Annotated in this window: 37 protein-coding genes and 4 pseudogenes; 21 read left to right on the top strand and 20 right to left on the bottom strand. The window is 42.0% G+C overall.

All coding sequences use genetic code 11. The annotated features are described in order from the left end of the window. Window positions 1-13: 13 nt before the first annotated feature. From V7K27_RS26545 to V7K27_RS26505, 9 genes are all read right to left on the bottom strand, one after another. Entirely contained in the window at window positions 14-3,718 is a 3,705-nt protein-coding gene (locus V7K27_RS26545) for a helicase-related protein (RefSeq protein WP_334951273.1), read from the bottom strand. Then, window positions 3,708-6,830 carry a hypothetical protein gene (locus tag V7K27_RS26540; protein WP_334951271.1) on the bottom strand — a complete coding sequence of 1,041 codons (3,123 nt, stop codon included), beginning with the start codon at window positions 6,828-6,830 and terminating at the stop codon, window positions 3,708-3,710. The genes V7K27_RS26545 and V7K27_RS26540 overlap by 11 nt, the downstream gene beginning before the upstream one ends. Before the next feature lie 238 nt (window positions 6,831-7,068). Beyond that, a complete protein-coding gene (locus tag V7K27_RS26535; protein ID WP_334951269.1) occupies window positions 7,069-7,344 on the bottom strand; it encodes a hypothetical protein in 276 nt (91 codons plus the stop codon). 97 nt (window positions 7,345-7,441) lie between these two features. Further along, entirely contained in the window at window positions 7,442-8,407 is a 966-nt protein-coding gene (locus V7K27_RS26530) for a chlorophyll a/b binding light-harvesting protein (protein WP_334951267.1), read from the bottom strand. A gap of 298 nt (window positions 8,408-8,705) precedes the next feature. Next, window positions 8,706-9,740 carry a chlorophyll a/b binding light-harvesting protein gene (locus tag V7K27_RS26525; RefSeq protein ID WP_334951266.1) on the bottom strand — a complete coding sequence of 345 codons (1,035 nt, stop codon included), beginning with the start codon at window positions 9,738-9,740 and terminating at the stop codon, window positions 8,706-8,708. Between the two features lie 719 nt (window positions 9,741-10,459). Then, window positions 10,460-11,215 carry an alpha/beta fold hydrolase gene (locus tag V7K27_RS26520; protein WP_334951265.1) on the bottom strand — a complete coding sequence of 252 codons (756 nt, stop codon included), beginning with the start codon at window positions 11,213-11,215 and terminating at the stop codon, window positions 10,460-10,462. A gap of 67 nt (window positions 11,216-11,282) precedes the next feature. Next, complete coding sequence (fldA, locus tag V7K27_RS26515; RefSeq protein WP_334951585.1) at window positions 11,283-11,795, bottom strand: flavodoxin FldA; 513 nt, start codon at window positions 11,793-11,795, stop codon at window positions 11,283-11,285. Between the two features lie 210 nt (window positions 11,796-12,005). Next, window positions 12,006-13,439, bottom strand: a complete 1,434-nt coding sequence (locus V7K27_RS26510) for a chlorophyll a/b binding light-harvesting protein (RefSeq protein WP_334951264.1) — start codon at window positions 13,437-13,439, stop codon at window positions 12,006-12,008. A 3-nt stretch (window positions 13,440-13,442) separates the two neighbouring features. Next, window positions 13,443-14,474 carry a chlorophyll a/b binding light-harvesting protein gene (locus V7K27_RS26505; protein WP_334951263.1) on the bottom strand — a complete coding sequence of 344 codons (1,032 nt, stop codon included), beginning with the start codon at window positions 14,472-14,474 and terminating at the stop codon, window positions 13,443-13,445. A 204-nt stretch (window positions 14,475-14,678) separates the two neighbouring features. Between V7K27_RS26505 and V7K27_RS26500 the strand changes: the two genes are divergently transcribed. Both V7K27_RS26500 and V7K27_RS26495 read left to right on the top strand, forming a co-directional pair. Then, window positions 14,679-14,933, top strand: a complete 255-nt coding sequence (locus tag V7K27_RS26500) for a type II toxin-antitoxin system Phd/YefM family antitoxin (protein ID WP_109007431.1) — start codon at window positions 14,679-14,681, stop codon at window positions 14,931-14,933. Beyond that, window positions 14,926-15,186 carry a Txe/YoeB family addiction module toxin gene (locus tag V7K27_RS26495; RefSeq protein ID WP_334951261.1) on the top strand — a complete coding sequence of 87 codons (261 nt, stop codon included), beginning with the start codon at window positions 14,926-14,928 and terminating at the stop codon, window positions 15,184-15,186. Before V7K27_RS26500 ends, V7K27_RS26495 begins: the two co-directional genes overlap by 8 nt. Window positions 15,187-15,239: 53 nt before the next feature. Here the strand turns inward: V7K27_RS26495 and V7K27_RS26490 are convergent, their stop codons facing one another. From V7K27_RS26490 to V7K27_RS26480, 3 genes are all read right to left on the bottom strand, one after another. Then, window positions 15,240-17,768 carry a mannose-1-phosphate guanyltransferase gene (locus tag V7K27_RS26490; protein ID WP_334951259.1) on the bottom strand — a complete coding sequence of 843 codons (2,529 nt, stop codon included), beginning with the start codon at window positions 17,766-17,768 and terminating at the stop codon, window positions 15,240-15,242. Window positions 17,769-18,032: 264 nt separating this feature from the next. Then, window positions 18,033-19,715, bottom strand: coding sequence for a glycosyltransferase family 39 protein (locus V7K27_RS26485; protein ID WP_334951584.1), 1,683 nt, complete (start codon window positions 19,713-19,715; stop codon window positions 18,033-18,035). 483 nt (window positions 19,716-20,198) lie between these two features. Continuing rightward, entirely contained in the window at window positions 20,199-21,437 is a 1,239-nt protein-coding gene (locus V7K27_RS26480; RefSeq protein ID WP_334951258.1) for a glycosyltransferase, read from the bottom strand. 601 nt (window positions 21,438-22,038) lie between these two features. Here V7K27_RS26480 and V7K27_RS26475 point away from each other — a divergent pair. Then, window positions 22,039-22,515, top strand: coding sequence for a hypothetical protein (locus V7K27_RS26475; protein ID WP_334951257.1), 477 nt, complete (start codon window positions 22,039-22,041; stop codon window positions 22,513-22,515). A 636-nt stretch (window positions 22,516-23,151) separates the two neighbouring features. Next, window positions 23,152-23,811, top strand: coding sequence for a DUF1361 domain-containing protein (locus V7K27_RS26470; RefSeq protein WP_334951256.1), 660 nt, complete (start codon window positions 23,152-23,154; stop codon window positions 23,809-23,811). Window positions 23,812-24,171: 360 nt separating this feature from the next. Here the strand turns inward: V7K27_RS26470 and V7K27_RS26465 are convergent. The 3 genes and pseudogenes from V7K27_RS26465 to V7K27_RS26455 all read right to left on the bottom strand — a co-directional run. Then, window positions 24,172-25,035 (bottom strand): annotated as a pseudogene (locus tag V7K27_RS26465) (sensor histidine kinase); the annotation flags it as partial. A gap of 507 nt (window positions 25,036-25,542) precedes the next feature. Next, window positions 25,543-26,607: pseudogene (locus tag V7K27_RS26460) on the bottom strand (PAS domain-containing sensor histidine kinase); the annotation flags it as partial. A 134-nt stretch (window positions 26,608-26,741) separates the two neighbouring features. Continuing rightward, the gene (locus V7K27_RS26455; RefSeq protein ID WP_334951255.1) at window positions 26,742-29,087 is read right to left on the bottom strand and encodes a putative PEP-binding protein; all 2,346 of its coding nucleotides are present in this window, start codon (window positions 29,085-29,087) and stop codon (window positions 26,742-26,744) included. A gap of 434 nt (window positions 29,088-29,521) precedes the next feature. Here V7K27_RS26455 and V7K27_RS26450 point away from each other — a divergent pair, with 434 nt between their 5' ends. Further along, complete coding sequence (locus tag V7K27_RS26450; RefSeq protein ID WP_334951253.1) at window positions 29,522-29,980, top strand: MgtC/SapB family protein; 459 nt, start codon at window positions 29,522-29,524, stop codon at window positions 29,978-29,980. Between the two features lie 8 nt (window positions 29,981-29,988). On the opposite strand, the gene recF is transcribed toward V7K27_RS26450, so the two are convergent. Then, window positions 29,989-31,110, bottom strand: coding sequence for a DNA replication/repair protein RecF (gene recF / locus V7K27_RS26445; protein ID WP_334951252.1), 1,122 nt, complete (start codon window positions 31,108-31,110; stop codon window positions 29,989-29,991). Between the two features lie 321 nt (window positions 31,111-31,431). Between recF and V7K27_RS26440 the strand changes: the two genes are divergently transcribed. After that, complete coding sequence (locus tag V7K27_RS26440; protein ID WP_334951251.1) at window positions 31,432-31,779, top strand: hypothetical protein; 348 nt, start codon at window positions 31,432-31,434, stop codon at window positions 31,777-31,779. 110 nt (window positions 31,780-31,889) lie between these two features. Here the strand turns inward: V7K27_RS26440 and V7K27_RS26435 are convergent, their stop codons facing one another. Then, the gene (locus tag V7K27_RS26435; protein ID WP_334951583.1) at window positions 31,890-34,748 is read right to left on the bottom strand and encodes a cation-translocating P-type ATPase; all 2,859 of its coding nucleotides are present in this window, start codon (window positions 34,746-34,748) and stop codon (window positions 31,890-31,892) included. A gap of 516 nt (window positions 34,749-35,264) precedes the next feature. Here V7K27_RS26435 and V7K27_RS26430 point away from each other — a divergent pair. Beyond that, window positions 35,265-36,944 (top strand): transglutaminase family protein, encoded by a 1,680-nt coding sequence (locus V7K27_RS26430; protein ID WP_334951250.1) that lies wholly within the window; start codon window positions 35,265-35,267, stop codon window positions 36,942-36,944. 2 nt (window positions 36,945-36,946) lie between these two features. On the opposite strand, the gene V7K27_RS26425 is transcribed toward V7K27_RS26430, so the two are convergent. After that, the gene (locus V7K27_RS26425) at window positions 36,947-37,123 is read right to left on the bottom strand and encodes a hypothetical protein (protein WP_334951249.1); all 177 of its coding nucleotides are present in this window, start codon (window positions 37,121-37,123) and stop codon (window positions 36,947-36,949) included. 293 nt (window positions 37,124-37,416) lie between these two features. On the opposite strand from V7K27_RS26425, the gene V7K27_RS26420 reads away from it, so the two are divergent. Continuing rightward, a complete protein-coding gene (locus tag V7K27_RS26420) occupies window positions 37,417-37,656 on the top strand; it encodes a hypothetical protein (RefSeq protein WP_334951582.1) in 240 nt (79 codons plus the stop codon). A gap of 8 nt (window positions 37,657-37,664) precedes the next feature. Here V7K27_RS26420 and V7K27_RS26415 read toward each other — a convergent pair whose 3' ends face one another. Continuing rightward, window positions 37,665-37,892: a hypothetical protein gene (locus tag V7K27_RS26415; RefSeq protein WP_334951248.1), complete on the bottom strand. Its 228-nt coding sequence runs from the start codon at window positions 37,890-37,892 to the stop codon at window positions 37,665-37,667. Here V7K27_RS26415 and V7K27_RS26410 point away from each other — a divergent pair. Together V7K27_RS26410 and V7K27_RS26405 are read left to right on the top strand one after the other, a co-directional pair. Continuing rightward, window positions 37,891-38,094, top strand: a complete 204-nt coding sequence (locus tag V7K27_RS26410; RefSeq protein ID WP_334951246.1) for a hypothetical protein — start codon at window positions 37,891-37,893, stop codon at window positions 38,092-38,094. The two genes, V7K27_RS26415 and V7K27_RS26410, sit on opposite strands and share 2 nt — an antisense overlap. Then, window positions 38,048-38,545, top strand: a pseudogene (locus V7K27_RS26405) (type II toxin-antitoxin system PemK/MazF family toxin). Before V7K27_RS26410 ends, V7K27_RS26405 begins: the two are co-directional and overlap by 47 nt. A gap of 316 nt (window positions 38,546-38,861) precedes the next feature. Here V7K27_RS26405 and V7K27_RS26400 read toward each other — a convergent pair. Continuing rightward, on the bottom strand, window positions 38,862-39,491 hold the full coding sequence (locus tag V7K27_RS26400) for a DUF4126 domain-containing protein (RefSeq protein ID WP_334951245.1): 630 nt from the start codon (window positions 39,489-39,491) through the stop codon (window positions 38,862-38,864). Between the two features lie 412 nt (window positions 39,492-39,903). Between V7K27_RS26400 and metH the strand changes: the two genes are divergently transcribed. The 11 genes and pseudogenes from metH to V7K27_RS26345 all read left to right on the top strand — a co-directional run. Then, on the top strand, window positions 39,904-43,437 hold the full coding sequence (metH, locus tag V7K27_RS26395; RefSeq protein ID WP_334951244.1) for a methionine synthase: 3,534 nt from the start codon (window positions 39,904-39,906) through the stop codon (window positions 43,435-43,437). Window positions 43,438-43,646: 209 nt separating this feature from the next. Then, window positions 43,647-44,015 carry an endonuclease domain-containing protein gene (locus tag V7K27_RS26390; protein ID WP_334951242.1) on the top strand — a complete coding sequence of 123 codons (369 nt, stop codon included), beginning with the start codon at window positions 43,647-43,649 and terminating at the stop codon, window positions 44,013-44,015. A 591-nt stretch (window positions 44,016-44,606) separates the two neighbouring features. After that, complete coding sequence (hpsA, locus tag V7K27_RS26385; RefSeq protein ID WP_334951240.1) at window positions 44,607-49,634, top strand: hormogonium polysaccharide biosynthesis protein HpsA; 5,028 nt, start codon at window positions 44,607-44,609, stop codon at window positions 49,632-49,634. 202 nt (window positions 49,635-49,836) lie between these two features. After that, window positions 49,837-50,520: a hormogonium polysaccharide secretion pseudopilin HpsB gene (gene hpsB, locus V7K27_RS26380; protein WP_334951238.1), complete on the top strand. Its 684-nt coding sequence runs from the start codon at window positions 49,837-49,839 to the stop codon at window positions 50,518-50,520. Window positions 50,521-50,597: 77 nt separating this feature from the next. Next, the gene (gene hpsC / locus V7K27_RS26375) at window positions 50,598-51,626 is read left to right on the top strand and encodes a hormogonium polysaccharide secretion pseudopilin HpsC (RefSeq protein ID WP_334951236.1); all 1,029 of its coding nucleotides are present in this window, start codon (window positions 50,598-50,600) and stop codon (window positions 51,624-51,626) included. Window positions 51,627-51,664: 38 nt separating this feature from the next. Then, window positions 51,665-52,411 (top strand): type II secretion system protein, encoded by a 747-nt coding sequence (locus tag V7K27_RS26370; RefSeq protein ID WP_334951235.1) that lies wholly within the window; start codon window positions 51,665-51,667, stop codon window positions 52,409-52,411. Between the two features lie 145 nt (window positions 52,412-52,556). Beyond that, a complete protein-coding gene (gene hpsE, locus V7K27_RS26365) occupies window positions 52,557-53,684 on the top strand; it encodes a hormogonium polysaccharide biosynthesis glycosyltransferase HpsE (protein WP_334951234.1) in 1,128 nt (375 codons plus the stop codon). A gap of 26 nt (window positions 53,685-53,710) precedes the next feature. Further along, window positions 53,711-54,697, top strand: coding sequence for a hormogonium polysaccharide biosynthesis glycosyltransferase HpsE (gene hpsE, locus V7K27_RS26360; RefSeq protein WP_334951233.1), 987 nt, complete (start codon window positions 53,711-53,713; stop codon window positions 54,695-54,697). 357 nt (window positions 54,698-55,054) lie between these two features. Then, window positions 55,055-56,074, top strand: coding sequence for a glycosyltransferase (locus V7K27_RS26355; RefSeq protein ID WP_334951232.1), 1,020 nt, complete (start codon window positions 55,055-55,057; stop codon window positions 56,072-56,074). A gap of 142 nt (window positions 56,075-56,216) precedes the next feature. Next, entirely contained in the window at window positions 56,217-56,780 is a 564-nt protein-coding gene (locus V7K27_RS26350) for a GspH/FimT family pseudopilin (protein ID WP_334951231.1), read from the top strand. 156 nt (window positions 56,781-56,936) lie between these two features. Next, window positions 56,937-57,578, top strand: a pseudogene (locus V7K27_RS26345) (TIGR04282 family arsenosugar biosynthesis glycosyltransferase); the annotation flags it as partial. Window positions 57,579-57,671 lie beyond the last annotated feature (93 nt).

The following is a 57,671-nucleotide window of genomic DNA, read 5'->3' as shown; positions in this document are numbered from 1 at the left end:
AGTTAATTTAAAATCAATCTTCTTGGGAAAGAATTAAATTGAGAATATTCATTTCTTTAGACTGGAATATTTGGTTTTCATTAAATAGGCTTTTCCCTAGTTTATCCATTGCACCACTATTAAAGACTACGTAAGGAATATTTTGATAATTAGAGTCAATCGGTAAAATATTATATGCTAAAGCGAGTGTAGAAACGTACCGAGCTAAAATATCCCGGAAAGACAGATTAGAAACTTTCCTCTCATTTTCAAAATAGTCTTGAAAAGCCTGGAAAGATAAGAATGTCTGTATAGGCAAAGCATAATAACGTTCTGATGAAAGTGAAGTTTGACTTAATTTTTGCGAACGTTCTAACTCACTAAAAAGTGTTTTTGCCAAGTCTATCAAGGAATAAGCAGCACTTGTAATTTGTTTTGGGTATCTTCCTGATATCACCAAAAGCTTAAGTTTTTTTATAAAATCTTCATTCTGCCCTTGGTCAAGAATTTTTTCTAAGTCAATATAATTAGTTTCTTTTACTAGTTTATCTGACAAAGGTACAATCAGTAAACTACCTCTTACGTAAGTCTTTTCAATCGGTGGAAGACTTAGCAAGTTATCGAGGCTAGTCTCAATTTGTGAAAAACTTTTAAAGGCTATTGAAAAATAGGATACTTCTTCATTTTCAGGTAAAGATTTCTTGTTAGAAAAAGGGCTAATTTCAGTTTTATGCACAGAAAGCAATTTATACAAAGTCTGTTCTATGCTTTCCAATACCTTGTCTTCAGGGTGCTTTTTAAATTCCTTACGAATTTCCCTTAATAAATTAGACAATGAACCAATAAATGTTTCCCCTGCTTGACTAATTGCCTTACCCCCGATAGGAATAATCACGTATTGCTTTCTACCTATTTTTCCTGAACCCATAATCCGGGTCATAATAGAGGCTTTAAGAATAATAAGAATATTTAACATATTCAAGCAAGCCTCTTGTAATGAAAGATTTGCAAGTTGCTCCGATTCATCAGCATTTAAACGCTTTCCATCTTCATCAACCTGCTTGGGGTAATACACCGCTTTATCAGATAAGTAAAAAGTCAAATTTTTCTCACCTTTATCTAGTTCACCTCCTCTTCCTCGGTAAATTACTTGTATGATTTCCATCAAGTTTTGCTCAATCTGAAACCCAGGAATCTGTACAAGAATATATTTGGTTTGAGGGAAAGATAAACCACGAGATGCTGAAGCAGTCATAAAAACTACTTTTACTTTATTTCGGTATTTCTGAATCTCAGCTTCTTCTTTATCTGACAAGCTAGCGTGTATTTCCAAATATTCTTCATGAAGCTTAAATTTAGGGTATTCTCTAGAAATTTGAGTAATTAAATACTTAAGGCTATCTTTATTTTGAATATAAACTATAATTTGTCCATCATTTAGTTTTAGTAGCCTCAAAATATCCTCTTTGATTTTTTCAGCGACTTTAGCATCCAAAATTAAACTTTCATTTGTAACATCTTCTGAGCTTACTGACTGTATAAATATATGATAATTAAAGTTAAGTTTGGCAGCAGGATAGGAGTTTGCATTAATTAAAGTTGCAGGCTTACGTAGAAAGTCAAATTCTTCGATAAACAAACATTGTCCTGGTGAGTCTGAAACTTGCCGAACAAAGATTTTATCTCCCTGAACTTGATTGTTAGCAAGATGACTCTTAACTATATCTTGTATTGTCAGTGATGCATCGGCGGTAATTACCTTAACATTAAAGCCATATTCAGGATTTAATAAATCATATTCTTCGATAAACTCGATAATGCCATGTAGAAAAGCTACTCCTTCTTGTGAACCTGTAATTTCGTCAATCATAATGAAAATATTTTTCATTCGACTGGCGATTTCTTTCATCTTCTTTGGGATAATTCCAGGAGGCTTACTTGAGGAATTATAAGCACTGCTAAATATTCTTCCAAAATGCTTTAAAGTATTACCATAGCGAGTTTCTTTGAGTGATTGAATTGACGCTGTAGCAATGATATTATTAGGTAAATTAGGATTAATGATGCAGGTGTGAATTGCTTCGCATAAACTTGCTAAAACTCCTACCTGATTGCGGTTCTCTACTTGTATTAAGTTATCTGCATATCTAACCAATTGACTTGGAAGGTCAAGCAGTTTTTCCTTTAAGGTGCTAGCATCAAGAAATTTAACTTGCCCTATTAGACGTTCTCCATTAAGTTGGTTGCTATAATATTCAACTGCATAGCCACTATTTGCATAATCTAAGATTCTTTTGTTTGTATTAATACAAATTAAATTATCTCCAACCAATTTTAATAATGGTTTATCTTCAAACTTATCGATAATATCTCGGTTCACCTGAATACGTGGACTGATATATATCAAAAGCGAACCTTCATCTGATTGGTGAATAATTTTATTTGCGACTGCGGTAGTTTTGCCAACGCCAGGATTTCCCGTTAAAAACAGGAATGGTATTCTAGAATCTGCAAGCGCTCGATGTATCAACTCTGCATGAGCATCTCTGAATTCTGTTGCTGTCAGATGTAGCGATCGCTTCACAGATTCAGGTACAATATCAGCTGTATTAAAGAAGTCTTTACCTGCCTCAAATACCTCAGTATTTTGGATATAGTTTATTGTATCTTTTTTCGTTTCAACTATATTGTTGACAAACCTTTTGCCATCCTGAAAGTTTCTAGCAGCATTACTTTTAATAACTTGAAGTAATGTGTTGCGGCTCTCATCAATATCTTTAGAACTCTTATATTTATAAATTTCATAACAATTTTTTAATATTTTCAGACTATTTTGAGCATCGTCTTTTTCTTTAGTCAAGGCAATGCCGTTAATCATTCTGTCACTATACCCAAAGCAATTAAACTTAACTGCGTCAGTTGCTAATATTTTACCTGATGACAGCAGAAATTTATAAAAGCTCCAAGCATAACTACAGGCTTGAATAACCTTAACGGCTTCCTTATCTTTAGTCTTGAAAGCACAGAAGTAGTGAGTCAATTCTTTAGAATAAATCTCGTTAAGCTTGTTATCTTTATCGCTACTATTACCAGTATCGATACCAAGTCCACAAAAACTAGACTTGGAACGCACATAATTTAACTCAGTATTTAATGATTCTAATAAACTTTGAATGTTATTTAAGTCAGTGACAGAATGAATAGCTGAAGTTGTAAAGGTAGACAAGTCTATAACTAAGATTCGATACTTACCCAAATACCGAGTCAATAAGAGAGTATCAGCTTTCAAAAATTCGCCAGTATCTTTATAGCGAATGATATCTACATTTTCAAATCCCTGGCTTTCCAAAACTTCTTTATAGGAATCTATCTCATCTTTATCTAAAATCCCAAAAGCGTTGTCGTTATAGAAATCACATTGAAAATAGAGAATTTCTATTTTGCTTTTCGTGCGCCAGTCAGTAGCTTCGATATACTCTCGAATAAAGCTGTATCCAGAAGTCCAGCCTTTTTGGATAAATAACTTTACCCAATCTCCGATAATCTCTTGATGAGACTTATCTATGAACTTCTTAGCTATAGCTTGTTGTATTTTATGCAGATATAACTTACTTAAAGCTTGGAGATAAACATCGCCATAGGAGTGTTGAATATTGGAGTGCTGAAAGTAAGTTAAAATTCCAATATTAAAACTTATCTCAAATACCCGACCTAAGTTGATGCCTAAATCATTTGTCATAAAGCGCACTCCTGATTTCGGTCAAAAAGGCTAAGTTATTAAACTTAACATTTTTAGCTGAGTAACTATAAGTAGATATCTTACCGATACCTTCATCACCAATTAGCTTACTGTAAGGGTTAAGCTTAAGTGCAATATTTCTAACTACTTCATATCGGGAGAAGTGGAACAAAGTAATATATTGTAAAATTGTCTGTTGTAAAGGTGAATTTTTATCTAATAAACCTGCCATAATATCTCTTGTATCGGCAACATCATAAATATTTAATAAGGTGCTGTAACAAACTACGCTGTTAAATACTGTGCGTTTTTCATCTACAGTCCGCCCTGTAAACAGGTTAAGAAATACTCTAGTTTGTTGGCTTTTATCTAAGGATAACTTCTCCAATTCTTCAATATCAGGAATATAAAAAGAATCAGCTTTATCTTCAATCAAGTTGATGGCAGGGTAAGTATCCATAAAGACTGGATACAGCTTAATATCGGGTCTCCCTTCTTTGAGATACTCAACTACCTTCTGAGACATGAAAAATAATGAATCGGGGTCTGATTCTAATTTAGTTATACCCAAACTTCTATTATAGGGAGCTTTTGCTATATATAGAAAATGTCTATAACCTTGTTGGTAAAGTTTACTAATTTCATCTCTAACAACCTCTGACTCTGTAGATATTTTAGAATGAGGTTGATTGTCTGCAAATGTTTTGATAGGTTCAACTTTTACTGCTGTGTCAGATACCTTATTAATGACAATAATTTCACCATATATATTGGAAATTCTGACAGGTTTATCTTTTTCATCCCAAACTGCATCACTCAACCAGCTAGAAACAACTATAATTGCGAGTTTATCTTCAAGTTTAGGCTGATAAACGCCTTTAAATTCAAATGTTTTGGGAATCAAAGCGTACATTGAGGACAATGCATTTTGCACTCTAAAATCAAAGTATTTATCTATTGTTTTAATATTCAGCCCTTGAGTATCAGCCAAGCAATCGCGGCGAAGAATATGTGCTAATGCTTTCGATAAAGAATTGAGAAACACTTCATCTTCTGCTACTTTCTGAATATCTTGGAGATGAAATCGAAAAATTGGGATAAATAGTTTTTCTTTTTTCTGAGTATCTAGGCTAACTTGCTCTCGACAAACACTGATGCATAAGTAACTTAGTAAAGTGAATACCTGTCGATATAAACTTGCTTCTGGCGATTGGGAATTTTTAAATATTTGTTCTCTTAATTCCTTGGATTTGTAATAAATAACTATAATGTTTTGACTTGCAAAGTATTTATCATATATCGGGTGAGAGATAGGTTTGCCATCTTTCTCTCCGATTGGAGAAAATATTACTGGCAATGTTTTAATCTCTGCAATATCGTATTTCATTGAGAAATCTTGCTTGTCACCATCTGTAAAGTAGCGAACATCATCAAAGGTAAAAGTGACAGCTAGTGATGTAAGAGATTGTTCATTCACAGTAGGCGCTACAACCTCCACATAAGCCAGGGCTTCTTTAGCTTTTTCTTTAGCTTGTGATTGGTTTTCTTGATTTAAATCGAGTTTGAAAAAATTACGAGTTTTGATAATTTTTGAGCTTGTCTTATTGAGAATTTCCTTGTTAACAGATAGCTGCACTATCTTAGAAAAAGATGGCAATATTTCTTTTTTACTAAGAAAAGTTTGCAGCAAGTTTCTTAAAGCTGCTAACTTCCGTCTAACTTGCCAACTATCCTGAGTTAATATAAGGCTTCTAATTTTGATTAATAAATTTCTGACCTCATCATTAGAAGTCTCGCCCACTTTTAATTTATTTAAAACATCAGCCTCAAATTTAGGAATAGGATTATAATCTTTATCAGATGTCTTACCATCTTCATCGATAGCAAAAATTAAATAATATAGACAAGCAATTCTCAAAACTTCCTGTTTGAAGTTCTTGGCTTTTGCTGGATCTTTCAGTTGGTCGATATGACGCTGACTGTTAGGATCAAGTTCGCTCATAAAGTAATCCAATACGGAGTTTTCTTCATAAGAATTTACAGAACCATTCAGTTTCAGCCTCAAACCTAAGTTGAATTCTTTGATACCTCTATCTTTATCTACGCTTTCTCCTATTACTCCTTCATACTCAGGAATGATAGGTAACATATCAAAGGCATTTGCTTGAGAAAAATCTGTCCTGAGATTAAGCGGCTTATCCAGTAAATAACTTACTTCATAATGCGAATCTTCTAAATTTACATCATTAATATAATCTGATAGTAATCTCAGCCGATTAATTAATGTTTCTAAGCACTCAAAACCCTCTGCATTAGAATAACGTATATTAGTTTTTGCACATTCTCTTCTCAAATAATCTAGATAATCTATTTTGATGTCTCGTAAGAGTCTCGGTAGAGATTCAGTATCTACTATTTTTCTAAATTCAGTGAGTTCAGAATTTTTTTGACCTGATGTGTTATTTAAAATTTCTATCAGTTCTTGCCAATCATGCGAATCCGGATCAGCTATATTATCTATATAACTTTTAAGACTATCAACTAACTGACTATTAAACTTATTTATGCCTTCAAATTTTACATTCAAGTGATGAGCTTTTATTATTGACTCTCCTCCTTTGCGTCTCTCTTCAGCCAACCTGTTCTCAATAATTAAGCGCTGAGATGTAAAAGTATAAGTTTTGTTAAAAGGATATTTAAATGGTAAACCAGCTTGATTGCTATTAAAATTAGACAGTTGTGTGCAAAGATTCTCTAAGGAAGATTTAGTTTTGTTTTCTCCACAAGCAGTATCAAGTTGTTTTTGCAATTCATCTCTGATTGTTTTGATTTTAGAATAAAACTCTGTTTCCGAAATAAAATTTACGGTTGCGGCTTGAATGCCTACATTTTGAATTAAGGGACTTTGTGGGTGTAGTTCTCGATTTGTGGCAATTTCATAGGCGATATCATAAGCAGATATCCTGAGTTTCTTCCTATCTGGAGAAAATTGAAAAATTTTCTTTTTTTTAATCAACTCTAAAATTCTGTCTAGTAATGGACTGTAATCTAATGGGGCTAATGGATTTGAGCTTTCCTCAATAGAATGTCTTGATGTCATACGTGCAACCACTGTTCAAGTTAAATATTTCAATTTTGTGAATATAGCAGTCAGCAAGCTTTTGGGAAGAGTTTAGCTTATCTGGTGAATTATATAGTATCAATGTACCAAAGTTAGAATTAGAGAAAAAATGTTGAGATTATTAATTTTTAGTAATAAAAGTTTATTAACCAAAGTTACTGACATCAAACTAGGAATGAGCGATCGCACTCCAATACACCCAAATTTTTACAAGTGCGATCGCATATTTTTAACAAAGCTTTCGCCTACCTTTCTCGCAAGCATTACAAGAAGAAGTTTTCGGCTCAAAATCAATACAGGCGATCGCATCCTCAGAACAAGCTTTTTTTGGGTGTACAGTACATTTGAGGCGGTAGTCGTTGGTGAAATATTCGCAACCAGAACAGGGAATTTCATGCAGCGTTTTTAAATGAATTATCCCTTTTTTCAAGGTTAACCAGGCACTACCAATAAATAGAATCATTATTGTCCAAGTGCAAAAGGCGCACAAAATCATGGTTAACATTAGTTGTCCTCATAAAAATTCTAAAAAAATGCCCGCAGTCCACTGCTGTTAACCGCAGGCATAGGACTTTATTTAGCTAGCGTTGAGCGAAACTTAATTAACTATTAACTTGACGCGATCGCCAAGAGTGCCAAACATAACCTAAGAAGGCTACGACACCAAGGAAGAACTGAATATCTGCCAATCCTAGACGTTCTGAACCGTAAAATTCTCTCGGAAAAACTGTCGTGTTATAGCCCACGAACGCGGCAGAAATCCAAGCCATTAAAGCTAAACCCAGTAAGCTATAAGAAAGAATTTCTTCACCATTTTCAATTGGCAAAATTCGTCTTACCCAGGTAAAAGGTTGTACAAGAATATGCCACGCGCCACCAGCAATTAAGATGAAGCCAATCCAAATGTGACCACCAATGACATCTTCTAAGTTGTCAACACTTGCCATTCCTAAAGGAGTCCAGCTACCATCTTTCAGACCAACTAAGTAGCCAAAAATTGTTCCTGGGTTTAAATTGGGATTGCTAATCAGGCGGACATTTCCCAAGTTAGTGTCATAAATTCCCCCAAAAATCGTTGCCTTTAGCACGAACAAAAAGGCTCCCAAACCCAGAATAATCAGGTGATGACCTAAAATTAAACCCAATTGCTTCGGGTCATTCCATTCATAGTGAAATCTCGCCACCTGTCCACCGACATTATATAAAATTGCCGGAGCGCGAAAAACATGGAAAAGTCCACCTGCACCCAACACAGCAGATGCAATTAAATGCAAAATGCCAATTACAAAATAGGGATAGGTATCGACTACTTCACCTCCAGCACCTACACCCCAGCCCAAAGTTGCTAAGTGGGGTAACAAAGTCAATCCCTGTTCATACATTGGTACGCTAGGAACAAAGCGTGTAACTTCAGATATTGTGATTGCTCCTACCCAAAACATAATTAAGCCTGCATGAGCAATGTGAGCGCCTAATAATTGACCAGATAAATCAATTAAACGGGCATTACCCACTAACCACGATAAATCTGTGTCTGCTGCTAAGGTTCTATCAGTTGTAATTGTCATAGTTAAATACCTTTAAGGGTGGGGAGTGGGGAGTAGGGAGTGGGGAGTGGGAGAGGAATTTCTAACTCTTAAGGGATTTCCAAGAAATAAATTATCCACGAACCACTCCAGACACAGAGAAGCCAGTGCGTTGGGCGGGTTCCCCGACTTGAAGCAACTGGCGCGACACAGAGAGAGGGGAAATACAGAGGGTTTTTGCGTCAGTTTTGGAATGTTTTTTATTTGGAAGTCCCTTAACTCTTAACTCCTGTACAGACGCGATTAATCGCGTCTCTCCTAACTCCTAACTCAGCATTTGTTACGATTCGCTACCAATCGTATTTAATGCTTTTTCAATTTGCCTAAAGTCAACGCCAATTGCTCGCAGGGCGTGCCACAGATGACCTTGCAAAAAGAAGAAGGCTAAGAAGAAATGGGCATTTGCTAACCATGCTCTGGAAGTGTAAGCACCGTTCGCTAACTTAATGCTGTCGGCAAAATAAGGGCTAACTCCGAGTTTTACTTCCAAGGTAGAGCCATAAAATTCCACGGGATAAGCTAATGTATTCACCGCACAAAAGTAAGCTGCAACAAATCCCGCTAAGGCTATACCACCCAAAGAGTAGGAAAGGATGGCTTCACCGGAGAAGATTAAAAGCTTTTTCGCCCAAGGTAAAGGCTCTATGAGGATATGCCAAATACCGCCGCCAATTAGTAACAAACCTACATAGATATGACCGCCGACTAAATCTTCTAAGTTGTTAACTGTGGCAAAGTGGGTTTGATAGCCATAAATGACCAAGGGGTTGAGGGTGGGGTCGGTGACAACTCGAACATCGTGAATTGTTGAGTCGTACAGTCCTCCCCAAAACATCGCTTTTCCTACCAGGAGTAAAGCACCTAATCCTAAGAAAATCAGGTGATGTCCTAAGATAAACCCAAGTTTTTTCGGGTCGTCCCATGTAAAGTGAAATTTCCGAGCGCGACCAGTGGCGTCTTTTAAGTTTTTTGGAGCCTTGAAGGTGTGGAAAAGTGCGCCTGCACCAAGCACAGCAGAAGAAATTAAGTGTAAAGCGCCGATAACGAAATAAGGGTAAGTATCGACTACCTGACCACCTGCGCCTACACCAAAACCCAAGGTGGCTAAGTGGGGAAGCAAAATCAACCCCTGTTCGCCCATAGGTATTTCGGGATTGAAGCGAGAGATTTCAAACCATGTAAACGCCCCAGCCCAGAGCGTCGTCAGTGCTGCTTGTGCCACATGAGCGCCGATAAATAAGCCAGAAAGATTGGCGAAGCGGGCGTTACCATTCCACCAATCAAATTTGAGGTTGGGATTGCCGTATGTCTGCATTGTTAAGCTGATAAGTAATTGTTGCCAGTAATACTCAATTAATTAGTTCTTATTTCAGCAGTTAAATGTCGCTTGAGTACAACAAATCAGCTACCAGATGTGTAGATGCGAAGCTTTTACCTGAAGGAAGGAGGGCTTGTTCCAATTCACCGTAGGCGTTACCGATTGTTGTCAGATAAGCTAATTTACTTTTAATTTGCATAACCAGGGCGGGCAAGACTTCGGCGTGAGCGCTCAGTCGAACGCTGCCCACCCCACAAGAGTTTTACTTTCAGGTAATATGCAAGTTAAATGTCCAAGAGATGATCACTTGTTGGCACATACTCTACTTGTTGAAGCTAATTATTAATTATTGAGATTACAAATTTAGTCTATTGAAAATAATTCTTATTTAGCTTATCTCTTTACAAAATGTAATCATCAAAACTGGAGGAAAAATAGGCAACGCAAGCGGAGCGATAATAGTAACTATCACCGCTCGAACTATGCAAACAAATATTAGCTTTTAAGTGTGAGTTTTTCTGCCTTTATCAAAAAGATGGGTCTAAAACCCCCTCATAAAGGACGGCTTTAAGTTTTGTGGCAATGAGTCTTTATCCCCGTTACAAAACTGTACCCAACTCTTAGAGACGCTGCGCGAACGACAAAGCTCAGGGCATCGCTTCCGACTTCCGACCCTTCGGCGTAGCTCAGGGCAACGCTTCCGACTTCCGACTTCTTTATGAATATGTAGAAGTGCTTAGGGATAGTGCAGATGTTTCCAGTAGATGCGGATGGTGGTGTTGCCAAAAACTCAAAATCTGTTCGCCAACCTGTTGAGGATAGAAGTAGTGAAAAAAATGATATCCTTGTGGACATTCCCAGAGTTTATCTTCTGGCTTTAACCAATTTAACCAGTCATGCAATGCAGGTGGATTGACTACCGGATCACTCTTGCTACCACATACCATCATTGGCATAGAAACTCCACCCTTGGGTAAATAAACCAACTTAAATAAAGAGTGTGATGATGGAGATTGTTCTAAATCTTTATCTAAGGCAGCTACTAACTTCTTAGTGGTATGAGGTGGTTGATTTCCAAAAAGACTACGAACGCTGTTTGCTAAAACTAGCTCACGGCTGATGCTAAAAAGTTGTCGCTGAAAGTAATAGTGAGCGTGCCAAGTGTTGGCGGGTTGAGATGCTACAGCCAGCAGAGTGAGCGATCGCACTTTTTGAGGAAATCGACGGGCATAGCTTAAGGCGATCGCACCACCCATCCCATGACCTGCTAGATGCACGGGGCGATCGCGCCATTCTAAAAAATCACATAGCAACTCCACAGCTTGCTCTATGGAACTGCCTTCATCTTTAGTTTGCTGATATTCCCACTGGGCGACGCTTATATACCCAGATAAATAATCAAGTAATGGTTTATCAAAACGCTGCAAAACAGGACTGGCACTTAACCACAAAACATCAAATGAATCAGACATAAATACCTATAACTTCTAAATTATCAATTTCAGTAAGGGCGCACAGCTAGCTGTGCGCCCCAAATCTCTACAAACCAAATTCTGTCTTCAACTGAGCAACCCAAGTTTTAATTCGCTCGTCTGTTAACTCAGATTGACTACCTTCATCAAGTGCCAATCCGACAAATTTGCCATTTCTCAAAGCTCTAGAGTTCTCAAAGTCATACCCTTCAGTTGGCCAGTAGCCAACAGTTTTACCACCTCGCTGAGAAATTTTTTCTTCGATAATTCCAATTGCATCCTGGAAATTATCGGCATAGCCATATTGGTCTCCATCACCAAAATAGGCAACCAGCTTACCCTTAAAATCTATTTCATCTAGATCGGGGAAAAAGCTTTGCCAATCGCTCTGAAGTTGACCAATATCCCAAGTGGGAGAGCCAATAATCAGCAATTCATACTCATCGAAAGTGGTAGTATCCGCCTCGTAAATGGGATGTAATGTTACAACATCACCACCAAACTCATCCCGAATTTTTTCAGCATCAGATTCAGTGTTGCCAGTTTGAGTACCGTAAAACAAACCAATTTTTTTCGACATATTGTCACCTGATAAATAAATAGTTGTGCGATCGCCAAGATACCTATTTGCCTTGTATGTAATACCAATTTGAAAAATGATTGCGACACAATAGATCGCCAAAAAGCTTATTTACTAACTTTTTCACAATCCAAAATTGTTCGACTGAACGAAGTCGAAGTCTAAAATCTAAAATCCAAAATGGTATAAACCTCACCAAGTTGATGCAACTTAGAAAAACAAACTGCTATTGGTTAACAGCAAGAAGGCAAACAAAGCTCCTCCGCAGCTACCCACTGTCCAGCCAGCATTAAACTCGCTCCAAGACTTAGCCGTTTTCATGTTTTCTGGTAGCTCTCCTTGAGCAGGTTTGCGTTTTTCAAACGACACACTACCATACAACCACAAACAAATAGATAAAATCAATACCAGTCCGATTGTGGCAAGTAGCCCTGCTTGATTCGCCAACTCCGTATCCCGCAGCGGCCCTAACTTGACAAATGGCCCAATCAAGAAATAGCCATGCGCCATGCCAATTTCCAGCCCCCGTGAAAAAGGAGATAAACCTTGACGGTAAATAGGAAGATTCGCCAAAAACTTCAGGCTGATATCCGAAGAATTTACTGGGGTGTCAAAATTCCCGATTTCAGGACTCCCCGCAGGATTGATAACTCCCTGTTGAAAATCAAGTCCAGCCGCGATCGCACGAACTCTCAAGGCGTGCCAGATATGACCAGCTAAAAATACAACCGCCAAAGCAAAGTGACTAGTTGCTAGCCAAGTCCGAACCGTAATTACTCCTGATGCAGTAGTACTAAGTCCTAACGGGCCATAGAAAACTGTGGGATAAACGGTATCATTTACCGTGACAAAATAGGCTGCCAATAAACCCATGTAAGCCAGAGCGCCCAGGCTATAGGATAGGTAAGCCTCACCAGACCAAAACAATACCTTTTTCGCCCAAGCAAAAGGCTTGGTGAGAATATGCCAAAATCCTCCGGCAATGCACAGTATTCCTACCCAAATATGTCCACCGATGACATCTTCTAGGTTATTAACTGCTGCCATCCCCTGTTTGCCAAAAGCACCGAAGAGATAGCCAAAGATGCGACCAGGGTTAATAGTCGGTTCAGTAATTACTCGTACAGATGCTACTGCCGGATCGTAAAGACCACCCCAAAACAGCGCCTTTGCCACCAATAACCACGCCCCGAACCCCAACAACAGCAGATGAATGCCGATGATAGTAGTCATCTTGTCTTCATCTTCCCAGTCGTAGCCAAAGAAGCCAAGAAAAGAGGTGTTTTCACTTAATACTTCCGGGCCTAAAAGGGCGTGGTAAATGCCGCCAGCCCCTAGTACGGCAGAACTAATCAGATGTAAAACACCAATGACAAAATAGGGATAAGTATCAATAATTTCGCCGCGATCGCCAACACCAAATCCCAAGGTTGCCAGATGGGGCAGCAGGATTAACCCCTGTTCATACATCGGTTGGGATGGGTTGTATTTGGTGAGTTCAAATAGGGTCATTGCTCCTGCCCAAAGGACAATCAACCCAGCATGAGCAATGTGAGCGCCCAAAAGCTTACCCGACAGGTTAATGAACCGGGCATTACCAGCCCACCAACCGGATTCCTGCGTTGTTATTGTTGCAGTTGCCATTGATTAGATTGCCTCCCCACGAGTTGAACGGATGACTCTACCCTTTGAGAAGTCAAATCCAGCAGCGCGTAAAGCGTGCCAGAGATGCCCTTGAAGAAAGAAGAAACTTAGCCAGAAATGAGCATTCGCCAGCCAAACGCGAGAGGATAGTAAATCTCCACTCTGGAAGTAGGGAAAACGGTCAAACCCAATACTCAGGGCTGGCCCATAAAATTCCGGTGGGTAAGCTAGTGTGTTAACAGAGACAAAATAGGCAGCAATCATACCCATGAGAGCTAAAGCACCCAAGCTGTAAGAAAGGTATGCTTCTCCTGACCAGATAAAAAGCTGCTTTGCCCAGCCCAAAGGTTGAGTAGTAATGTGCCAGATACCGCCAGCAATGCAGAGAATGCTGACCCAAATGTGACCACCAACTAAGTCTTCCAGGTTATTAACTCCAGCAATCCAATGCTTGCCACCGCCACCAAATAAGTAGCCAAAAATGACGACGGAGTTCCAAGTAGGGTTAGAAATTACGCGCACCTCACCCACCGTAGAATCGTACAAGCCGCCAAAGAACATGGCTTTAGCAACCAATAAGGCGGCTCCCAGACCCAGCAATACTAGGTGAATACCCAGAATCGTGGTCATTTTATTTGCATCTTCCCAGCGATAGCCAAAGAAGGAAAATCTCTCTTCTAAGATGGCGGGGCCACGTAAGGCATGAAAGATGCCACCAAGTCCTAAGAAGGCGGAGCTAATTAGGTGTAATACTCCAATGACAAAGTAGGGATAGGTATCTACTATTTGTCCACTACTTCCTACACCCCAACCGAGGGTTGCGAGATGAGGCAATAGAATCAACCCCTGTTCGTACATTGGTTGCGCTGGGTTGAAATGGGCAAGTTCAAAAAGGGTTGTTGCACCAGCCCAGAAGACAATTAACCCCGCATGAGCAACGTGAGCGCCCAAAAGCTTACCTGAAAGGTTGGTTAACCGGGCGTTCCCTGCCCACCAGGGAATCGACTCCGGTGTTTGAACAGCCACGCAAGTCATAGCGTTATCTCCTGAAAAAGTTTGCAAATAACTGAAATATATTAGCGACTTAATGAATATCTATCTCAATAAGCCTGAAGATATCCTATCAGACTTATTGAAAAATTTTTTCATTTATTGAAAGTAAACTTTTGTAAAGTATTTCCAGAAACAAATTCCAGAAAACGCTAGACTTGTACAATAAACAGTACAGGTTTCCGCAGGATGAAAGTTATCTCTTTTAGCGAGGCGAGAAATAGCCTGAAGACGGTTTTAGATCGGGTGACGGAAGATGCCGACTATACGATCATCACCAGACGGGATGCGGATGATGCGGTGGTGATGTCGCTAGAGTTTTTCAATAGTCTGATGGAGACTGTGCATTTACTGAAGTCTCCGACAAATGCAGCCCATTTGGAACGTTCTATTGCTCAATTCAAGCAGGGGAAAGTGGTGGAACGAGATTTGCTCAATGACTAGAATGCTGGCATGGACGGATGAGGCTTGGGCTGATTATCTTTACTGGCAAGGGCAAAACAAGAAGACACTCAAAAGAATCAATAAACTAATTCAGGAGACGATGCAGATACCTTGTGAGGGTATAGGTAAGCCAGAATCTCTAGGGGAAAATTTAGCTGGATTTTGGTCGCGGCGAATTGATGATACAAATCGTTTGGTTTATGCGGTGGAAGATGCCTATCTAACGATTATTTCTTGTCGATACCATTATTAAAATAATTCGTAATTCGTAATTAAAGAATTCAATTACGAATTACGAATTACAAATTACACTTCGGCGGGTTGATATTCTTGTTGTCGTTCCACAAACGTTTGCACACGGCTGCGGTAGTTTCTGATCGTCTCATCTACCCAATCGCGATCGTTGCTATTTGCATACAAATGCACCAGTGGTTCGCTGGCATCTGGTAAAACTAACAGCCAACTGTCATCGTAAGGTTGACAAACTTTCACCCCATCGATGAGTTCTAGGTTTTGGGCTGGGTGAGTTTCCACCAAGTAACGCATCAAAGCACCCTTGGCTGTCCACGGGCAGCGTACTGTATAACTTTTGTGAATTACACGGGGCAATTCTGACCGCGCAGCAGCAAGCGATCGCTCCTGTATAGTCAACATCTCAATTATCTTCGCAATGCAGAACATGGAATCAAATCCCGGATGCAGTTGCGGAAAAATAAAACCAGTCTCTCCACTACCTCCTATTACCACATTTGGATTTGTCTGGCAAGCCTCCATTAAGGCTGTAGGATTGGCTTTGGTGCGAATCACCCTACCATCGTGGCGGCGGGCGACTAGTTCAATCGCACTGGAAGCATGAACTGGCACTACTACTGTTCCTCTGGGGTTAGCCGTTAATATCATGTCCACCATCAGTGCTGTTAACATTTCTCCCCGAATTGGGAAGCCTGATTCATCAACTAAAATTAGCTGTTCGCCATTAGCCGATACTTGCACGCCAAAGTTAGCTTTTAATGCCTCCACTACATGACCTAACTGAGTCAGCAGTCCTTCGCGGTCGGTGATTGACATCGCCGTTTTATTGACACTGGCATTCAGCACCACTGCATCAGCGCCAAATTTATCCAACATTTGGGGTAAAACTGCCCCCGATACCGCATAAACATAGTCAATCACCACTTTTGCGCGACTGTTGCGGAGTGTATGAACATGCAACAGTTTTTCAAAAGCAGTGCAGTAGCGCTCAATGACTTGGCTGGGGTAAGATACATCGCCAATTTCATGAATTAGCGCCCGCCGCATATCTTCCTTAAAGTAAGCCCCTTCAATTTTCTTTTCCAGGGCTTTGGAGATATTAATGCCCTTGGCATCCATGAATTCAATCAGAATATAGTCGGGGCGATCGGGGTGTACCCGGACATGGATACCACCAGCTACCGACATTGTGGGTATAACCGTGCGGGCAATGGGGATAGCTGTAGCATCGAGGTTTTGAATATCAACACCTACTGACATTAAACCAGCAATCAGCGATCGCGTCACCATCCGAGAGACATTACGCTGGTCACGGGAAACCGTTACCTTAGAACCAGGTTTCAAGGTAGAACCGTAAGCAGATCCCAATTTCACGGCGAATTCTGGGGTGATGTCGATATTAGCTAATCCTTGTACACCACGTTGCCCAAATAAATTCCGTTGGGCGGTGTTCCCCCAAATCAAGTTAATGTTTAAAACTGCTCCTGACTCAATCTTCTTACTCGGCCAAACGCGCACACCAGGGCTAATTTGGGCTTCTTCTCCCACCGTGGAAAGCGAACCTACAACAGCAGCTTCTAATACTTGAGCGCGGCGATCTACACGAGTCCCACGGGAAATCACACAGGCCGAAAGATGTGCTTCGTCGCCAATGATTGCCCCATTCCACACTATCGGGCGTTTGAGATTCGCATCAGCACCAATAGTGACATTATCCCCAATTACGGTTCCTGCCTCAATTTGTACTCTTGCCCCGATGCGGCAATTGTCACCAATCACTGCTGGGGCTTCAACAACAGCCGTCTGGTCGATGTAAGTATTTTGGCCTACCCATAAGTTAGGAGAAACTTCTTTGTAGGCACAATCCAGTTGCACTTTTCGATCTAAAGCGTCATACTGAGCCTCGCGGTAGGCATCTAAGTGACCAACATCACACCAGTAACCTTGAGCAATGTAACCATACATTGGTTCTTCTTTTGCTAGTAGTAAGGGGAATAAGTCTTTGGAAAAGTCGGATTCAGTGTTTACTGGCAGATATTCCAAAACTTCTGGTTCGAGAATGTAAGTGCCAGTGTTGACGGTATCGGAGAAAATTTCACTACTAGAGGGTTTTTCTAAAAATCGCCGAATCCGTCCTTCTTCATCGGTAATCACCACCCCAAATTCAATCGGGTTAGGAACCCTAGTCAAAATCAAAGTAGCTTTTGACTTATTTTGTTTGTGAAATGCGATCGCTGCCGTCAGGTCGAAATCTGTTATGCTATCACCGCTAATCACTAAAAAAGTTTCATCAAGAAGTTCGGCAATGTTTTTCACACAGCCTGCTGTACCTAAAGGCTGATCTTCTTCGACGGCATAGGTCATCTGGACACCAAAATCGCTGCCATCTAGAAAGTAGTCTCGCAAGACATCAGGTAAATAATGCAATGTCGCAATAACTTCGGTAATTTGATGTCGTTTGAGGAGATTGATAATATGTTCGGCAATTGGTCGATTTAGAATCGGCACCATCGGTTTGGGCAGATCGCAAGTTAACGGGCGAAGCCGCGTTCCCGAACCGCCTGCCATTAGTACTGCACGCATAAATCCTCCTTAAGTATTTACAGCCTTCGCTGCTTTAAAATTTGTCAGATATATTTTGTTTTTCTTTCTCTAGTCTCCTATGGATATCGATATTTGAGGAACTTCCATAAGATGCATATAGATTGGGGCATGGGGCAATTCAATTTTGGATTTTAGATTTTAGATTTTGGATTAAATTTCAATCTAAAATCCAAAATCTAAAATCTAAAATTCTCACTCCCCCTCATCCCCCCACTCCCTACTCCCCACTCCCCACTCCCCCACTTATTGACAATGATAAAGTTCATATTCATAGCCGTTCACCCTTGGCAAAGATTGAGTATCAGACATAACGCATGTTTTGACGGTTTCTGCTACGGGGGCGTGAAAGTTTACTAGCCACAAGTCAAAAGGTCGTGGTAATTTATTTAAAGTATTTTCTAGAGCAATAGTGGAAGTCTCAGGGTATTGCTCTTGATGAGCAAGGAGAAACAAAAGTTTTTGGGGTGAATTGGTAAGTTTAAACTCCCTAGCTACCCCCATCATTTCCCCAGTGTGTACATGAGTTTTCTGAGTAGTAGCAATCAGTACTGGTACTGGGGATATTTGTTGAATTAGTTGCACAAACAGGTCAGGGCGATAATATTTTTGATAGCCGAGATTGCAGAATACTGTAACTGCACTGACAAATCCCATTAACCAAATTAACATCACGGCTTTTTTCCCGTTTATTCCCCATCTGCCTGTCTCTTTTATCCCTTGTTCTTTTGGGATCAATTCCTTGGGAGGATGCCAACAAACGGCAAGACTTGCCCCTAATAAAACAATCACGGCGGGAAAGTAAACAAAGTTATAGCGGGCACCTCTGGTCAGATCGATTCCTAAAAAGTACGTAAAGATAAAGAATAAAGCGATCGCACTGATAACTACTCCCGCAAGCACCTGAATCATCATCCGGCTTTCTGGGTGCTGTAATTGAATCTTAATCCCAGTTACCAGAATTGGTACTGCCCAAATAAAGAAAATCAGCATCACCAGTCCAGAAAGAATCATTACCAATAGCTGTGGAGATTCAACTGGCAGGAGGGAAATCATTGTAATCAATGTGCCTAAAGCTTGGAAAATTGGGCTGAACCAATCTAGTCCGACGCGCGAACCTTGAATCCACTCGGTCAAATTACTCCGATTTCTATTCTCTAAAAAGATTGGTAGCCAAATTAAACCCGCTACAAAAGTACCTATGGCAACGGCATAAATGCGCCGCCAGGGAGGAGAGAAGAACAGAGAAAATTTGCTGCTAGTCTGTAATTGAAGCCAAGCCAGAAAAATCAAAACTACAGCTTCTGTGCAGAGGGTGAGGGTGAAGAAGTAATGAGTAGCAACACCTAAAGCATTAATTGCCACCCATAAAAGTGCTATCGATATAGGTAAAGGTGTCCGATTTTGAATATGACGTGTGGCAATTACTAAGCAGGTGAGAGAAGCAGTTACCCATAAAGCTGCCAAACTGTAATGACGCGCTTCTTGTGCTAAAAATATGCCGTAGGGTGATACTGCCATCATCGCAGCAGCCAAGTGTCCCACTAATGGCGAACGAAACGCGACCCTACCTAATACGTAAGCACACGGTATGGAGGCAGCACCGATTAAAGCTGGTAGCGATCGCGCCGCAAACAGCGATACTAATCCTCCGTCGCTCTTAAATAATTTCATCCACAAGTAAGCCAGCACAAAATACAGTGGGGGATGGGTATCTTGGGTAACTAAGTTATGAATCACATCACCAATACTAGCTGCTGGGTTTGGTTGCAGTGGTTGCAATAGAATATCAGGTGCGATCGCTTGATCTAGGGGTACTGATAAAAAATTATTCCCTAAGCTAAACACCAAGGTGGAAAACTCATCAGTCCAAGGAGGCTTTGCAGTCAAGTTAGCTAGGCGCAAGCCAATGCCGATCAGCAACCACATTAAGTTCAGCAAGAGGTGAACCCAAAAAGGAGGGAGACGAGCCTGCCAATTATGCCAATGCTTGTGTTCTGAGCCAAAGTTTGCATCTGCCAAAGGCAGAAAATAGGTAGCATAGACTGGTAACAACGAGATAATTTTTCTGTAAAAAGAGAATGCACCTGGGAAAAAAACTCTCATTGGGGCGCCTCACACGAATGGATTTGTAGATTTGACGTTTGAGATTTAACTAAATCGCCCTCGTCCCCCACTGAACCTGTAGTCAGGTCAGTGGCGGGATATAAGGCGCGGCAATGACGAAACCTGGGACGGGGGAGGCTAACGCCAGTGGAGAGAATGTAAGACCAATTCGCGGACGCAAATCCAAGATGCGGCAATCCTCCGTGAAACTGGAAGCCCACACTGTACCCTCAGGTCAGTGTGGGTAGTTCACGTTCGTTCTAAAATCTAAAAACAAAAATCAAAATCTCAAATCCCTCGTTGTGACTATTTAACGTCGGTGACGCGCCAGCTAAGTTTCAAATTAATCCAGAAATTCCAGATTGTAGCAACTGCGATCGCCATCAACTTAGCTAAATACTCATTTATCCCCAAGACATTATAGAGAAAGTTAATTATTAGAGCTTGTAATATAACTCCTGCCAAACAGATCGCACTGAACTTCAAGAATCGCTTGAAACGTTGATGCGGATCGCGTTGCCTCTGAGAAATATCACCAAAAGTCCATAAATCATTCCATAGGAAATTATTTATGATTGCCACTCCGGCCGAAAGAATTGTACTGCGAGTTAAACCTAAATGAATCACAGTACGCAGCAAGTAAAACACCGTTAAATCCACAAACACACCACTCAAGCCAACTAACCCAAAACGGAGAAATCGACCAATTGGGAAATTGACTTTTCTACTCAATCGTCCCACTCGCCCTGTGGAAAGCCGCAACCGCACTAAGTGGTGGATGTAATCTATATATTGCTTCCATGTAACTTTACTCTCACCTTCTTTGCGTTCGCAGAACACATACCCAACTTCGGCAACTTGGTCTACTTTTCCCCGGCCGATTACCTCTAAAAGAATTTTGTATCCGACGGGATTGAGTGTTGCATTGGCGATCGCACTCCGGCGCACCATAAAATAACCACTCATGGGATCGGAAACTCTGCCCAGTACCCCCGGTAAAATCACCAAGCCTAACAACTGAGCGCCACGAGACAAGAAACGCCTGACAACACTCCAGCTACTGACACCGCCTCCTTCGACATGACGGCTGGCTACTGCCAAATCTGCTCCCTGCTCAACACTACGCAACAATTGCATCAGCACCTCTGGTGGATGCTGCAAATCTCCATCAATCACCCCCAAAATACTCCCCGTCGCTGCTTGCCACCCACGAATCACTGCTGAAGACAGCCCCCGTTCCTGTTGGCGTCGCATCACCCGCAACTGCGGGTATTCTGGCGTCAAGGATTCTGCTATTTCCCAAGTTCGGTCTGGGCTATCATCGTCTACCACAATCAGTTCATAGTTTCCTGGAATAGATTCATCCAATAACTGACTCAATATGCTGACCACATTCTGGATGTTGTCACGCTCTTTATAAGTAGGAATTACTAAAGAAAGATCGATAGATTCACCACTTATACCCACATGCTTAGGCGGCAACTCGGAAATCTTTAGTGGACCAGTTGGTACTGTTAACAGTGAGCTGGATGAGTTTGTCTTCATAATTTCATATTACAGAACAACGATGGTAAAGGCTGGAGGAAATAGAGCCGAACATCTGGTGGCTTTATTGACTGAACCTGCTTACTCAAAGCTTTATGAATACTTTTGTTACAGTTAGCTGTTTTGAAAAGTTTAGTAATTCCCACACCTCAATTCCGAATATTTTCCTAAACTTTATCTAAACTTTAAATTTAGCCACTTATTTTTATGCTAATACTTAGATAAGTATAATTTTTTATACAAAAAATCATACTGTAGCATTAAGCCAGCAAATATCCAGTTTACCAAGACTTATGTAAAGACTTTTTAGTATTAGTAGGGCTAATAAGTAGGTCGGCGTAAATAATTATCGTTGGGATAAGGCAGGGAGCAGGGGGAAAAAGAGTTTGAGCCTTGTTTACTTTTCTTCACACACATTGGTTTTATTGTGCCCACTTACTTAAACAAAATATAGCCAAGACAACGCAAAGGCGGTCAAGATATTGCTCTGGGAATATAAATATTAGGTGACTATCCCAATACTGAGAGTTTGTAGTGGGTTCATAACTTAAGCTGTAATATTAGATACTATATTCTTGGTTTTATTGTTGTTGGGGTGTTAATGTCTGTTTTACATAAATATACCGTTATTGCTCCTGTGAGCCTGAGCATTGCTTTGTTGATTACTAGTTGCAGCGAAAATAAAGTCTCCCAGTGCCAGCGACTGATTCGAGTTGTGAATGCTGGAACTTCTTTGATTGATAAAAATAAAGGAACGCAAGTGATCACCAGCATACAGCTGTCTAAAGATTTGGAATTTGTGACTAAATCGATTCGGGAACTGAAGTTAACAGACCCCAAGTTGAAAGAATTTCAAAGCAGTTTTGTCAAAATTTTTCAGAATCTCAGTCAAGCGATCGCTAAAGCAGGTAGGGCGCTTGGTGCGACCAAGACAGCAGAAGCCTCGGCATCTGGTAGAGAAAAAATCCAAAAGGCTAGAGCCGAAATTGACTCAGCACTGACAAGGGCTACAACTATTGGCAAGCAGTCGGATACGTTCATGAATGAAATGAATAAATATTGTAGCCAGCCAGAATAATCCAATTTGGGCATTGGGCATTGGGCATGGGGCATGGGGGAGGCAGTGCGGTCTTGGGGTTTCCCCAAGTGGAGCAACTGCCGTCATGGGGCATTGGGCAAAACAGTTCTGAGTTCCGAGTAAAGAAGTGAGATTCCTTACTCCCCAACCTTATTCAAGCTACTTGTTCACAGGATTCTGCTAAGAGCTCTACAATACCACCTCACCCAAACAAGCGATCGCCCCCCGTAGTCGAGTGCTTCTGGAACTCTAGCAGGGCAAAATAAAATCAATATAATAGCTAGGACAGGGGCAACATTCCCATAAAAAAAGTCCACAAGAAGTTATTCAACGGGGTTTTCTGTCGCTCAGACTTTCTTTGTATGATAGATTTTACCCTGATGATTTTCTGGCTATACTAGTGATTTAAGTCGATTGGTTGATAAATTTTATCCCCCAGTATGAAAGACATAAAAACTCTAAATTTCAGAGATATATCAGTGTACATTTGCTTTTAAGTGACACAAAAGCCTTGTCTGGTCTTGGAGTAAATAAATTTCCTTGGGTATACAAAAATTTTATCAGTCAATCACTGAAGTTAACACTAACACTACAGAGTGAATCTAGATCAATCAAACGTCTTCTGAGTTAGCACCTATGAAAGAAGAATTGATAGCCAGAGTTGTACAGGTCTTGCGAATTAATATGAGTTGGATGACTTGGAATTTGTTTCTGGCTTTTATACCTTTGGCTTTGAGTGTGTGGCTATTTCGCATGAGGCGCGGTGGCACTTGGCTTTGGTGGCTAGGATTCGTAGTTTTCTATGCTTTTTTACCGAATGCACCATATTTGTTGACTGATGTCATTCACCTAATAGACGATATCCGCAGAATTCAATCGGTGTGGATGATTACTTTAGTACTAATTCCTGTGTATTTACTAGTAATTTTGGGTGGATTTGAAGCTTACGTAATATCGTTAATAAATTGGGGTCACTACTTACATCGCATCGGCAAAAGTGAATGGATTTGGCGAGTTGAATTGATTACCCACGCTCTTTGTGCTGTTGGTGTTTATTGGGGACGATTTTTGCGTTTCAACAGTTGGGATTTTATTACTCAACCCGATGCCGTACTGACCAAAGGTGTTGAGGAAATTCTCGGTAAACAGCCATTGGTGATTCTTGCGATCAGTTTTGTGATACTTGTTGGATTGTACTGGATTATGAAACGAGTGACTTTGGGTTTTGTCAGGCAACCAGATAGGAAAATAGGGATAAACTCAGGACGTGCAAACTCTAACACGCCAAACATTTGATGAACGTGGCGATTTTGGCTTTGAAATTTTGGGTTTTAATTAGTAATTCCCAGGATGAATATTGCCTGTCTAAAGAAAGATGCAACTAAACCAATTTTGAGATAAAAATTCAAAAGCAAACGGTTGAACTTCAACCGCCACCATCTGAGAATAACGTCCTATCAGATCATTGAATATTGATGGTCTGGTCTGATGTATCTGATCACGTTGATAGGAGGGATATGATATGCAATTAATCACAATACCGAGATTAGGTGAATTTCGGGTCAAACGAGCAATAGCATTTTTGTGTTCTAGTCAGACATTTACCATATCCAGAACTGCTGATAATCACCAAATAATTTCAGAGTCTCGACCAAGTTAATTTTGAGTCTGAGTCAGAATTGGTAAGGTAATGACAAATTCAGTTCCTTCACCAAGTGTAGAATTCACAACCAGTGAACCGTTATGTTTTTCTACCACAATAGACTGAGCGATCGCTAGTCCTAAACCCGTACCTTTCCCAACTCCTTTTGTAGTAAATAAATGGTCAAATATTTTTTCTTTGACTCCTTCACTTATTCCGTTTCCATTATCAGCAATTGATATTTTTATGTGATCATCTGCCACTGAGGTTGTAATTATAATCTGGTTGGGATTATCCTTAATTTCTATAAAACTCCGCCCAGAATTTGCTTCTTCTAATGCGTCAATAGCATTCGCCAGAATATTCATAAATACCTGATTTAATTGCCCTGGAAAACACTCGAATTCAGGTAAGTTTCCATATTCAGCCATCACTTCAATGGCTGGATGTTGTTCATTTGCTTTCAGGCGATGTTTGAGAATTAAAATTGTGCTATCAATGCCTTTATGGATATTAAAAAGCACTTTATAATCTTTATCTTCACGAGAGAAAGTGCGGAGACTGGTGCTGACATTTTTCAGGCGTTCGCAGGCCATCACCATTGCATCAATCATTTTGGGCAAGTCTTCTAAGCTATAATCCAAGTCAATTTCTTCAGCGTGGTCTTTGATGTCATCATCCGGTTTGATTAAACTTTCTTGATAGAGTTTCAGGTGTTCAATAATATCAGCAATGGTGGGTTTAGCTTGTTGGAGAGTAGCATAAATAAAGCCCAAAGGATTATTCATCTCGTGAGCAACCCCAGCAACTAAATTACCCAATGCTGACATTTTTTCTGCCTGCACGAGTTGCGTTTGGGCTTGTTGCAAATCCAGCAGTGTGCGTTCGACCTGTTCTCGGGCTTCAGTAATGGCGGCAATTTGGGGCAGACTAGTCCAACAGGCGATCGCTACTCCCGCGAAGGCAACCGTCACTAACAAAATGCTAAACAACGCAACATGTTGCCCCACACCCACCCGATCTAAACCCGCCCTCACCCACCAACCAATACTCACCGCACTGCACACTAAGCCAATTAAGATCATCACCTGAAATGCCAACCAATCTGTTTTGCCGGTATGGGGTTGCTGGTGATACCGTTGCATCCACCCATTGGGATGGAACAGGGAGACGTTCAAGCGCGGTAATTGAGTGCCAACTATGCTCACCAGCCCAGGCAGGAGCAATCCAATAGCTAAGTCCTGCCAGCCCCATGCCAATCCGCCCACTACCAAAACAGTCGCTTCAATGCCAAAGAAAGCCAGCGACCACCAGGGCCATCGGGCTGCTGGCCGCCGCCGACTGACCCACTCACCTAAGTGTATTGCCATCATCGAAGTCAGATAGCCGGTGCCCGTCACCATCACAACCCGTTCCACATCGCCCCACCCCAAGCAAATTAGACTCAGCCCGAGGGTAAAAATTAAACTGGGTTCAAACACTCCCCGGCGAGACAACACGGCAAATACGGGCGGTAAGTAGCCATCTTTGGCTAACTGATACAAAATCCGGGGACAGTTAGAAACAGCGGTCGCAGAGCTAAGGAGACACCCTGACGTAATTAGAAAGGTGACAAGAGCGGGGGCGAATGCGCCCCAGAAGGGTTGGGCTGCTGCCACTAGATTCATATAGGCACTATCACCTAATCCGGGGGCTGTGGCTAACCGCATTAAAACCCATGATCCACCGAGATAGACGATCGGAATCAATCCAGCAGTCACCTGCAAACACCGTAGGGTAACACTGGGTTGGAGGCTATCTGCCACAAATGAAGATGTCGTCTCGCAACCATAAACCGCATAGACGGCGATAAAGAACCATTTCATCCAATCGATCAGGGAAATGCCTGCTCCCAGATCGGGCAGCACCCCAGGGCTAGTGGGGGCAAAACTCAACCAACCAATGCCTTGGAGACAAAAGGTGAGAAGAAACCCGATCGCCGGAAATACAAAGAAAGAGTGCAAAATGCCTAGGGTGCGAGTTCCACTAAAGGCAACGATAAAGGGCAGAACTGTAAACCCGATTCTGAGTACAGTCTCTGGACAGGTAATGCCCAGTGGAGTCAGATTCGCCTTGATTAAATCGGTCAGAATAATCGCATCCATGGGCGGAACAGAGACCCAGCCGAGCAGGTAGCCAATCGCCCCATAGCGAGCCAAGTTTGGCAATCGGTGGAGCAAGCGGGTCATATAGTTTGGGGTGCCTCCAGCGACCTCTGGGAAATATGTCCCTAACCGCTTAACTTGCAGGTTGAGCAGTATGCCAATGATGGTTCCAGGCAACCACACGCAGAGCGCCTGCGGGCCTAGTGCGGCATGCATAGCAGGAGCCGTCCCTAACCATAAAAGCAAACCGCTAAATCCAAACCCCCAGGTTTCTTGTGAAGTGAGACTTCGGCGCAGAGGAGGCATTGAATTCGGTTGCTCACTCATAATTAGCACAGAAAAATAGGGAAAATAAGGACGTAAGCTTAGTCTTCCCTAAAATTTAGCGATTGCTTCATCTGCAATCGCAATAATTATTCAAAAATTTGAATCACTTCTAACTAATACAGTTTTTGTCGTGCTGCTGCTAAAATTAGGCGTTGTTCAGCACGAGCGATCGCTTGATATGTTCGCTCCACTGCTTCCGGTTCCACAGAAATGGAAGTTATACCCCATTCCACTAACTTATCGATAATTTCTGGATAGAGGGCTGGTGCTTGACCGCAGATTGAACAAGGTATCCCGGCACTTTTGGCCATTTGGATGAGTTGAGCGATCGCACTCATAACTGCTGGATGACGTTCATTAAATACTTTTGCCAACTGTCCTTGTTCTCGATCAACTCCTAACAATAATTGCGTCAGGTCGTTTGTACCAATAGAAATTCCCGCTGCACCTGCTTTAACATATTCTGGCAGTAAAAACAGTACGCTTGGCACTTCTGCCATCATCCACAATTGAAACTGTGACACCTCAGTTAAAAGAGCTTGCTCAACTTTGCGACGGCAAAAGACAAATTCTTCCACAGTCCGCACAAAAGGCAACAGGAGATTGACATTGCTGTAACCGGCTTGCTGTACACTCGCTAAAGCTTTCAGTTCCAACTCAAATACTGCGGGATTTCGTAAATAGCTAAAGGTGCCACGTTCACCTAACATCGACTTTGGTGAAGATTGGAAATTATCACTCAATGATGTTAAATCTTGTGCCCAATCTAAAGAACGATAAAAAACTGGTCTTGGTGCAAAAGCACGAGCAAACTGCATAATCTGCTCAGACCATAGCTCTAACAATTCTGCCTGACGTCCGCCTAAAATCCAACTATGAGGATGTTGCCCGGACAATATATTTAGTACCATCAATTCTGAACGCAACAATCCCACCCCATCTACAGGGAAGCTTTGCACTTGTTCTATTAAACTGGACTGACTTAAGTTAACCAGCAATTGGGTGGCAATCATAGGTAGATGAGACGTAACAGAAGGATGGGGCGCTTTTAGGTTGGGGCGATGGGCAAAAAGAAGATTTTCTTCTCCCTCTCTCTCCATCTCCTCCTTTGAGTCTCCTTTGATCCGATAAACTTCTCCTCTGTCGCCATCGAGCAACAGTCGTTCGCCAGTTTGGATTAAGCTTGTCGCCGATGTTGTGTTCACTACTGCTGCAATACCTAATTCTCTGGCAAGAATGGCAGCGTGGCTGGTTAATCCCCCTTCTTCGGTAATAATACCAGCAACTTGTTGCAGTAATGGCAACCAATCAGGTGCGATCGCTGGTACTACTAAAATCACTCCCTTTGGTAGTTGTTCGGGTTTCTGTTGGGAATTAATAATTACTAGGGCAGTAGCGACAACACGTCCCCCTGCTGCCCCTAGTCCCCGAATGAAGTGTACGTGGGGAATTACAGATTGGGGAGTACTAACTTGTGTGATGTAGAGCTTGCCAGATGTAGTTTGCCCGGCGATAGTCCATTTAATCGTAAAAGTTTTACCTAGTTCACTCACCAGTTGAGTTCCCAGAGCAATTATTTGTTGTAAGTATTCTTCTTGTAAAGCGTACTGTTGTTGTTGGGCTGACTCAATTACGTAAGTACTCAGACAAGTGTGATCTGGTGTTAGCAGTGACTTCGGCACCGCTTGCGAAAAAGCTTCAGGTGCGGCATCATCAACACCATAAGCCAGCATTTTGTTGCCCAGCTGTTGCTCAAGCACAACCCCAGTTTCCGGTTGAATGTAGTAAACATCTGGCTGGACTTCGCCAAGAGCGATCGCAATTCCTAATCCCCAAGTAGCTTCAATTTCCCACCCAGAAGAGTTAGCTTTCAGCAAACCACTAGCGATCGCATTTTCAACAGGTTGCACCAAAACTGCTAAATTAATTTGTTGCAGGTCAATTCCGGCTCGCTGCCAATATAGGAGACTTCTAGCACGAAATATCTGGCTCCAGGTACGCTTTAATGCGAGTGCGATCGCTTCGGGTTCACACTGGCAAAACACCGACTCCAACAAACCAGATATATTCTTCATACTTGGAGTAGCAGTTGATACAGCCAAAGTAGGACGAAGAATCAAACAGCCAGTTGGCCATTCTCTAGCTGCTTGGAAAATTAGACTCACCCACTGCTGTGGCACAGTCGCAGTCAGAATTTCTTGGCGCAAGCGACTAGCTACCTGCTGAAGTTGATGCCAATTAGCTACATCTAGGTGTAACGAAGAATAGGGTAAGTCAGCCACTAATGACTCTGAACTATTCAGATTTTCGAGAAATTGTCGCAAAATTTCTGCCGAAACGACAAAACCAGGCACCACCGGATAGCCACGCTGCATGATTCTGCTCAAGTAAAACGCTTTGTCACCTACTTTGGCGCGGTCTTGTAGTTTAATTTGGTCTAGCCAGTAGAGTTTGTCCACTCAATTTGTTAGTGTCACACAATGCAAGGATGTTAGATTTTAGATTCACCCCATACCTCAAGTCAGGGGCTGTGGTTAATTATTGTTGACCAAAATAATATCTTATTGGAAAATAAAAAAGAAGAATTCAGAATTCAGAATTCAGAATTCAGGAGCGGAGCCGGAGAAGCTCTGCCGAGGCATCAGAATCAATTAAGTATGGTTTTACACCATGCTTAATTCTAGAGCGCCTATACAGGCGGGGGTATTAAACCCATTTATTCATTCACTTTTTCGTTCAAAATTCAATTCTGAATTCTGGCGACTGACTCCTGAATTCTGTTTCGATAATCTTCATAATGGAAGATATTAATTTGCAGGTAAAAAAGCGATATTTTTGTAACTATATTACCAAATGGTCTAATATATAAAATTATCTATACCAAGACTAAGGATTGCCAAACACTTACTACCTTGCAACTAATGATTGGGTAAATATCAGCTTCAGGCTATGCCTTGCATTGCTTATTGGAGCAATTATTGGCTTAGAACGCCAAATTAGGCACAAACCAGCAGGTTTAAGAACTCATATACTCGTGAGTTTAGGTTCAGCCATGTTTGCTCTCATAATTATGCAAACAGGTGGGTCACAGTCCAGTCATGATGCACTCAGCCGCGTGATTCAGGGGATTGCAGCCGGTGTGGGATTTCTCGGTGCTGGAGAAATTGTACGCCAATCTTCCCAGCAATCACAGCAACTTCACGTTCACGGACTAACATCAGCAGCAGCTATTTGGGTTTCGGCTGCTTTGGGAATTGCTGCCGGGTGTGGTTTGTGGCAGTTAGGATTAATTGGTGCTGTGCTGACTTTTCTGGTTCTCAACGTTTTTAAAAGATTAGAAAAACGTGATTAGTCATTATTTTAATAATTTGGGATTATTTCTCCTGCTTTCACAAACAGAATTTGGGAAGACTTCAACCACTGGGAATCAAAAGAACCCAAGTGAGTAGTAGTAATCAGGGTTTGAAAACGGTCTTGAATAGCATCAAGCAATTGATTTTGGCGGGATAGATCGAGTTCGGCAAGAACATCATCAAGCAATAGCAATGGTGGCTCTTTGACGACTTCTTCAATTAATTGTAACTCTGCTAATTTTAAGGCTAGAACCAGCGTTCGTTGTTGACCTTGAGAACCGTATTGACGAGCAGGTGTCTGGTTAATAGTTAATTCTATTTCGTCTCGATGGGGACCGACAAGGGTAGTGCCTTGGTGCATTTCGGCGATCGCTCGCTGCTGAATTTTTGCTAAAAAAGCTTGCTGCACTTCTTCTGGATGGTTATCCTCTAAAGGAATATTCGGCAGGTATTTGATTTGCAGAATTTCTGTACTTCCACTGATACTGGCGTGCCAAGCAGTAGCAATAGGAGCTAATCTTTGGATAGCGCGATCGCGTCGTCTAATTACCCTGGTTCCTGTGGTGGCTAACTGTGCATCCCACACCGCCAATTCTGTGTGCTGAGTGTCGAGTGCTGAATCTTGAGTTTTTTTTAAAAAAGCATTGCGCTGGCGTAACACATGGTTATACTGCTGCAAAATGTGAGCATAAACTGGTTCAAGTTGAATTAACAGTGTATCTAACCAGTTGCGGCGACCTTCAGGGCCGCCGCGTACCAGTTCTAAATCCAAGCTGGAAAATTGGACTGCATTAAGAACGCCGAGAAAATCCATTTGACGGCGGATAGATTCGCCATTGAGAGCAACGCTACGGCGACCATTGCGGCGGAGGGTTAAGGTAAGGTCACTAACACCTGTTTGTCGCTCAAGGGTGGCATTAATTTGGGCTATGGCTGACCCTTCTTGAACCAAATCGCGATCGCGGGTCATGCGGTGCGATCGCAATGTCGCCAGCAACTCCACCGCCTCCAACAAATTCGACTTTCCCTGAGCGTTATTACCTACCAAAATTGTTTTAGCAGCAGTAAACTCAACCTGCTGGTCTTGATAATTGCGAAATTGTCGGAGGCTTAGAGTTTTAAGATACATAGGGAACAGAAGGAAAGGAGAACGCTACGAAGGTTAGACACGGTTATAGAAATGAAAGGGAGTGGGGAGTAGGGAGTGGGGAGTAGAGAAACTAAGCCGCTTAACCCAATGGCCACGCTCAGGGCATCGCATCGGGCCGGGTTTCAACCTACCTTGCGATACAAGGATTTTATCGCCCACCCTTCGACAGAGCTACGGGCTTCGCTTGGGGCGAGGCTTTAAACCTTTTTCGGGGCTAATTTCTTCCCCTACTCCCTACTCCCTACTCCCTACTCCCGCCCCGAAGGGGTTGTAAAATTGTAGAAGTTCAACACAAGGAAAATGACTGACACACCTGAATACTTCCCTAACCGAATAGACCGTATTGAACAAATAATCTTGGGGTTGGCACAAAGACAAACTAGTACACAAGAACAATTAGATAATTTAACTATTAGACAAGCTAACACTCAGGCACAACTGAATGAACTAAGCCAGGAAATGAGAGAGCTTACCAGTAACGTTGACCGTGTTCTGGGTCGTAGTGCGATTTTGGACGATGTGTTACTTGAGTTACGTGATAGCCATGAAGAACATCAGCGTAATTTTGAAGAACATCAGCGCACTACAAACGCTGCATTACAAAGTCTTGAGTCTATCTTGTTGCAGTTGATTAGAAATAATTCTTGAAATAATGCGATCGTTGGAGTTAACGATCGCATCTTAAAGACTACTCTAGAGTATCCTCCTTAGATTGTGGCAATGATGTACGCTCTGGCTTAATAACATCATCCATGCTCTCACACAGCTCTTTTGCCCATAATCCGCAGAAATATTTTCTCCGCTTCAATCCACACAAACATTAAGGCACTGAAGCCAATACAAACCCCTAATTCTTGCATATTCAGGTAGTGAGTACCAAAGAAATCTCGCAGGGGTGGGACATACACTAGCATTAACTGCAAAATCGTGGTGACGACAACCGCCGCTAGTACAAAGATATTGGAGAAAGGATTCATCTCGATGGTCAGTCGGTTGTTGGAACGAATAGCGATCGCATGACCCATTTGGGCGATACACAAGGTTGTAAATACCATTGTTTTCCAAGCATCGCGATCGCCCTGATAGTCTGGGGCATGGGTATGTTGATAAGCCCACCACATTAAGGTAATGGTGAGAATGGCAAATATTATCCCAATGCGAATCATATAAGAACCCAATCCTCTAGCGAAAATACTTTCGCGGGGACTAAAAGGTGGACGTTGCATTACATCTGGTTCTGGAGGTTCCACAGCTAATGCCAAAGCTGGTAAACCGTCTGTCACCAAATTCATCCAGAGAATTTGTAAGGGGGTAAGGGGAACGCCTCCTAAACCAATTAAAGGTGCGGCGGCAATTGTGAGAACTTCACCAATGTTACTGCCGAGGATGTATTTAATAAAGCGGCGGATATTGGTGTAAACAACTCTACCTTCCTTGGTGGCGCTGACAATGGTGGCGAAGTTGTCATCAAGTAATACCATGTCACTGGCTTCTTTACTAACATCAGTGCCAGTAATGCCCATTGCAATCCCGATGTCAGCTTGTTTGAGGGCTGGGGCATCGTTGACACCATCGCCTGTCATTGCGACAAATCGGCCCCGGCGTTGCAGTGCTTGGACAATTCGCAGTTTGTGTTCTGGGGAAACCCTGGCATAGATGCTCACGAGGTCAACATTTTGCTCTAATTCCTGGTCAGTCATCCGTTGCAATTCTTGACCTGTGAGGACGCGATCGCCTTCTTGGGCAATTCCCAAATCGGTAGCGATCGCTCGTGCTGTTAATTGGTGGTCGCCAGTAATCATTATTGGGCGAATACCTGCATCTCGACACTCTTGGACTGCTGCCCTCACCTCTGGGCGTGGCGCATCTAGCATTCCCACCAATCCCAGCCATACCAAATTTTGCTCAGATGTCTCATCTGAACCTTCTGGTGGAATCTCTGCCAGGGGTTTGTAGGCAAAACCTAGCACCCGCAAACCTTTACTCGCCATTTGGTCATTTTCTGCCAAAATTTTCTGGCGTTGTTCTTCAGTCAAGGAGCCTGTGTAATTACCCAAATGAATCTGAGCGGAACGTGCCAAAATTAACTCTGGAGAACCTTTGGTAAACATTAAGTAAGGTTCAGATTTTAATAAACTGGCGATCGCTGGGTCAACGCCTCTCGAAGATGCTTCACCTGTGGCGACTTGCTGCACCTGAAAAATCACGCTCATCCGCTTGCGTTCCGAGGAAAAGGGAAACTCCCTAACTCTGGGTAACTTACTATTCCACTGGTCTTTTTCGATTCCAGCTTTTCCTGCCAGTGTTAACAATGCCCCTTCTGTCGGATCTCCCAAAATCGCCCATTCCCCTTGTTCTTTTTGCAACACCGAATCATTACAAACGGCACAGGCGACTGACAACGCTGAGATTTCTGGAGACTCCTCTAAGGAAATTTTTTGCCCATTTAACTGAAAATCCCCTGTGGGAGTATAACCTTCGCCGGTGACGCGAAAAGTTTTATTATTAGTGGAAACCGATTGCACCACCATTTTATTTTGAGTTAGGGTGCCGGTTTTATCAGAACAGATAGTAGTTACAGAACCCAATGTTTCCACTGCTGGCAATTTGCGAATCAAGGCATTTTGGCGTACCATTCGCTGGGTTCCCAGTGCCAGAGTGACAGTAATTACAGCTGGTAAACCTTCTGGAACCACAGCAACCGCCATACTCAAGGAAACTTCCAAGAGTTCTTGGATGTTTTTAAAACCGCCGTCCTTGATCACACCGCCGACAACGACGATCGCCACGAGAATTAAAGAACCCGTAACTAGGACATTACCTAGTTGAGTCATTCGCTGCTGTAACGGTGTCGGTTCATTTTCCACCGACTGCAACATGGTGGCAATTTTGCCTATTTCTGTAGTCATTCCGGTGTTAGTCACCAGAACTTTGCCTCGTCCTTGGACTACTTCAGTTCCTTGAAAGACGACATTTAAGCGATCGCCTAAATCAGTTTCTTCCGGTAATTTTAGTGATGCCTGTTTATTTACACCTTGGGCTTCACCAGTCAAAGCCGACTCACGCACTTGTAAATTCGACTGTTCTATCAAGCGTCCATCTGCGGCGATCTGCATCCCAGGTTCCAGCAGCATTACATCCCCTGGAACTAGTTCCTTGGCTGCTATCTCTTCCTGTCTAGCGTCGCGGATCACCCGCACTAAGGGAGAGGTGAGTTTTTTCAGGGCTGCCAATGCTTTTTCAGCACGGCTTTCTTGGACGTAGCCGAGTATGCCATTGAGGATGACAATTGCTAAGATGGCGATCGTATCTTTAAATGGCACTTCACCAGGCTTCAAGGTGCCCGCTCGCCAACCCCATAGGTCTATCAACCCAGAAATCAGAGCTACGCCAATCAGCATCAACAACATAATGTTCTTGAACTGATCCAGCAGAATTTCCCAAGCTTTACGGCCAGCAATTTCTTCTAATTCATTGGGGCCGTATTTTTGCAATCTCTGTTGAATTTCTTGGGGTGTTAAGCCACTATCTGCATTGCTATCGAGCAGGTCTAGCGCTTTATCAACTTCTAAACTATGCCAAACTACGGCACCTTCAGGTAGAGAATTAGCAGACATCGTGTAGGTCACAGCAAATGGTTACAAAATTCGATCATAATTGAGTGATGGCAAGAATTCCATTTCCTAAAGTTACATTAATGCGATCGCTCAGTTGGATGAATCTATATGTAATTCTTAACATTTGTAAATTCTTACTCTTTTAACATATATTTCTCACGAAAGAGTTTTTCGGAACAAATTGTACCGATAATTGTCAGTACCCCGCTCTAAACGTGGCAATTCCGTATCAAGCAATTGGCTTAACGGCGGTTAAAACCGTTTGAGTCATGTTTCCTTCCCTACCTAAAGGTGCTACGGTGTACACACAAGTCATCGAATTACCCAAAACAAAAACCTCAAATAGTCCTGACAGACATCCCTCTCCTTACCAAGGAGAGGGACTGGTTTTGCGTAGCAAAACCTTTCTTGAGGTTTCTTTGGACTATTCGATAAAGCGTAAATTGCTTCAAGAGAGACTTGTGTGTACACTGTAGACCTAAAGGTGAGGGGTTTTTACACTTCCCACAAGGTTTTATGAGTTTTGCACTCCCCACTTTGACCGCAAGCCACGCCAGCCAGATGTTTGGGCAAAAAACAATTCGACCGCTTACTGCTGCTAGCCTGTGTGGTATTACTTTCATTCAAGATAGACTGATTGCCATTGACAGTATAAAAGGGCATCTACTGGAGATTGATCCCACCTCTGACAACAGCAAAATTCTCAATCCCCATCAAGTTAAAGAATTTACCGATGCCACTGGTCTAGCGGCGTGGTCAGATACCCTGTGGGTCAGCCGAGAAAATAGTGTTTACTTCTGCAAGCTCAATGCTTTGGATCTGGAACATTTTGTAACATTGCCTTATCCGGCTGACGGCGTTGCTGTTTGGGAAACAGCAGTTTATGTCAGTTGCCAAAGGCTGGGCTACATTCTGATTTTTGACCGCGAAACCCGAAAAGAGATTGCCAGATTTCATGCCCCTGGGGTTGGAATAGAGAATTTGGCAGTGAGTCAGGAAATGCTATGGATTTGCGATCGCACCGAACAATCAGTTTACGCAATGGATAAGGCCACAGGAGAACTTCAATTCAGTGTTCTAACACCCTTTGAATGTCCCACAGGCATAGCAATCCATAAAAATGGCGAAACAGGCAAAGAAAGTATTTACGTCGCCTACGCCTCAGAGGAAGCTTATATTCGGGATAACCCCAATGCCGATCCGAGTCATGAGCTAACATTCCGCGATCGCACTTTTATTCACCCTTTGTATTATCATTACCAGCCAGATCAGCGCTACGCTCTCTCGAATGGCTATCTCATTGAAATGTCCTATGCTGAAGAAATTGCTCCCTTAGACGAGGTTTATTTACCTGAAGTAGAATGGCGCATCGCCCTACCATCGGAAACTGAGCGTCAAAAGGTGAAACACGTTGAACCCATTGGTATACCCTTTACTGAAGAAGTGATCGAGGGGCAACGTGTAGCAGTCTTTAAATTTGATTCTCTTGCCCCAGGAGAACGGCATATATTTGGCTGGAAAGCACTTTTGGAAGTTCGAGGGATTAAGTATCGCATCACACCCAGAAATGTGGAAAATATACCGGAACTCTCCCCAGAATTACAAACACGCTACTTAGTGGATGACGACGATTTAGCAATGGATACTCCCATTGTTCGCCGTGCCGCCAGAGAAGCGATTGGTACTGAAACCAATGTGCTGCGGAAAATGCACAGCATCCGCAACTACGTCTATGACCAGTTATCCTACGGTATCAAACCTCACATTGACACGCCAGATATAGTTTTAGAACGGGGCGTTGGTTCCTGTGGCGAATATGTCGGCGTTTTACTTGCCCTATCGCGTTTAAATGGCATCCCCTGCCGCACCGTCGGCAGGTACAAATGTCCTGCCCATAGTGACTTACAAGGAGTACCTCTGCAACCCGACTTTAATCATGTTTGGCTGGAGTTCTACGTGCCGAATTTTGGTTGGTTGCCAATGGAATCAAATCCTGATGATATAGGTGAAGGTGGGCCTTATCCGACACGCTTTTTTATGGGCTTATGCTGGTATCACATTGAAATTGGCAAAGGTATCACCTTTGAAACCGTGACCAGTCAAGGTACACGGCTAACCAAAGAAGATATCCCCATCGGCGATTTGGCGATAAATCATATTCGGTTTACGATTCTTAAAGAATTGCCGCCCTTTTGAATTTATTTACCCAAATTATGCTTTTTAATTAGCTCCTGGTTTTCAGGCTTATTGAGCCAGTCTTCTAATGCCTCAGCGATCGTATCGCTGAGGTTTTTATCTTTGAGAGCTACCACAGCCCGAAACAATTGGTTTAACTCTGGAGAAACATAGCCCCGTAATTCCTTCTTTTCACTCATCAACCTTGCACAGCGTACAACCGCTTAATTTTTGCATAGCTTTTTAGGCTATGTTCATTTAGTCTTTTATCCTATTGTCCGATTGTCCTATTTCGGCAGTATGATTGTGAGTGTTGGAATGCGATCGCCCTGCGGCTGGACACCAAATAAAGCGATCGCTGATGTTTACCCCCATATTGGGAGATTAATAAATGATGACACAAGTGCAAGCCAAGGCTGAGTTTGAGCAAAGTATTGCTCAACAAGCAAGAGTAATAGTATCAGAAGTAAGTGCAAATTATTTTGTGCCATTTATGACTCAAGGCTTTTTGTTAGGGGCTGATTTCAGCATCAATCAAATATCCTCTCAAGTAACTCCTCTTAAACAACCACTCAAACATCTCTTAATTGGTTCTTCTAAAGCTGTAACCAGCACAATTCAATATTTGCAAGTTATTGGTTATGCAGATGTTGGTGATTGGAGTCCTCTGCTACCAAGCCCCAATCCAGGCGAGGTGATGAGCATTTTAAATAGACCTATTCTGGTGCAATAGCGATCGCGTTAATACTTGATCAGCGGATTAATCTGATGCAATAGAAAAATTAGCGAGTAGGGTGTGTTATGCCATAGGCTAACGCACCTTAAATTATCGATGGTGCCGTACTCTCGGCGATAACACACCCTTTTAATAGCGATGTCTACGATGGTCACTGAGCGCGGTCGTTGTGCGGGCGTAGCTGCGGCACCACCAATGCTACATTGAATATAGTTAGCAGTTGGCAATTCCATGAGTATTCGTCAAGAACTTCTAAGTTTGATTGAACAACTGAATGATGAGCAGTTATCAGCATTGCTTGATTTAGCTCTTTCTTTCAAGAATGGCGAAAAACCGGTTAATTCTGCTGTTGAATCTCAGGCTTATCAGGATTGGGTAAGCCCTGAAAATGATATTTACGACGAAGTATTTGCTGATGAACTTACAGCGCGGTGATGTTGTGTTGTGTCGAGTCCCCATGCCTTCAACCGGATTGGCACAGTTTAAAGTTCGCCCTGCTGTTGTAATTTCGGCAAATCAATTGAATCAAATTCTTGATGATTTGATGGTTGTGCCTTGTACTTCCAACACTAATCGCCCTTTAACTGTGACGCAATACTTACAGCAGAAATCATGTATTTGAACCACATCTGTCGTAGGGGCACAGCAATGCTGTGCCCCTACCGCGTGGTCTATTTACCTGAAAATAGCTGTAATAACGGGCGATGAAATTGCCAGTGCAGGTATTAGAGTTGAGTCTATAGTTCGCTGTGAGTCAATTTTTACATTAAATAAATCTATGATTCTCAGAAAGCTGGGTTCTCTTTCCTCTGAGACAATTAATCAGGTGAATTTCTGTCTAAGAGGATGTTTGAAAAGTCCTCTTATCGGTAGCAAAAAGTTCTAGATCCCCCTAAATCCCCCGATAAATTGGGGGACTTTGATTCCGGTTCCCCCCTTTTTAAGGGGGGTTAGGGGGGATCAATAAGTGCCTAAAATCACAGCCAACCACTTTTAAAACATCCTCTAATAGCGGCTTTGGAATTATAAATCAATACGCTTGGGTTAGCGTCAAAAACCACTGGAAATGTTGGGTTTCGTTCCTTAACCCAACCTACGATTCTGCTTTACTTTCGCGCTAACACACCCGACGATCGCTTTATAATTGCGATGTCTACGACGGGCTATTCGGTGACGCAGCTATGAACCCAATCCACAAGTACTTATCCCAATTCTCTTGATGGAGAGACGGTTTCATTAGTTTGAGAAGATGGTTTATTCAAGAAGAAATTCCAGAGTCTTGGAATAGCTATTATTAGAAAACCAATCACAATCACTCCTGCTACCACTGGTAAAGCTAGCGCCAGCACAGACAGTCCGATTGCGATGACCAACTCAATGGTTGACACAACTGGATTGGTTAATCCACCTGAAACACCTGTAGAACTTATCCGCAATATATTCGTTAATCCCTGAGTTAATCCTGCGGTTCCACCACCAGCAATTAAAGCTAACGTCCATTGCGCCAATGGATTCATCTCTGGAGCAACAGATGCTGTTACGATTGTCCCAGTGATAAATGCCGCAGGTGTGGCAACAATATCCAGCAGATGATCCAACCAAGGAATGTAATAACCGATAATTTCCAGCAAACAAGCGACTGCAAATACAATTACAGCTTGAGGTGTTTCCAGCCAATCAAAGTTAGTCGGCAAATCTAAATGTCCAAAAACTGAAGCCACACTCAATGCTAGCAGTGGTACAAATACTCGAAAGCCAGCCGCCGCGCTCAAACTAATCCCCAGTAATAATTCAATAAATGTATTTAGATTGAACAAAGAATTTAAATCCATAGTAAGACTCAAGTTATACTCCTAGTGTTTTTTCCATCTTTGAGCTGAACGGAGTAACAACTCTAAGCTGTGATCCTAAGATAAGAAACTTGGCGAAAATATTTCATCTGACTATGTGTAGAATCAATGAAACCCCACCTGTGTCATACTGCGTAAGTTTTGCCTAAAAAATAACTCCAAAGTAGGTTGCGTTAGGTTCCTCAGTGAATTACCCCCCTTAATCCCCCCGATATTATGAGGACGCTTTTGCATAATTCTGTCATCGCCAATCTTGAGAAATCAGGTCAAAACGAGCCAATGGAGAGTTTCAGCAAAACAGACTTTATTAAAAGCTGCCAAAAATATCACAATTTGGGAAAATAAGAAAGTAAGTCGAATATTATACGACTGACCCAAATTCCTCTCGGAAAATATGACTCATCCTTTCCTTGAACGCCTGCGTAGTCCAGATAGCCCAGTCCTCGTCTTCGACGGGGCGATGGGAACCAACCTCCAAACCCAAAACCTGACTGCTGAAGACTTCGGCGGTCCACAGTATGAAGGTTGTAACGAATACTTAGTCCACACGAAACCCGAAGCTGTTGCTAAGGTTCACCGCGACTTTCTCGCGGCTGGTGCTGATGTCATTGAAACCGATACCTTTGGCAGTACGTCCATTGTGCTGGCAGAATATGACTTGGCAGACCAAGCGTATTACCTCAGCAGAACAGCCGCAGAATTAGCCAAGCGTGTGGCTGCGGAATTTTCCACGCCCGAAAAACCCCGATTTGTAGCAGGTTCCATCGGTCCGACAACTAAACTCCCTACCTTGGGACATATTGACTTTGACACCATGAAAGCTACTTTTGCTGAACAAGCAGAAGCGCTGTGGGATGGTGGTGTCGATTTATTTCTGGTGGAAACTTGCCAAGATGTGCTGCAAATTAAGGCGGCGCTGAATGGCATTGAAGAAGTGTTTCTTAAGAAAGGCGATCGCCGGCCGTTGATGGTATCTGTGACAATGGAAAGCATGGGTACAATGTTGGTTGGTTCCGAAATCAGTGCTGTGCTGACAATTTTGGCACCTTATCCAATTGACATTCTCGGTTTGAATTGCGCCACAGGCCCAGACTTGATGAAACCACATATCAAGTATTTGGCAGAACATTCACCTTTTATTGTTTCCTGTATTCCCAACGCGGGTTTACCTGAGAACGTCGGCGGTCAAGCGCACTACCGGCTGACACCGTTGGAATTACGGATGTCATTGATGCATTTTGTTGAAGATTTGGGTGTCCAAGTGATTGGGGGTTGCTGTGGGACGCGTCCAGAACACATTCAACAATTGGCAGAACTTGCCAAAGACCTGAAGCCAAAAGTTAGACACCCAAGTTTAGAACCCGCAGCAGCATCAATTTACACTACTCAGCCCTACGACCAAGATAATTCCTTTTTGATTGTCGGCGAACGTCTCAACGCCAGTGGTTCCAAGAAGTGCCGCGATTTGCTAAATGCGGAAGATTGGGATGGACTCGTTTCAATGGCGAGGGCGCAGGTAAAAGAAGGCGCACATATCCTTGATATCAACGTGGATTATGTGGGACGTGACGGCGTGCGGGATATGCACGAATTAGTTTCGCGCATTGTCAATAATGTGACACTGCCTTTAATGCTTGACTCCACCGAATGGGAAAAAATGGAGGCGGGTTTAAAAGTTGCCGGTGGTAAGTGTTTGCTGAACTCCACCAACTACGAAGATGGGGAACCGCGCTTTTTAAAAGTGCTGGAGTTGGCGAAAAAGTACGGTGCTGGTGTAATCATTGGTACTATCGATGAAGATGGGATGGCGCGGACAGCAGATAAAAAGTTTGCGATCGCCCAACGCGCATACCGTCAAGCTGTAGAATATGGCATACCTGCCACAGAAATATTCTTTGATACTCTAGCGTTACCAATTTCCACCGGGATTGAAGAAGACCGAGAAAACGGTAAGGCGACAATTGAATCTATCCGGCGGATTCGTCAAGAATTGCCTGGAAGTCATGTAATTTTGGGTGTTTCCAATATTTCCTTTGGTTTAAATCCAGCGTCACGAATGGTGCTGAACTCAGTGTTTTTGCACGAGGCGACGACGGCGGGAATGGATGCAGCCATTGTCAGCGCTAACAAAATTTTACCGCTTTCTAAGATTGAGGAACGCCATCAAGAAATCTGTCGCCAGTTGATTTATGACGAGCGCAAGTTTGAAGGTAACGTCTGCGTTTACGATCCCTTGGGAGAGCTTACCACAGTATTTGCCGGGGTAACGACAAAACGCGATCGCTCCTTAGATGAAAGTCTCCCCATCCCAGAACGTCTCAAACGCCATATCATCGACGGCGAACGCATTGGCTTAGAAGAACATCTCACAAAAGCTTTAGAAGAATATCCCCCCTTAGAAATTATCAACACCTTCCTGCTAGATGGGATGAAAGTTGTCGGGGAATTATTCGGTTCTGGACAAATGCAGCTACCCTTCGTCTTGCAATCTGCGGAAACCATGAAAGCGGCGGTAGCGTATTTAGAACCGTTCATGGAGAAATCTGAATCTGGCAACAATGGTAAGGGAAGCTTTATCATTGCCACAGTCAAAGGCGATGTCCACGACATTGGTAAAAATTTGGTGGATATTATCTTATCCAACAACGGCTACAAGGTGATTAACCTGGGAATTAAACAGCCAGTGGAAAACATCATCAAAGCTTACGAACAGCATAAAGCTGATTGTATTGCCATGAGTGGTTTGCTGGTAAAATCCACCGCCTTCATGAAAGAGAATTTAGAGATATTCAACGAAAAGGGAATTAGTGTCCCCGTCATTTTAGGTGGTGCGGCGTTGACTCCCAAATTTGTGTATGAAGATTGCCAAAAAACCTACAAAGGTAAAGTTGTTTATGGCAAAGATGCCTTTTCTGACTTGCACTTCATGGATAAATTAATGCCAGCAAAGGCCGCTGGTAACTGGGAAGATTTGCAGGGATTTTTGAACGAAGTTGAAACTGCTGAACCAGAGACTAATAACCAAAAATCAAAAATCGCTACTGAAGAATCCCCACTCCCCACTCCCCACTCCCCACTCCCCATAGATACGAGACGTTCTGATGCTGTGGCGATAGATATTGAACGTCCCACGCCACCTTTCTGGGGAACGAAGTTATTGCAGCCTAGTGATATTCCCATCGAGGAGATATTCTGGCACTTGGATTTACAAGCTTTAATTGCTGGACAGTGGCAATTCCGTAAACCAAAGGAGCAATCTAAGGAAGAATATCAGGCTTTCTTAGCTGAGAAAGTTTACCCAGTTTTAGAAACTTGGAAACAGCGAATTATTGAAGAGAATCTGTTGCACCCGCAGGTGATTTATGGTTATTTCCCTTGTCAAGCTGAGGGGAATTCTCTACATATATATGACTCAGAGAACCAATCACAACAGGTTGCAACTTTTGAGTTTCCCAGACAAAAGTCTTTAAGGCGGCTGTGCATAGCAGATTACTTTGCACCAAAGGAATCGGGAATTATTGATGTCTTCCCGATGCAGGCGGTGACTGTGGGTGAAATTGCAACAGAGTTCGCTCAAAAGCTCTTTGCTGAGAATCAATATACAGATTATCTGTATTTCCACGGTATGGCCGTGCAGGTAGCGGAGGCGATCGCTGAGTGGACACACGCCAGAATTCGCCGAGAGTTAGGTTTTACTGCTGAGGAACCCGACAATATTCGGGATATATTGGCACAACGCTATCGTGGCTCACGGTATAGTTTTGGGTATCCAGCTTGCCCGAATATCCAAGACCAGTATAAGCAACTGGAGTTATTGCAGACTGACAGAATTAACTTGTATATGGATGAAAGCGAACAACTTTATCCAGAACAGTCTACCACTGCGATTATTGCTTACCACCCACTAGCAAAATACTTCAGCGCATAACCTTTCCCCTCTCCTTAACAAGGAGAGGGGTGCCCGAAGGGCGGGGTGAGGTTATTATCTTGTGAACACAGCGCATAATCTTTCCCCTCTCCTTAACAAGGAGAGGGGTGCCCGAAGGGCGGGGTGAGGTTATTATCTTGTAGGCTAGACAATAACCTCACCCCAACCCTCTCCTTATAAAGGAGAGGGGACTGGAATCGGAAATAAAAATGACTAAACTTTATAACAAAAATAGTGAAATCGAAAAAAGGAGACTATTACGCCAAAATATCACAAAAGCCGAGAAACTTGTTTGGGATAAAATAAGAGATAGACAGTTAGAAAACTGCAAATTTCGCCGACAATATAGTGTCGATAAGTTTGTTATGGATTTTTATAGTTCTGAATTTAAGTTAGCTATAGAAATTGATGGTGAAAGCCATTTTGAAGAAGGTGCTGCTGAATACGATAAGGCAAGACAAGAATTTATTGAATCAGCAGGAATTAAGTTTATTAGATTTAAGAATAATGATGTATATGCTAATTTGTCTGGGGTGCTGGAAAGTATTGCTGAGAATATACGAAATTTAAGGGGATAGTAGTTGAACCTCACCCCCAGCCCCTCTCCTTATTAAGGAGAGGGGAGCAGGATTAAACCTAAATGATAAAATTAATTAATCTTACTCATCACTAAAATCAGGCTTGATACCAAGTGCGCGTAGCTGCTCTGCTAAACGTTTAGTGGGTAAAGTCTCGTGTAGCCGCGACTTCCAGACGCCCGGCGAATCTGAGCCGAACCTCTGATTATTTTGCACCCAACTGATATCTTTCCTCTAACAGGTGGGTATTATAAGCTTGCTATGCTAACAACATCTTCATAAAGATACATCTAAACAAAATACATTTCCGCAATTATACTGTGATACCATACTCTTATTATTTCTGGAATTGGATTAAATAATTCTCAAAAAATCAGTATTTACCGGATAAGATGAACAACTCATAAATGATATAACTTTAGTAAATTCTCTTTTGTTTTAGCTACTTGATTTGGAAGTTAGGAAAGCCAGATGCAGTAGTTACATAAATATAGTTTCATCCTTTGCCTAAAAAATTAATTTATAGGCAGAATTATCAATTTTGATAAAAAATCATAAATCCACTATAAACCACTTGACAGGAAAGCAACTATGTCTCGAAAACGTCAGCTATTCAAGGTAATTCAAAAAACCTTTAGGCAAATTAGCAAGCAGTTTTTATCTGCAATTAACAAGCAAATCATTTGGCTGTTGCGGACTATTTCTGGCACTCGAAGAAGACGCGGCTCAGTGAATGCTGGCTTTATTTTACCAACAGTGGCGATGGTCACTTTGGTTGTCGTGCTGTTAACAACTGCGATTTTATTTCGGTCTTTTGAGCGTTCTAAAAACGCTAGCAATGTCCGGGTGAATGAGGCTGTGCTTCAAGCTGCTACCCCTGCCTTAGAGCGAGCTAAAGCCAAAATAACTGCACTATTTGCCGACCCGACTCTACCACGTTCTGTCCCATCAAATGTAACATTATACAGTACCTTAACCCAAAAACTTTCTGTCTATACACTTGGTGATGAAACTCCTATAACTCTGGCTTATAACCTTAATAAAAGTACTTCAACTCCGATTATTGAAGCAGGTGATAGTATCCTTTTAGAAAATAAAGAAAACTTACAAACAGCCTGGAAATTTCCTGCCGATACAGATAATAACGGTAAATTTGATAGTTTTATTCTCTACGGTATCTACTTCCGCACTCCTCCCCAAACTGGTACAACCCAAAACAGAAACAGAAGCCCACTAGATGCTAGAACCCCTCCTATGCTACAAGCTAAGGCAGGTGGAGCTTGTGATGTAGCTGGTAACACTAGCGCCAGTTTAGTAGGTACTTCGGGTTGGTATAAGCTACCAACTGGCGAATTGAAAAAAAGCTTTTTCGTATATGTAGCAACGATTCCCATTAGTGATATTTCTCAAGCGGCTCTTCTTGATACAACTAAATATGAGAAGTATGTAGGTAATAAAGGCTTCTCGGCTTTAGAAATGCAACAAGATCGTAGTCAAGTTTCTATTACTAATAATGCTGTTGTCTATGAAGATGATTTAGATATTACACCTGGGCCTAGATTCCGTCTCAATGGACGCATTTTTACCAACAGTAACTTCTTCACTGGTAAAAGTAATCAAGATATAACCCTATTTCAGGTCAGTAGTCCGAATTCTTGTTATTACGAACGAGAAAATAGCAAAATAGTTGTTGGCGGTAATATTGCAAATAGTGGGACAATCAGTGCATCTGATGCAAGTGGAACAGGCGTACATTTATTTGTAGAAAATAATGCACCTGATACAAGCCAATCTTTAGCTAATAAAACTACCTTAAATAACTCCAATGACATTGCTTATAACACTCAGGCTTATGCTAAACGCATAGACTTATTAGTGAAGGCACAACAATTGAATAATGCTGCTACTACTGATCCTCAAGAAGTCATAACTAAAATAAAGAGCCGGACTGACAATGATCCAAGCTTAGACGCGACTACAGTACGTAAGGAAGAATTGGGAAATTGGTTCCGTAAACGTACTAGGCGTGTACCATTTAAAGAAGTTCTTTATGGTACTTCTGGTATTATAAAATCTGGGACTACTGAGTACGACTCAACAACAGATGCAGGAACTTTTATGAAAGGTTCTGGTAATACGCTACGTGCAATGGATGCCTGGATTTATCCACTAGATGCTAATACAAAACTAACACTAGATACAGCGCAACTCCCAACTAAAGACCCAGACATTGTAGATAATAGTCCCGTAACAGAAACAGTGTTAGGCGATCGCATCGTAGTAGGAAACAACCTGCCGGAACTAATATGGGACAATACAATAGGAGACTTTGTAGGACAGAATGCTCCCCAAACCATCACTGGTGTCAAGTGGACGGGTAGCACTACTACAGATCGTACTCGTACCACTCGCGTCCAACAGTTATCAGATTTAGGAGTAACAGGACGTGATGGTTTTTGGGAAATTTCAGCCGCTTCACCCAGAAGTAATATTCTTGATGTGGTCGGTGGACTGAGAGTGATTACAGGTGCAGGAGTATATAGACCTACAGGTTCTGGACTACCTACTCGTCCAACAATAGTGCCTGATGATCCAAGCACGCCAGATCCAAGCAGGCCACCAAGCACGCCACCAGTGGTAATCAACGAAAGCGCTGGCATAGTAGTCTGGCCTGATACTATGCCTATGCTTGTACCTGATTCGACCGATCCTCTGAACGGTACTACGCCAAAACGTGGTGATTTGGTAATGCGTGCTACGGCAGTGTATCACTACAATTTTGATTCCTACGCTCCTCTGGCGACTACAGCAGACTATTATCAAAAACCCATGGCCTGTGTAAGTAGCTACTATGACCCTACAAACAAGGATACAGCAAGAAATACAGGTACACTGGCCGATGTGAGCGGTGAAGCAGTTGGTGCTAAACCTGCTGGAGCAAGATCAAATAATGGGGTTGTTTACGCTGCTTCCACTACTACATCTGCTGATGTAACTACAGGACAGGCAGTAGATAGCAATGGTTTTTTTACGCTTGCGGCTAGTGCTGATGATGTGACTAACACTAGCGTAACTTTGCTAGATCGCTTAAAATATCAAGCCAAGTTGGTATTTCCCAATGGCCGCCTTGTCAATCCGCTACTGCGGCAAGCACTGGCCAAAGCAACAACCAGCAAACTCACTCTCTCTGAGCAATCAGCAATTGACTCTACCATCTGTGCAATACAGATTGCTGATGGCACCCTGGCTGGGAGTACTACCTACATTCCTGATGGCGCAATCAAAGAAACTGCATTTCTTGATGCCCGACAAATTAAGGCCATAGATAAAGGTGATCCATTAACTTTAACTGGAAACTACAATCTAGAAGTCGAACAGCGCCAGCCTTTAGAAATTCGTGCCACTGTCATAGATTTAAGTAAGCTTCGCACACAAGTAATCGGCGTTGCATCGGATAAGGAATATCTATTGCCCAATAGCGGCATTATCTATGCCTCTCGTGATGATGCTCAAAAAGATCGCAGCCAGTCAGACAGTGAAACTGTTAGCGCCAGTGACTACAAGCTCGATCCAGAACGGCGACCCAACGCCATTATGTTGATTAATGGCAGTAACTTGAGTCGCCAGGTTGGCAGTGATCCGGTTCACTATAATGATTACAGAGCAGAAGAAAAAGGCTTAATTTTAGCAACTGAGCTACCAGTGTATGTTAAAGGCAATTTTAATCTGCACACCAAGCAAGAATTTAAAGCTCCGGATCTTTTGCCTCTTCCCACTGATAGTACCTACGATACTAAATTTTACACTCGCGCTGCGACAAATCGCGATCCTGACTTTGCTTGTCGGCCTAGTGACCCTAGACTACCCAATTGCACAACAGGCGAAACCTGGCGACCAGCATCAGTGATTGCCGATGCTGTCAGCTTGCTGTCTGGTAACTTCCGCCAAGGTTTCCGCAATGAGGGTGATTACGATTTGCGAAATAACCAAGGGAGTGATCCTAACGTCGTACTCAAACAACTCAAGGCAGGTTTCTGGAATAACAACTTCGTCACTTCATCTAATTTCTTCACTGCATCTAATAATGATGCATACTACTTGGGTGGTCCGTCCGATACTACAAATGACTTTAATAATACTACTCTTGTTGTTCCAAATCCAAATAACAGCTCTTACTTGAACAACTTCGTCACGCCCATTCAGCGTCGAGGGAGTTTCCCAGAGTATGTAATGGAGATGTGCTTCAAAATACCAGTTTCAGAGTGCCAACCAGGTGACTGGTATGTGGGTTTAGATAGTGATACTATTAAAACCAATGCTTTAACATCAGCAGAAATCTTTAAAAGGTCTAGTGATGCAACTGTAATAGGTGCAGATCCTGAAAAACTCTTAGCTGGTACAACCCAGTGGCGATCGCCAAGGACTGGTTTTGAAAGATTTGCCCGCCGGGTTGCGTTCAAACGAAATAGTTCTGGACAACTGCTTGATGCTAGTAATACCCCCATTACTTTTAATAGCGGTAATCCTACTTCCACTCCCATTCCACTAGGTATCAAATCAGGTATAGTAAAAGAACTTCCACTAATTATCACAAGTGGTGTGGTAGACGCAGCTAGCATACCTGACATAGCGACTAATGCCCTATGGTTTGCAACTACAACAAGTACTTCTACTTCACCAGCGTTCGACACCAGCCAGATAAAATACAAGAACACGAACACTGCTCGTCTATTCTTTAGGTATCCCCAAGTACCACCAGTACTAACTCCTCCGGCTTCTTCGCTGAGGGATTTTCCTGGAAGCCCGGGGACACCGCCGGTACTCACGTCGTCCTTAAGAGATGCAACTTACCAGCCGCTATTAGAACCTGTATTGCAATTACAAGTAACAGACCTAGCACCTCAAGATAATGATTACTCCACTTTAACAGGATCATCTACTCTCGTTAAAAATACTAGATGGTTGTCTAGGGCAAGTGAAACAACTTTTAATCTAGTAATTGCTGCTGGTGATACTCCTGCTCGTGTGGGTCTAAATACCTACGAACTCAATGGGGGTTTGCATAACTTTGCGCGCTTCTTAGAAAACTGGGATGGGGTTAATGCCAATATCAACGGTTCATTCATCCAATTTAAACGCAGTATCTATGCCAGTGCACCATTCCAAGCTCTTGTCAGACCAGGACCATCAACTTCTCCTGCAACCTCTTCTGACGTTAATAACCTTACCGCTACTGCCAATAACAGTATCTTTATCAGAGTTCTGAATTCTGGTAGCCCTGGGTACAGATCAGATAGTAGTTACACTAATACTGGTAGTGGTGAAGCGCCTTATTATATGCCTCCTTTACGTAACTGGGGTTTTGATGTGGCGTTACTGGCGCAAAATCCCGACTTGTTTGCCCAGCGTTTTGTAACTCCAGCCACAGATCCTCCAAATGAATATTTCAGAGAAGTAGGTCGGGATGACCTTTGGGTACAAACTCTGTTATGTGCTGTCCAAACTCAAACATCGGATGGGTTTGAGACTACGAACACCACCAACTACTTTGGCACGGGTTATCAATTTGCACTACCTGCAACTGAACGCCCTGGTAACTGCAAACTCCAACCATCCTGAAGTGTGTGAATGAGAGTTTTTACAGCACTTTTCAGGTGAATAGATCGCGTTAACAGACCTAACCCCCAGCCCCTTCCCTACGAGGGAAGGGGGAAAAATCAAAGCCTCTCCCCTTGTAGGGGAGAGGTTTGGAGAGAAGTTACAAGTGTATTACACTCGATCGCAAATTGCTATAAAACATAGCCTAATTGAGAAACTGACTATGAACCCACACCAACTACACGAATCATCTGCCCAATCCAGCGAGTCTGGTTTTACGATCATTGAGTCGCTGGTAGCAATACTTGTAGTCTCTATTTTGCTAACTGCGATCGCGCCTGTCCTAGTTATGGCAACAGCAACTCGTGTGCAAGCTAGACGGGTGGTATTGGCAACAGGAGCGGCTAAAGCCTTCATTGATGCTATCAAGTCTAAAACAATCTCAGAAGCCCAAGTATTAAATCCTACCTCATTCAATCTCGCTGCTGCAACGGCTACTGCAAATAGAACAGTATCAAGCTCAACCAGTGACTATTTAATCAGTAGTGTGCTTCCACCCACAACCGCAACCAAGAATACTTTGTATTGCTATAACAAAAATGGCAGCCTTGCTAATCCTAGCTGTACTAGCGATCTGTTTTACATTCAGGCTTTTGGCAATGCAGTTGGAACTATCAGCACAAGTACCACTCAAATTGATAGCGGTCAAAGCTATCGTTTGGGAATTCGGGTATATCGTTCCGATGCTGATTTTGGTACCTTAACTGCGGGTAGCGGTGGAAAAAAAGCAGCAACATTCACTGGGGGACTAGGCGATCGCAAAGCACCACTAGTAGAAATGACAACTGAAATTGTCAGGGGTCAACCCTCCTATACCGCTTTGTGCGCTCGGCTTGGTGGTTGTTAAGCACCACCATAATTAACCCAGCAAACATAAATAATTTTATGACTCAGTATCCGTCAATAAGGAGAACCTATAGCAAAATGAATATATTGAGGTGGCTGTTAAGTACTCAGCTAAAACCCTCTCAGAAGCAAAACAAAAATAGTGGCTTCACCCTAATTGAACTGCTCGTGGCTATGATCCTTACATTCCTAGTAATTACGCCGTTGCTAGGTTTTATGATCAGCGTTTTAACCACTGATGGACAGGAACAAGCCAAAGCCAACTCTGAGCAAGAAATTAAAGCAGCCCTTGACTATATCACTCGCGATCTCCAACAAGCACTATATATATACGATGCTACTGGAATTGCTTGTCTAAGCGGTACTGCTGATACTACTACTTGCCCAGCTGCAAGTGTGAATCAATTGCCTAGCCCAACAGGTGGAGTTCCTGTGCTTGTCTTTTGGAAACGAGAATTACTTAGTCAAGCAATTACAATTACAGGCACTCAAAAAGATGATGCTTTTGTTTACTCATTAGTTGCCTACTATTTAATTAAAGACACTAGTACTACTTGGTCTAACGTTGCCCGCATCGCCAGATGGGAAATTAAAGATGGCGTTACAAATACTGCTGCTACAGTTACTTGTGATGGATTTCTTGCAACCGAAAAATATCTCCCATGTCCAGATAAAGGTTTTAAACCATTTGACTTGTCACAAAAGGGCATAACATTACAAGCAAAAATGAATACTTGGACAGGAGGGGGGGGTTACACTCAAGTTCCTGTGGTTTTGGTTGATTTTATAGATCAAACAACAATAGACCAAGAAACACCGGTAGTGCTACCATCAGCAGTAACTTGCCCCACTACCCCTACTGTTCCCCCTACTGATTTTAAACGAGTTCCAGCAACAGCAACTAATCTCAGAAGGGGCTTTTATGCTTGTGTAAATTCAGTTGATCCAAGTAATAGAAGTGCTGTTGAAGTTTATTTAAGAGGTAACGCACAAGCTCGCCTAATACAAAATGATGAAACTAAAGTACGTTACGCCGATACCAAATCTAGTTATTTTCCCAGTGCAAACATTAAGGTTCAAGGAAGCAGCTTCATCTTTACCAAATAACTTCTATCTTTTACAAAGATTAATAAAAGCAGGATAGTATGCCAAATATTCCTAGTTTAAGACTATTAGATTATTTCCAGTTGCATAGCCGAAAAACAAAACTAAAGCAGCAATATTTAGGAAATAGATACCATAGCGATCGCTACAATCAACAAGATGCCGGATTTAGCTTAATAGAATTAATCGTAGTGATCCTGATGATCGGAATTTTATCAGCGATCGCAGCTCCTGGTTGGGCTGCCTTTGTAAATCGACAGAAGGTAAATAAGGCTAACGACGCTGTTTTCGCCGCACTGCAAGAAGCACAGCGCCAAGCTAAAAAAACTAAACTTAGCTACAGTGTCAGTTTTCAGATAGATAGCACAACCAAAAATGTAGAGGTTGCTATTTATTCTCCTAATGCTTATCCTACTAGTGCTGCACCCCCTATACCCCTCCCATGGAAACCTTTAGGGGGAGATGTGGGAGCCAATTCTAATCAATTACTGCTGGGGGCAAATCTCAGTAGTACAAACATTGTCAATACTACTTCTACTGTATCCTACCCTGCTTCAAGTACGTTAGCAACTTCAGCATCTCCACCTCCATCAACGATTACCTTTGACTATATGGGAGCTTTACCAACTTTACCAATTCCAAGCTTTGGAACAGCTACAGGGTTAAAAATAGTGGTAGCTGTTCCAAGCTCTGCAAATTCTACATCGCCTAGTAGCGTAAAGCGATGCGTCGTTGTGGAAACTCTCTTGGGAGCAATGGCCACAGCAAAAGACGCCCAATGCAATTAAGTAATCTTCATAGTGAAAATTTATAAAAATACGAAATAATACTGAACATAAAACTGCACTTTGAGAGCAATATTGTAATATCTCGTGCAGTTTTCTGGTTTTAAATACCTCAAAAATCGCCTTAATAAAATATAACTTTTGTCAAATGACTAAAAACATTGACTTTACTGTAGCTATCCCAACTTATAACGGTCAAAGTCGTTTGCCTGAACTACTAGAACGACTACAAAATCAACTAAATACAGAACATTTATCTTGGGAAATTATAGTTGTAGATAATAACAGCACTGATAACACAGCTAAAGTTATTCAAACCTATCAACAAAATTGGCAGTGTCCTTATCCACTAAAGTACTTATTTGAAAAAAAACAGGGAGCAGCATACGCCAGACAAAGGGCAATTGAAGAAGCTAAAGGCACATTTATAGGTTTTCTTGATGATGACAACTACCCAACATCCACCTGGGTAGCAGCAGCTTATGCTTTTGGTGAACAGCATCCTTTAGCCGGTGCTTATGGTAGCCAAGTTCATGGTGACTTTGAAGTTGAACCACCGGAAAACTTTAAGAAAATAGCTTCTTTTTTAGCCATTACCGAGAGAGGTACAAAACCCCACCAATACAAAGCTCACATGAAAATGCTACCTCCAGGAGCAGGCTTAGTAGTTCGCAAACAGGCATGGGAGAGAACAGTTCCTAAAAATCTAGTTTTAAATCATAAAGGTAGAGAAGCTGGGTTAGCCAGTGAAGATTTAGAAGCAGTACTACATATCCAACTAGGAGGTTGGGAAATTTGGTACAACCCAGAAATGTGTATTCACCATAAAATCCCAGCATGGCGATTGCAAAGAAAATATTTAATTAGTTTATTTCGCTGTGTGGGTTTAAGTCGGCATCACCTTCGTATGCTGAGAATACAACCTTGGCAAAGACCTTTGGTGAGTTTAGTGTATTTAGTTAATGATCTACGCAAAATTATACTTTACGCGCTCAAATATCGAGGTATGTTTCAAACTGACTTAATTGCTGCTTGCGAGATGGAACTGCTCATGAGTAGCTTTATCAGTCCTTTTTACCTATTTCAAAAAAGATATTTGAATATAGCGGTTCTCGACTTGGTGATGGACTTTTTCCAAGCTATTAAAGCCTCGGCTACCTCGACTTCGCTCGGCACAAGTCCGCTCGGCTTTAACCTTGCTAAAAAAGATTGGGGTGTACCTCAGTTGCTTAAGAAACGCTCTAACCAGTTATTACCTTATCAGAAACTCTCATGACAAACATATAAATTGTGGTAATTAGGATGGATAAATTAATTGAAAATCAGTTTTTAGACTTTACTGTAGCTATTCCTACATACAATGGTGCAAAACGTTTACCTCAAGTTTTAGATTTTCTACTCAAGCAGACGGGAATAGAAAAGCTATATTGGGAAATAATTATTATTGATAATAATAGTCACGATAATACAAATGAGGTAATTAAAGATTATCAAAAAAAATATAGCCAGAATATTTGTTTGAGGTACTTTTTAGAGAAAGAACAAGGAATCCCATTTGCAAGAATGCGGGCTATAAGTGAAGCTAGAGGTGAGTTTGTTGCATTTGTAGATGATGATAATCTAGTAGCATCTGATTGGATTTTACAATCTTACACTTTTGGCAAAGAGCATCCTCAAGCAGGCGCTTGGAGTGGACAAATTCATGGAGATTTTGAAGTAAAGCCGCCAGAAAATTTCGAAAGAATTCAAGCTTTTTTAGCTATAAGAGAATGTGGTTCAAATCCATATTTATTTGATGCAGCTAATTTAAGGCTTCCTCCTGGTGCAGCGCTTGTTGTTCGGAAACAAGTATGGTGTGAAAATGTACCACAACGACCTACTTTGAGAGGGAGGTTGTCTGGGATTTTGGTGTCGGGTGATGACTATGAAGCATTGCTTCATATACATTATGGAGGCTGGCAAATTTGGTATAACCCTACTATGCATACTTATCATCAAATACCACATTGGCGACTTGAGAGAGATTACCTCCTAACTCTGGCACGCGGCTGTGGCTTGTGTGTTTTCCAGTTACGCTTGATAAATACTAAGAATTGGCAAAAACCAATAGTGTTTGTCAGAACTATTTTAGGGAATTTACGCCGAGTATTACGGCACCTTATTCAGTATAGAGGGCAATTAGAAAGTAATCTAATAGCTCTTTTTGAAATGGAATTTTACTTGGCTAGTATGATGAGTCCTTTTTACTCGTTGAAGCTTTATTTTAGGCAATTTAGTGTCAAAAAATAACTATAGGACTAGTATTTGATTTTTGAAATGCACGTAGTAGACCCTCATGGCTTTAATAGTGCATTAGACGTAGACGTAGGTTGGGTGGAGCGGAGCGCAACCCAACTAATTATCAGGATGTTGGGTCTAAAACCCCGTCATAAAGGACGGCTTTAAGTTTTGTGGCTCTTGTCTTTATCCCCGTTACAAAACTGTACCCTTCGACAAAGCTCAGAGCAACGCTTCCGACTTCCGACTTCCGACTTCATTAAGAGATGTTGGGTTACGCAAAGCCTCCACCCAACCTACAATTTTTTTGCAACATTTTAGCCTAGACGGTCTACTACAAGACTACCGAGATTTTTTCAGAAATCAAATATGATTCCTATAGATAAAATAATAATTAATAAAAGCAAATACATGACTCAAATCTCTGTAATCATACCATCTTATAACAGCGAAAAAACTATAAAGAAAACAATTGAATCTGTTCTAAATCAAAGTTTTTCAGATTTAGAATTAATTGTAATCAATGATGGTTCAAAAGACTCAACACTAGAGATTATTTCAAATTTTCAAGACTCCCGAATCAAAATATTTTCCTTTGAGAATTCTGGTGGAAATATTAGTCGTAACCGTGGACTAAAATATGCTGCGGGAAAATTTGTTAGTTTTTTAGATGCAGATGATATTTGGACAGCCGATAAATTGGCAAGCCAGTTGCAGGCTCTGCAAGAAAACTTAGGTGCTAAGGTTGCTTATAGCTGGACTGATTCTATCGATGAAAATGATGAAATCTTGCTTTCAGGTATGCATATTACTGTCAATGGTGATGTTTATGAAAAGCTATTAGTAAGTAATTTTCTAGAAAATGGTTCTAACCCCTTGATTCTTAGAGAAGCAATAATAGAATTAGGTGGATTTGATGAATCACTAAATGCTGCTCAGGATTGGGATATGTGGCTGCGATTAGCTTGTAAGTTCGATTTTGTATGTGTACCATCTGTACAAATATTATACCGAATCAGTCCTAATTCACTTTCTTCTAATCTTGCAAGGCAGGAAAAAGCCTGTTTGCAAGTACTTAAAAGTGCCTATCAGGTAAGACCATTAACTGATAAAAATATTTGGAGATTAAGTCTCACGAACCTTTATATATACCTAACATGCAAAGCCCTACAACAGCCATTCAATCGATATAAAGGTGCAGTAGCAGCCACATTTCTTTGGAAGTATTTACTCAACGACTCTTCAAGGTTCTATCGGGTCAATCTAATCTTAAAACTTTTATTTAAAATTGTTGTGATTTTTATACTACCCACTGCTTTGTCTACAACTTTACTAACAAGCATCAAGACAAAAGCGAAGAAAGTAAAACATTCTCAAATATGTAGTTAAGTAAGTGGGTCAAATTAAATATAAAACCTCACCCTGCCTCCGGCTTCCCTCTCCGAACTCACGGAGAGGGATTGAGGGTGAGGTTTGATCTTATGTTTAATTACGCCTACCTACTTAGTTGAAAACCAACTAAAAAATAACAATGAATACCCAAGTGCATTTTCCATATCTAGTCAAAGCAAAAAATCTCTTTAATAACCGTTCTAACAGTGGTTTTACCTTGCCAGAGATGTTAGTAGTTGTTGTATTAATTGGTATATTAGCTACGCTGGGAATACCCAACTGGCTGGCTTTTGTGAACACTCAACGCCTCAATACTGCCGGAAGCGAAGTTCACCTTGCTATGCGCCAAGCCAAAAGCCAAGCTACTAAGGAAAAATTGACTTGGCAAGCTAGTTTTCGTGAACAAAACGGTATTGTTCAATGGGCGGTTCATCCTGCTACAGTAAACCCATCTGCTGCTAACTGGAATAATCTACATTCTAATGTGCGCTTTGATTCTGAGACAAACTTCCAACCGTCACTCAGTACTGTACAAGAAGTTAGATTTGACTACAGAGGTAATGCTAAAGATTTAGGAAGGATCACGCTATCCAGCAAATCTGGTGGTAAAGCCAAACGTTGCGTAATAGTTTCTACAATTTTAGGGGAAATGCGAACGGCAAAGGAGCATACTACAGTTAAAGACGACAATTATTGCTATTAGCTATTAACAGAGTTTGGGGGTTTAATTCCCCAGCAAGACAGGCAGCACCTTTTGGGTCGGGGTCTAAATGCCCGTCACAAAACTGAGTTGCGACTTGCGACTTGCGACTTGCGACTTGTTTTAATATATTTCTTGTTGATTCAAACAAGGTATTGTGTGCTGAACTTACCAGCAAACCCAAAACAGCACTTGATTATTTTCACCCGCTATCCAGAACCAGGTAAGACAAAAACCCGATTGATACCTGCTTTGGGAACTGTTGGTGCTGCCAATCTTCAACGCCAGATGACTGAATATACCATATTTCAGGTTCAAGAATTGCAAAAAGCCATTGCCATATCTGTGGAAGTGCGGTTTACAGGTGGTGATTTGCAACTGATGCAAGACTGGCTGGGGTTGGATTTCGTTTATCAGTCTCAAGGTGAAGGCGATCTAGGTTCCCGAATGGCGCGATCGCTTAGAAATGCTTTTCAATCTGGTGCAGAAAAAGTAATTATCATCGGTACAGATTGCCCTGGAGTGAATGCCCAGATTCTAGCAACAGCCTTTGAGAAGTTACACACCTTTGACCTCGTACTTGGCCCTGCGATCGATGGTGGATATTACTTAATTGGTTTGTGCCAACCCATCCCGGAGTTATTCGTTAACATCGAGTGGGGAACTGCTCAAGTATTCCAGAAAACTGTGGATATTGCCCACAAACTGAATTTATCTCATGTCAACTTGTCGCCTTTAGCTGATGTTGACCGACCGGAGGATCTGCCGATTTGGGAACAAGCTCTTGCAGGAGAGATGAGGGAGATGAGGGAGATGAGGGAGATGAGGGAGATGAGGGAGATGAGGGAGATGAGGGAGATGAGGGAGATGAGGGAGATGAGGGAGATGAGGGAG

The sequence above is a fragment of the Nostoc sp. genome, assembly GCF_036919575.1.
GTDB lineage: Bacteria > Cyanobacteriota > Cyanobacteriia > Cyanobacteriales > Nostocaceae > Nostoc.
Note: the sequence above shows the minus strand (reverse complement) of the source record. Positions and strands in the feature narration are given on the sequence as shown.

Bases quoted from the DNA above. Each gene is read 5' to 3' on its own strand.
- V7K27_RS26545 (WP_334951273.1), bottom strand. From the start codon at position 3,718: ATGACAAATGATTTAGGCATCAACTTAGGTCGGGTATTTGAGATAAGT.
- V7K27_RS26535 (WP_334951269.1), bottom strand. From the start codon at position 7,344: ATGTTAACCATGATTTTGTGCGCCTTTTGCACTTGGACAATAATGATT.
- V7K27_RS26530 (WP_334951267.1), bottom strand. From the start codon at position 8,407: ATGACAATTACAACTGATAGAACCTTAGCAGCAGACACAGATTTATCG.
- V7K27_RS26525 (WP_334951266.1), bottom strand. From the start codon at position 9,740: ATGCAGACATACGGCAATCCCAACCTCAAATTTGATTGGTGGAATGGT.
- V7K27_RS26520 (WP_334951265.1), bottom strand. From the start codon at position 11,215: ATGTCTGATTCATTTGATGTTTTGTGGTTAAGTGCCAGTCCTGTTTTG.
- fldA (WP_334951585.1), bottom strand. From the start codon at position 11,795: ATGTCGAAAAAAATTGGTTTGTTTTACGGTACTCAAACTGGCAACACT.
- V7K27_RS26510 (WP_334951264.1), bottom strand. From the start codon at position 13,439: ATGGCAACTGCAACAATAACAACGCAGGAATCCGGTTGGTGGGCTGGT.
- V7K27_RS26505 (WP_334951263.1), bottom strand. From the start codon at position 14,474: ATGACTTGCGTGGCTGTTCAAACACCGGAGTCGATTCCCTGGTGGGCA.
- V7K27_RS26500 (WP_109007431.1), top strand. From the start codon at position 14,679: ATGAAAGTTATCTCTTTTAGCGAGGCGAGAAATAGCCTGAAGACGGTT.
- V7K27_RS26495 (WP_334951261.1), top strand. From the start codon at position 14,926: ATGACTAGAATGCTGGCATGGACGGATGAGGCTTGGGCTGATTATCTT.
- V7K27_RS26490 (WP_334951259.1), bottom strand. From the start codon at position 17,768: ATGCGTGCAGTACTAATGGCAGGCGGTTCGGGAACGCGGCTTCGCCCG.
- V7K27_RS26485 (WP_334951584.1), bottom strand. From the start codon at position 19,715: ATGTGGTTGCTGATCGGCATTGGCTTGCGCCTAGCTAACTTGACTGCA.
- V7K27_RS26480 (WP_334951258.1), bottom strand. From the start codon at position 21,437: ATGAAGACAAACTCATCCAGCTCACTGTTAACAGTACCAACTGGTCCA.
- V7K27_RS26475 (WP_334951257.1), top strand. From the start codon at position 22,039: ATGTCTGTTTTACATAAATATACCGTTATTGCTCCTGTGAGCCTGAGC.
- V7K27_RS26470 (WP_334951256.1), top strand. From the start codon at position 23,152: ATGAAAGAAGAATTGATAGCCAGAGTTGTACAGGTCTTGCGAATTAAT.
- recF (WP_334951252.1), bottom strand. From the start codon at position 31,110: ATGTATCTTAAAACTCTAAGCCTCCGACAATTTCGCAATTATCAAGAC.
- V7K27_RS26440 (WP_334951251.1), top strand. From the start codon at position 31,432: ATGACTGACACACCTGAATACTTCCCTAACCGAATAGACCGTATTGAA.
- V7K27_RS26435 (WP_334951583.1), bottom strand. From the start codon at position 34,748: ATGTCTGCTAATTCTCTACCTGAAGGTGCCGTAGTTTGGCATAGTTTA.
- V7K27_RS26430 (WP_334951250.1), top strand. From the start codon at position 35,265: ATGAGTTTTGCACTCCCCACTTTGACCGCAAGCCACGCCAGCCAGATG.
- V7K27_RS26425 (WP_334951249.1), bottom strand. From the start codon at position 37,123: ATGAGTGAAAAGAAGGAATTACGGGGCTATGTTTCTCCAGAGTTAAAC.
- V7K27_RS26420 (WP_334951582.1), top strand. From the start codon at position 37,417: ATGACTCAAGGCTTTTTGTTAGGGGCTGATTTCAGCATCAATCAAATA.
- V7K27_RS26410 (WP_334951246.1), top strand. From the start codon at position 37,891: ATGAGTATTCGTCAAGAACTTCTAAGTTTGATTGAACAACTGAATGAT.
- V7K27_RS26415 (WP_334951248.1), bottom strand. From the start codon at position 37,892: ATGGAATTGCCAACTGCTAACTATATTCAATGTAGCATTGGTGGTGCC.
- V7K27_RS26400 (WP_334951245.1), bottom strand. From the start codon at position 39,491: ATGGATTTAAATTCTTTGTTCAATCTAAATACATTTATTGAATTATTA.
- metH (WP_334951244.1), top strand. From the start codon at position 39,904: ATGACTCATCCTTTCCTTGAACGCCTGCGTAGTCCAGATAGCCCAGTC.
- V7K27_RS26390 (WP_334951242.1), top strand. From the start codon at position 43,647: ATGACTAAACTTTATAACAAAAATAGTGAAATCGAAAAAAGGAGACTA.
- hpsA (WP_334951240.1), top strand. From the start codon at position 44,607: ATGTCTCGAAAACGTCAGCTATTCAAGGTAATTCAAAAAACCTTTAGG.
- hpsB (WP_334951238.1), top strand. From the start codon at position 49,837: ATGAACCCACACCAACTACACGAATCATCTGCCCAATCCAGCGAGTCT.
- hpsC (WP_334951236.1), top strand. From the start codon at position 50,598: ATGAATATATTGAGGTGGCTGTTAAGTACTCAGCTAAAACCCTCTCAG.
- V7K27_RS26370 (WP_334951235.1), top strand. From the start codon at position 51,665: ATGCCAAATATTCCTAGTTTAAGACTATTAGATTATTTCCAGTTGCAT.
- hpsE (WP_334951234.1), top strand. From the start codon at position 52,557: ATGACTAAAAACATTGACTTTACTGTAGCTATCCCAACTTATAACGGT.
- hpsE (WP_334951233.1), top strand. From the start codon at position 53,711: ATGGATAAATTAATTGAAAATCAGTTTTTAGACTTTACTGTAGCTATT.
- V7K27_RS26355 (WP_334951232.1), top strand. From the start codon at position 55,055: ATGATTCCTATAGATAAAATAATAATTAATAAAAGCAAATACATGACT.
- V7K27_RS26350 (WP_334951231.1), top strand. From the start codon at position 56,217: ATGAATACCCAAGTGCATTTTCCATATCTAGTCAAAGCAAAAAATCTC.